Genomic DNA, 57,671 nt, shown 5'->3' with positions numbered 1-57,671 from the left:
GCCCTTCGGCGACGACATCAAGAAGGCTTTCGTCAACCAGGTCACACTGCACTAAGTCATCCCGAAAACAACCTTGGGTCGTGTCGCCAACGTCACGACCTGATCCCTTCTCTTCACAACTTCCGAAAGAACTGACATGCCTGCTTTCGATCCCCGCCCTCTTGCAACCATCCAGCGCCAGAACGTGGCCGTGCCGGATGCCCTGATTGCCCATCGCGGCGCGCCGCTCCTCGCACCGGAAAACACGCTTCCCGCCATGCGGGCAGCCGCTGCCAGGGGTGCGCGCTGGGTGGAAGTCGACGTGAAGCTGACGCGCGACATGCAGCCGGTGATCATTCACGACGACCGGGTCGATCGCACCACCAATGGCCGCGGCTTCGTCGCCAACATGAGTTTCGAAGACATCCGTCAACTGGATGCCGGCTCCTTCTTCTCGCCCGACTTTGCCGGCACCCGCGTTCCGACGCTCGAGGAACTGGTCGAAACCGTACTCGATCTCGACATCGGCCTGCAGCTGGAACTGAAGCCGACGGCGGGCGACGACATCGAGACAGCGGAAGTGGCACTCGCCGCCATGAAGGACCTGTGGCCTGTCCATCGCGGCCGGCTGTTCATCACCAGCTTCTCGATCCGATCGATCCATGCCGCCGCGCGCTTGCTGCCGGATGTGCCGCGTGCCTTTGCCGTGGTGGTGCCGCCGCGCGACCCGAAGGCGCTGCTGGCGGAAACCCGCTGCCAGATCCTGCACCTGCAGCGTGACTTCCTGCCCGACGATGCGCTGAAGATCATGGCCGACAGTGGCATCGAATATGCCGTTGCCACCATCAACGAGGCACAGGCCACAGAACGGTTCTTCGCCGCCGGCGCCCAGACCATTCTCTCCGACATCCCGGATCTTTTTGAAAGGACGGCCCCCCATGCCGACAGTCTCTGATCGTCTCACCGTCGCCCGCAGCATCATCGGCGAGGCAGCGCACCGCGCCATGGCGCACTTCATTGCTCGCGACAGCCTGCCACTCGAGCAGAAGAGCGCGAGCGATTTCGTCTCCGAAGCCGATCGTGACGTGGAAACCTTGATCCGTGCCCGACTGCAGCATTGCCTTCCGGGCGACCGGATGCTGGGCGAGGAAATGGGAGGCGACGTTTCCGACAGCTTCTGGGCCATCGACCCTATCGACGGCACGGCCAATTTTCTCCGTGGCTCTCCCCTCTGGGGCGTTTCGCTGGGCTATGTGGAAGCCGGGCGGCCGGTCGTGGGAGTTGTCGCCTACCCTGCCCTTAGTCTCACACTGAGTGCAGCCGACGGGCTTGGTATCCAGAAGAACGGAGCGGCGTTTCACCGGCACGTTTCCTTTCCCGAGATCCGCCTCGCCTCTGTCGGAGAAAGCGCCCAATGGCCGGCCGAGGAGATGGCGCAGACGGAACTCGCTCTTCGCCGCGACGGATGGGGCATCACAGAATATCGCTGCGCCACCATAGGGCTCGGCTTTGCCGCCCTGGGGTTCACGGATGGCTATGTGGAGCGTCACACCAGCATCTGGGATATTGCGGCCGGCGCTGTGCTCTGCAGCGAAGCCGGCTTGGTGGTCCAGCAAAGCGGGACGACAGAGACCGCGGCCATGACGATTCTGGCCGCCACCCCGCCGCTTGCTATCCTGCTGCGTCCCCTCGTTGAGCTGCCTCAGGTGGCGGATTGAAGACAGGTCCGGCGGCACGTCCTGTCGCCGGACCTTCACGTTGTCAAAGAATGCCCCAGGCGCGAAACCGCCCTCTCCCGGTCATCTCCCGGAGACCAAGCTCCTCCACGAGGCGCAACGCTGCGCGCGGTGTGATATCGAGCGCCGCGGCCACAAGGGCAGATGACACAAGCGGACGCCCGATGACGAGTTCCACCAGTTCAGGCAGTCTGGATGACATGCGGCGACCAGACAGGCGCCGTTCAAGCAATTGTAGCGCAATCGAAAGCCTGTCCTGTTCCTTCAGGCCGAACTCGGCAGCCCCCTGCACCCCCTGGAGAATGGCCAGCAACCGCACATCCCGGTCCCGATGGCGTCGCCGCTCGACGGGTATCGCCTTCAGGCCAATACTGACTGCAAGCAGATGAGCCCCGCCTGTGAGTCCCTCCTGCCGCATCAGTTCTGCCGCCAGCAGACGACCAAGCCAGGGCGCATGCTGCAGAACCTGCAACTGATGCCATGCATCAACCAGCAGTGCTGCGCGAAGAACCGCCGGCAGACCTGCCGACTGCACGAGCACCCCACGCCACTCATCCAGACGCTCGTCTTCATCCCAATCAGGATCGTAAACGAGTGTATTTCGCTCAGGACCCGGGCGCGGTGTCGCACCGCTGCGCACCTCGCGGATCGCCCGATCTGACCGTGCAATGGCGCGATCAATCGCCGCAAACTCTTCCGCCAGAGGATCGGCGACCGATATCGTATCATCGACCGCGCCTTCCGCCATGGGCGCGCCTCCATAGACAGGTTTGCCGCCAACGGCCTTCTGCTCCGGCGCCGCGCCCGGATCCTGGCAACGAAGGCTTGCCAACCCCTCCCGATCCAGCGCCCAGCCGGCAGGCTGCCCCGCGATGCGCCGGCGGGTGCGCAGGATATCCCGGGCAATTGTCAGCTCATGGGTCGGCGTGCGCACGTCATGCCCCGCATCATGCAAAACCAGATCCTCGAGGTGCACCAGTTCGCCTTCCACCCAAAGCGAAGCGCAGGCATCGCCGAAGTGAAGCCGTTGAAGAAGCCCTTCACCGGACGGCGAACGCGCCAGCCGTTCATCAAGACGGACGATCGCCGCCGTCGCATCCGAAGTGCCGCAAAGCAGCCCGTGCACGGGCAAATTTCGCAAAGAGTAACTCATTGAAATTATGGTAAACGAAACGTCAAACGGACACCAGAAGAACATTAGAGTCCGTTAGCTGGACGCTGTCACGTAACATAAAAAAGCCGGGAAAACCGCACTGCAGCGAGAGACTGCATTATAGAGAATTCATCCCCGATCGCCAGCCCCTGACTGCAAAAACGCCGGGATGATCACAGGGAAACCTCCTCAGATATAGAACAGCCCGGCGCTGTTGGTCCTCAGGACGCAAACGGCGCGGTCATCGTGAAGCGGTGCGGATACAAACTGAACGGGCGAAGCCCGAAGTCACCGGCCCCAGACTTGCGCCGGACACATACAATCGGATCGCTAATCCGATCACATATCCCCGGACCTTGCGGAGGGGGACATCAATCTCATCCGGGCACATCCAATATTCGACGCATCATCAATCCGGTCGTACCGAAATCCAAACTCTCTTGCGTGGCGAAGCTTATACGCATGAATCCCTCCATTGGCTTCTCCTCCTGCACGACCATGGGATTTGGATGGATGACCCCCTCGCCGTTCGCGTCGGTCAGACGTCGACACCTCCCTGTAAGAACGCCGGCATTACCGCAGGAATAAGCATCACAGCTCCGTTCGGGATTTCATCTCGCATGGTAAGTTGGAAGCATTGGAGTCGATCGCAGCAGCGATACCAACCGGCACAGGAGAGCGCCAGCCGTAAACAAGGATACATGCATTCGCTTGATTGCAGTGTCAGCGAACAGACCGACCTTCTCCAGTCACTTCGGTTGAACCTCAAAGTCATTCCACCACGGGAAACTTTCCCCGGATAAGACGCACTGCCTCTTTCCAAATGCCATGCGCAATGAGCCACGACCTCGCCTTTCCTCCTGAAGCGGGTCATGCACTTTCTTCAGGGATTACGCAGTAGATCGCCGGCCACAAACCGGTGCAAGCTGTAGCCCAGGCACGGGCAGGAAGAAGGGCAGAACATTTCGTGGCAACGGAATTCCGACGCCTCTTCATCGTCACCATGTGGGACTGAGACCATCCCCAGCTCAGGGTTTGGATCGACGCTGTAAACGGCGGGTTGATGCGGGGGCATCGCGACGCACGAGGGATGTCCGCATGCCGCATCGCATTCAGGAAACATGCATGCAGAACGGGCGCGCCCTCTCAGGAAGTCCTGACAGCTGTCAGGCTGGAGCCGTACAAAGGGTAGGCGCCATCACATCGGATACATCCTGCGAAGATAAAACAGTCCATCACGGACCCCAGGGCCAACTATGGTACATCCGCCCCGCACGGACGGGACGGAGGCCGTTAGGGAAGTTCCGATCATCGATCCCGTCGAAACAGTTCTTCGATCACCAGTGAGTGGGTTGGAATGTCCACGTATCACTCTCCAAAGGGAGACTTTGTATTCCATTGCCGCGGCCCTCATATCCCGGCCGAAGAACGGACTGGCGCGCACCGAGCATCATCCCACGGCGCGCTGATTCCTGACAGCTGTCAGGCAACGTGGCGATGGTTAACACGCTGAACAGCTGAAAAGCACCGCGCGCGTGAGCAGACGCAGCTTCAGCCATTCTCCACCGAACGCCGCTGGCAACCACCCACGCCCTTTCGCAGTGTTCACCGGAACAGCCGCAATCACGACATTCACTCGTAGCAGTTTGGTCGACAATGCGTGATGTCCAGCAGCCAACCGGTTACCGACCAGCGGCATAAACAGGATGGGTAGCATTGTGCAACCCACCCTGACAGCTGTCAGGGTCGCACCAAACTGATCAGGCACTTCGCGCCGCTCCCAACAGTTCCCGAAGCGATGTGCCACAAGCCCCTGGTTGACAGTCTCACGCATCGATGAAGACTTACAATCGCATCTATTTCAACAGAGCAGGTGAACAAATGCCGCCCTGACAAGCCGACCGCAGTCGCGATGAAATAAACCTTGGAATACAGAGCCAGGAACGAAGCATCGTCGGGTCCCTCAGCGATCAAGAGGGAAGGGGAGGGGTCTCCTTCCCTCTTTCATCCCAGACCACAGCCAATGGCCAATCAATGCGATCACGAGCAGGCTCACCGGAGCCGGACCGTTCGCGGCGCGACGTCCGGTAAAGGAAACGGACACCCGTCCACACGCCATCGGCGGGCTTCGCTGCATGCGGAGCTGCGCGATCCGGATAGCTCCTCATGCAGTGTCCGACACATGACGTCCTCGCAACCAAGTCTCCGAAAACCAAATTGAGAAAGGACCATCCAAACCTCAACGCAACCTGCAGATGCATTCAGGTGTTTCCGTGAGCTGTCGATGAATGGAGATTCACTCGAAAGTTCCCACGAGAGACGACGCACCCTGAACCGCATGCGGGACTGCCTGACATACCTGCGAGACAGGATTGGTGGCGCCCTCCCGGACGCCCAACCGTGAAAGCCCGTCCGCCCTCATGGTCGAAACGGGCAAGGCTCTGAAACGCAAGGGCGGCGAGGCGCCAGCCCAATCATCCTCACGCCTGCCTTCGGGAATTCATTCAGGAATCATTAACCATATCTATATGGCGTCGCCGCGTCCTGACACCAGAGCAAAGAGGCACAACTGTCGGCATGATCGCAGCACAAAACCACCGCCATCTGCTGACGTTGCAACCACCACCGTCTTCCCGTCATCGCCCTGGAGCGAGGTCGCTGGGTTCCTCCAGCCGCCCTGCGGGAACACATACTCGGCTGACGCAGATCCGCTTATTAGCTACTGCTTTACTTAACCCGGCTTTAAGCCTATCCGTCTAGAGTTCCCCCGTCATTGTCGCGGGGAATGTCATGCTCAACTTGCTGTTTCCGAAAGAAGACTTCCGTCGGGAGCTATCCGCCTTCCTCTTTGAAAACTCGCCAGATGCCTACTGCGTCATACGCGAGGGCCGGGTTCTGGCCTTCAACAAGGCTTTCAGCACCATCATGCGTCAACCCGACGCCCAACTCGTCGGCCTTTCTCCTGCTGAATTTTCTCCGGAGTTGCAGTTTGGCGGACGGCGATCCGACGAGCTGGCTGCCGAATACATCTCCCGCGCTATGCGGGATGGACATTGCCGGTTCGAGTGGGAAGTGCGCCGCACAGACGACAGCCGTTTCGCCGTCATGGTCACACTCATTCGCTGGCAGCGTCAAAATGAAACTCTGTTGATTTTCATATGGCAAGACATTGATGAGATGGTAAGGTTGCGCGAAGAGGACAGGGCTCGTCGTCTGCGTGAACAGCAGGAGGCACAAGCGGACCAGTTTGCGATCAGTCGGCTTGCAGCAGGACTGACGGCACTCGCCGAAGGTGATCTCACGGCACATCTGGACGTCGAATTCTCGCAAAAGTCCGAGGCCTTGCGCCGGAACTTCAATTCCACCGTCGACCGTCTTCGGGCACTTATCGACGAAGTCTCGACAGCGTCGAGCACCGTCCTGCAAACCTCACGCGAAATTGGTGCCGCGGCGACAGATCTCGCGTCACGAACCGAACGGCAAGCCGCAAGCGTCGAAGAAGCCTCTGACGCCCTGTCGCAGATTGTCGCCGGCGTTGCCGATGCGACGAGTTCCGCCCGTACTGCCAAGGAAACCATCGACAGCGCGCACAAGGATGGCGACAACGCCAAGAACATTGTGACCAAAGCGATTTCCGCGATGGAGGAAATTGCGCGATCGTCCAGTGAAATTGGCAAGATCATCGGCGTCATCGACGAAATTGCCTTCCAGACAAACCTTCTTGCGCTCAACGCCGGCGTCGAGGCTGCCCGGGCAGGGGAGGCGGGCAAGGGATTTGCGGTCGTCGCGCAGGAGGTACGCGAATTGGCGCAGCGTTCCGCCGCTGCAGCAAAGGAAATCCGCGCGCTGATTACCGCATCGAATCAACAGGTGAGCACAGGCGTCAGCCTGGTCGACGAAACGGGCCACGCCCTGTCGCGGATCGTCTCCCACATCGGCAATATCGATCATGTGGTTGGAAAAATCGAACAGAACGCTCGCGACCAGGAGGTTTCGATCCGCGAAATCGACAATGTGATCCGCAAGCTTGACCAGGTTACCCAGCAGAACGCCGCCATGGTGGAGGAGACCGCGGCCGCGTCCACCTCCATGACCAATGACATGGGCGAAGTCGCCCGCATGTTGTCTGGTTTCCGGACCGGGAGGACCTTCGTGCAGCAGGGTCGGCGCGCCGCATAGAGCCTGCTGGTTCCAGCGAAAGCGGACAGATTTCGGAGTTTCTTCTTCCTGTTCGCCTCTCTGTCGCGAAAAGCGGTGTCAGCTTTTCCCGCCACCTTCAAAGAAGGTGATTTGCGGTCCTCCCTGGAGGACCGCAAACTGCATCTATTACCGGATCATCGGGAGAAGATCGTTCACCGACTTCTTGGCGTCGCCATAGAACATCCGCGTGTTCTCCTTGTAGAAGAGGGGGTTCTCGATACCGGAGTAACCCGTTCCCTGTCCTCGCTTCGACACGAAAACCTGCTTTGCCTTCCACACCTGCAACACCGGCATGCCGGCAATCGGGCTGTTCGGATCTTCTTCCGCCGCCGGATTGACGATGTCATTGGAGCCAATCACGATGACCACATCGGTATCGGGGAAGTCTTCGTTGATCTCGTCCATTTCCAGAACGATGTCATAGGGCACCTTGGCTTCCGCAAGCAGGACGTTCATATGACCCGGCAGTCGCCCGGCGACGGGATGGATTGCGAAGCGAACGGTTTTGCCGGCAGAGCGCAGTTTCCGTGTCAGTTCGGACACCGCCCCCTGCGCCTGGGCCACCGCCATACCGTAGCCCGGCACGATGATGACGCTGTCCGCCTCGTTCAGCGCGCTTGCCACGCCTTCGGCATCGATCGCGATCTGTTCCCCCGTCACCTCCATCTGGGGCCCGGTTGTTGTACCGAACCCGCCCAGGATGACCGATACGAAGGAACGGTTCATCGCCTTGCACATGATATAGGAGAGGATTGCACCCGACGAACCAACCAGCGCACCGACGACGATCAGGAGATCATTCGACAGCGAAAAGCCGATCGCTGCGGCAGCCCAGCCCGAATAGCTGTTGAGCATGGATACAACCACCGGCATATCGGCGCCGCCGATCCCCATGATCAGATGGTAGCCGATGAAGAAGGCCAGAAGTGCCATCAGGATCAGCGTCCAGATCCCGGCGCCGCCAACATAGAGAAACAGCAGGATCAGCGATAGAATTGCAGCCGCCGCATTGAGCGCGTGGCCGCCCGGCAGTTTCCTCGCCTTGCCGTCAACCTTGCCTGCAAGCTTTCCGAAGGCGATGACAGAACCTGTGAAAGTCACCGCGCCGATAAACACGCCGAGAAAAACCTCCACCTTGAGGATAACCTGTTCGACAGGGCTCTTGTGCGCAAGAATGGCACCGAAACCGGTTAGCGCCGAACGCATTGCTTCATCCATCGCGAGAACGCGGCCCAGTTCCAGATGCGCATTGAAACCAATGAAGACCGCGGCAAGGCCCACGAGGGAATGCATCGCCGCCACAAGTTGCGGCATTTCCGTCATCTGGACCCGCTTGGCAACAATCCAGCCAATCGCACCGCCGGCAGCAATCATCAGCACGGAGAGAAGCCAGTGTCCTGCGCCCGGTCCGTAAAGCGTCGCCAGAACGGCGAGCGCCATGCCGGCGATACCATACCAGACGGCGCGCTTGGCGCTTTCCTGTCCTGACAGGCCACCGAGCGAGAGAATGAAAAGAACAGCCGCGACAACATAGGCGGCGGTGGTGAAACCGTAATCCATCTTACCCTCTCCCGCCTCAGGACTTCTGGAACATGGCGAGCATCCGCCGCGTCACGAGGAAGCCGCCGAAGATATTGATGCCTGCCATAAAGACAGACAGAGCGGCCAGCAGAATGACGAGAATGCTACCGGATCCGATCTGCATCAGCGCACCAAGGATAATGATCGAGGAAATGGCATTCGTGACGGCCATCAGTGGCGTGTGCAGAGAATGCGAAACATTCCAGATCACCTGGAAGCCGACGAAGCACGACAGAACGAATACGATGAAATGGCTCATGAAGCTTGCGGGTGCAAAAAGCCCGGCCAGAAGAATGAGTGCGCCTCCACCCAGCAGCAATCCAACCTGGTTTCGCGTCTGTGTGCGAAATGCAGCCGCTTCTCTCGCGCGCTTTTCCTCAGGTGAAAGTTCCTTCACCTTCTCCTTCGGACGGGCAGCGGCAATCGCCTGAACTTTGGGCGGGGGAGGGGGGAAGGTTATGGCACCCTCAAAGGTCACCGTCGCACCGCGGATAACATCGTCTTCCATGTTATGCACGAGGTTGCCATTCTTGGCCGGTGTCAGGTCCGTCATCATGTGGCGAATGTTCGTGGCATAAAGCGTGGAGGCCTGCGTTGCCATGCGGCTCGGAAAATCCGTGTAGCCAATGACGGTTACACCATTCTCCGAGACGACCTTCTGATCCGCGACGGTCAGATCGCAGTTGCCGCCACGTTCGGCAGCGAGATCCACGATCACCGAGCCCGGCTTCATCGCCGCCACCATATCGGCAAGCCACAGCTTTGGCGCATCGCGACCGGGAATAAGAGCGGTGGTGATCACGATGTCGATCTCGGGTGCCAGTTCGCGGAACTTCGCCAACTGCTTTTCGCGAAACTCCGGAGACGACGGAGCGGCATAGCCGCCGGTCGCCGCACCATCCTGGCTCGCCTCAAATTCGAGAAATACGAATTCGGCGCCCATGCTCTCGATCTGCTCGGCGACTTCGGGGCGTACATCAAAGGCATAGGTGATGGCACCAAGCGATACGCTGGTCCCGATGGCCGCCAGACCGGCAACGCCAGCACCGATCACGAGAACCTTTGCCGGGGGGATCTTGCCGGCTGCTGTCACCTGACCGGTAAAGAACCGGCCAAAATTGTTGCCCGCCTCGATCACGGCCCGATAGCCGGCGATGTTCGCCATGGAGGAGAGAGCGTCCATCTTCTGGGCGCGCGAAATGCGCGGCACCATATCCATGGCGATCACATTGGCGCCCTTCTCCTTAGCCTGCTCCAGAAGCGCCGCGTTCTGTGCCGGGTAGAAAAAGGAGATCAGCGTCTTGCCTGAATCCAGTCGCTGGATTTCCTCGGGAAGGGGAGGGCGCACTTTGGCAACCACGTCTGCCGCGGAAAACAGTTCCGCCGCATCACCCACAACAGTCACACCGGCATTGCGATAGGCCTGGTCGGAAAATCCGGCCGCCTGGCCAGCGCCCGTTTCGACAAGGCATTCATACCCCAGTTTCTGCAGTTGAACCGCACTATCCGGCGTTAAGGCAACGCGTGCCTCACCCGCGAACGTCTCTTTCGGTGTCCCGATCTTCATCCACCTCTCCCAATCTGCCAGCCGAGAACCTCCTGCCGGCGTCTGTCTTCAACACATTGTGTCGCCTGTGCCTGAAATGCAGTCACAATATTTAAACCATGTTGGTTCCTTCGCTGCGGTGCAAGGCATCTTCCCGCTGATTCCGTTCGGCAGGCAAAGGCAATCGCCACAAGCGACCCAACTCGCCAGGGAAGGGGATGAAATTCAACGCTTCCCTGGACAGTCCAAATCAGACGACCAGACGCAAAGTTTCGCCGCGTGCCCGCAACAGGGCCATCAGCATCGGCCCGATCGAAAACTCGCCGCGCCGGGCCTTATCCGTCAGGCTTCGCAAATAGCCGCCCGGCGAACTGATATGACCGGCCCGCTCCAGGATACACGCCATCAGCGATGCCGCATTTTCGGCACCGAGAATTTCGCAGGCTTCCTGATAGGCAGACGGGCTGATGCCAAGCATCGACCGCACCACAATCGCCGCCGCCATCAGATCACGCCAGCTTCCAATGGCGCCGTCCGGACCGTAATTGATCACCTCCGGGCAGGCCTTCAGCACCAATCCCAAGGGGAACACCCGGCTGTTTCCACTCTCACGTTTTTGAATGTCCGCCGGTTTCGCCTCTGGCTTCGTTTCGAAGGCTGGTTCAAGTTCATTGCTGGTTTGTGGTTTTGAACTATGTATGTGCTGCTCATTTTGAGCGCCTTTGCTGCTTATATTCCCAGCTTTAACGCTGTTTTTCAGCAGGTTAAGGATCATCTCCCTCAACGCTTCCATCTCGGCAAGCAGCGAATTGACGTCGGCGAGCCTCGGAGTTCGCGGCAGTTTGGCCACCAAGGCCACATACGCATCCTCGATGGCGATCCAGTCCCCCGGAGCCCCCTCCTCTATCGCGGCAGAAATCAGCTTCCGAATATCCCGTCGGCAGATCGTCAGGCTTTCCTTGGCCTGCCGAAAGGCCGCGCGAGCGGCCGCAACCTGCTGGGCAAGCCCTGCCAGTTCCTCGGCACGCATCAGCAGGGGAGAAAGATCAAAACCAAACGCGGCCTCGATGTCGCCGGCCCTGTCCTTGCGGATATAGCGTTTGCCGTTGGCACTATCCCGCCGGATGATGATCCCTGCCTCCACAAGAAAGCCGAGATGACGGCGAAGCGTCGCCCCAGCCATTCCATGCGCGCGCAGCGCCAGCTGTGTATTGGAGGGAAAGACGACCAGTTGACCGTCCTGGCGCAGCTTATTTTCCGGATAAAAGGTCAGAAGCGCGTCCAGAACCGCTATGCCTCGGTCTTGCAGACCAAGCAGTTCGCGTGCTTCCGCAACATCGCGGAATACCTTCCATTTATCCACAGTCTTTCCGGGCCGGATCCCGTCCACGTCCAGCTGTCGCTGCACGAGGGCAAGGGTCATCGGCCGCCGCCCAAAGGGCGTCGTCACATGTCCACCTGGCATATCTCTTCACCTATCAAGAGGCAAAAGAAGACCGTCCACCCGAAAAGGTGCCAAAGCGACTTGACTATGATTCGTGGAAATGCGAGTCTTGAGGTGCTAAATCAGAGAGGCTTCCACGACGGCAACGTTTTGGGGGCCTTTTTTCTTTTGCTGTGCTTCCTTTCCTGTACCTGCTTCGTCCAAACGTGAACGCCGTATGGCGGTCAGGACTTTTAAGTGTCCCGTGTCGCGGTGAACCGCTCCACAAGCGATGGCAACTGTTGCTCGACGAAGCGAATGAAATCCTTTCCCAGCGGGCTGTCTGCGGAAATCCGCATCTCGCCTCCGGACACAAGGCAGGCGCCGAGACGCCGTCCATTTCGATCCGCAAGCAACTGTCCTGGCGTGCGCGTTGGTACGCCTGGCTTCACAGCGGACAGAACGCGCTGGAACCGCAGATCCGATGTCAGAGCATCAACCGCCAGCCCCGACAAGGTGCTGCGGACGACATCCAGCGCTCCGGGCTCACTGTTCAGGGTCTTCGCCAGATCCAGCCAGCGCGGACGGCCGATCTTCGGCGCACGGCCGATCGCTTCGATGACATCCAATGGAACCGCGCGGTAGACACTGCGCATGCGGGCAAGTTCCGCATCCTCGATCGAAAGGGCGGCATAGATGTCGCGCGGCCGAACCCCGGCTTCATCCATGCGCAGCGCAAACAGGGCACGCTCGATCCAGGTCAGATCCTGACGGTTGGCATTCTCAATGCCTTGAGCCACCACAAGATCGATATCGGAAAGCTCAACCTCAAGCGCCCGCACCGACTGCTGCAGTTCAAGAGCAGCGCGCCAGCGGCGATGACCATAGACGATCTGGTAACGCCCCGCCGCCGTGGGATGACGACGAACCTGGATCGGAACCTTCTGACCTTCCGAGGCTATGGAGCGCTTGAACGCCTCGAAATCCGAGACATCGTCATCCGGCAGCCGATCTGGATAGGGTGAGGGATCGACGAGCTTCGGATCGAGTTCGAGAATGGAGCCGCCACCCGCTTCCACGATGGCACGCAGGCGGTCGCGCTCGGCACGAATGTCGTCGATCGCCCGATGCGCGGCACCGATCACACCGGCCCCGACACGTGGCTGAGGCGTCTGGCCCGGGGAGGGGGCAACGGCAGGAGGTACCGTTGCAACGGGCGAAGCCGGCGTCGTCACCGCCGGCTCGCTTTCCAGTTCGGCTGACAACAGGCCGAAGCTTGCAACGATCGATTTCCGGGGCGATTTGGTCATCCTCTTCCCCAACTTGCAGTAATCAGACTTTCGATGGCCTGGTTGACGGCATCGACCGCCTCGCGGGCACGGCGATGCGTATCACGACCGATCTGCCCGACTTCCAGTTCATAAATCGAGCATTTCGCCAGACCGGCAGCCTCGACCGCCGTGCTTTCAATGGCCGTCGGCAAAAGCACATCGGTACCGAACAGGTGACGCAGCATGGCGACCACCTGCGACTGCGGTGCATCATTCGGATTATGTCGTGTCACGAGATAGCGGATAAAATCCTGATCCAGATGCGCACCGCTTTCATTGAGAACGTTGATCAGGTCACCCATCATCAGCAGGAACTGGCTCATCGACGCGACGTCCAGCATGGCCGGATGGACCGTGATGATCAGGCTTGTGGCGGCATAGATGGCACTCAGGGTGAGAAAGCCGAGAGACGGCGGCGTATCGAGGATCACCACGTCATAATCGGACTCGACTTCCGCAAGAGCCAGCTTCAGCCTTTCGAAGAAGATCGCACCGAAACTCGACCGGTTGGCCAGCACGCGTGGCGTCTCGTGTTCGTATTCCATCACCTCCAGATTGCCCGGAATAAGATCGACACCATCAAAATAGGTCTTGCGGATAATGTCGCGGATCGGCCGACGCTCGGCCTCGTCATAGCGAAGCGTGGCATAAATGGTCTCGTTGGCGCCAACATCCACTTCCGGCTGCGCACCGAACATCGCAGAAAGCGATGCCTGCGGATCGAGATCAAGCGCCAGCACCCGGTAACCCTGCAGGGCAAGATAATGTGCCAGATGCACGCAAGTCGTCGTCTTGGCGCTACCACCCTTGAAGTTGGCAATCGCAATCACCTGAAGGTGCTCGCCAGCGCGGCGGCGCGGAAGAAAGCGGAGCGCTTCCGCTGGCTTCTGCCTGGCAAAAAGCTCACGCAATTCGTTGATCTGCGCCAGCGTATAGACGCGGTGATTGTTTTCCAGGCGGCTCGGAACCGGTCCACGTCCTTCGCTGGACATCAGCTTGAGCGTCGAATCCGGAATCGACGTGAGCTTCGAGACCTCGTTGGTCAGAAACTGACGCAGCGATTTCTCAGACTTCGGCGGATACATACGTGTGCGTAACTGCTGCAGTTGACTGGACAAAAGCCCTGCATGCCGGGCAATCTTGCTCCCGGCATCTTCACGCGAAGGTGCAGCCATGTCTGCCTGATTTGCTATCGCCATGCTTCCCTCTTGGCGGCCCGTCGCCGGTTTGCCGGCCATAACCCGCCAAACATAGAACATGATTCTGCCGATCCGTCCACAGGCGAAGGGTTAACGCGACATAAACGAAGCGGGTGAAGCAAACGGAAATTGCCTCAAGTCTCTGATTTAAATATGTATTCTAGAAGACAAGCCCATCGTCGGTCACGGGGGCATCGTCGTCAGACGCCCTTTCGCGGCCATAATCATCACGTGGACGTGCTGCAATCGGAGCACCAGAGACAGAATCAAAACAGGGGCAGCCGGATCCGTCCTGCCCCGAAAACAAGGCCCCTGCCGCCATCGATCAGCCGCTTGCGAGTTGCACCATGCGGTTGGCCAAAGCAAGCCGTTCGGCGAGCGAAGAGGCAAGCAGACGGTGAACGAGCGTCGCGAGGGTCGGATCCTCGCGCTCCAGTCGGCGAACGGTGTCACCCGCAAGCCGAAACAAGGTCGCTCTCTCCTCGACGATCACATCAGCCGTTCGCATGCCGCCGACATAGAACGCCACTTCGCCCAACACGGCACCGGCGGTCATGCTGCGCAGACGCAAGCTGCGCCCATTGGACAGCGTCAGTTGAACCCGCACGCGACCTGCCCCCAGCAGGAAGACATCATCAGCCTGCTCGCCTGCCGCCATCAGCCTTGCTCCCGGCGGCCGCTCCAGCCTTTCCATCGTCCGGATGAGGTCGGGAAGTCGCGGGTGAAAGCCGAGACGCTCCACGAGTTGTGCCGCAATGTCGCCGGGCTCATCCACGCAACCAAACTGTTGAAGAAGACGATCCTCCGCATTTTCCAGAGCATGATCGAGATCGGGCGCAAGATTGACCGGTGACTGATCGTCGCCGGACATGTCCACCTGCTGCTGCACCTGCAGCACCAGCGGCATCGCGGGCGAAAGGATCAGGGCAACGTCCTGGCGCCTCGCCATATTGGCGATTTTCGTGAAGCCGGCAACCGCCGCGGAATCCATCCCGCTGACATTACGCAAATCCAGAATCAGGAAACGCGGCGCCGTTTCCGCCGCAAGGAGCCGCTGGACCGCGCGTACGACTTGCTCCATCGTGCCGAAGAACAGATATCCCTGCAGTTCGATGGCGCGGATCAGTTCCCCCTTTTCCGCCAGAAGATGATTGGCAGCCGGAAACCGGTCCGTGCTGCTGCGCCGGTCTCGACCGCTGGCAGAAAATCGGATCACAGGAAGCCGTGCATAGGTGTAGACAAAGGTCGCGATGGCAAAGACCAGCCCCACCGCCATGCCGCTCAAAAAGCCGAAGGCCATGATGGATGCCACGATGACAAGCACGATGGCCCATTCGAGCGGTGGAAGCTTGCGGCAGGTAACCACAGCCCAGTCATGGATCAGTTCGCCGCCCAGCATCAGCATCAGGCCGGCGGCAAGAAAGAGCGGCACACCGGCGGCCAACTCGGTTGCGAAGGGCAGGGCAAGCGCCATCACCAGCCCCGTTGCAAGACCCGCAGTACGCCCCTGAACCCTGAGGCGATCCGCAAGCAAGGTCATGCCAAGCCCCGTAAAGCCGGCGGCACCTCCAAACAACCCGGTCACGAGATTGGCCTGGCCGGCGATCTTCAGCTCTCTGTTGGCGTCGATTTCCGTGCCGGCGGCAACTTCGAGACCGCTGATGTTCAACAATAGACCGGCCATGGCGATCAACGGCACCGAGACGAGAACCGGCGTGACGCTGAGAACCGCGCTCCAGTCTGCATGCGTCATCACCGTGAGGGGCGAGGGCAGTTGAAAGCCGCCGCCGCTTGCCGCTTCCGGCAGCCATCGCCAGGACCGAACTGTCTCCAGGGGAATGCCGGCAACAGCGATCACCAGATAGAAGAGCCCAACCGACAGGACCATCACGACCGGTGCGGCGAAGGGGCTGTTGATCAACCGCAAGGCCGCCGACATCACCCCGGCAAACAGGATTGCCGGCACAAGAATGCCGATCACCAGCGGGTCGGAAAAGGAGAGCAGGATGTCCGCAAGGTTGCTGTGAGCAGAAATCATCATCAGCGCGCCATCGACCAACAGCCAACCCGATCCCGCAAGAAATCCTGCGATGACGGAATAGGGCATGAACCGCACCAGAACCCCAAGCCGAAACCGCCCCAGAGCATAGAACAGAACCCCTGTGGCGACGGTGCTGACTCCCAGGATGGCAAAGGTGGTGGCAACCGCACGATCCGCGCTGCCTCCGGACATTGAGCCGACGGCGGCCGTGACAGCAGCCGCGAGGATGGCAATCGTCGTCTCCTGGACCTGGGCGACACTGGAGGCGTGACAGGAACGCCATGCCACGTAAAGGGTCAGAATCACGCAGCTGACCAGCATGACGCTGACACCAGCGGCCAGACCTGCAGCCTGAGGACCGGAAAAGATCAGCGCAGCGAAGGCAATACTGGTGCCCAGACCGTCAATGCCAGCAAGAACACCAAACATGGCAGGAGAGAAATAGCTGCGTATCATTGACATCATCAAGGAACCACGACTGTCCAGGCTTGCTCATTCTGGCGAAAGCCAAGGCGGAGGACCCTTTATAGGCACGCCACCCCGAACGCACAGACACAGACAGGCTGCGATTTCGTCCCCGACTACGTGTATTTCGTCCCGGCACAAAACTTTCCACAGATCGCCATGGCAATGATTGTGGCGAGGCTCGGACCAGCAAATCTGCTGCCCGTTGCAGCCACCGCCCACCGCCCGCAGATCGGCAAAACGCCTGTTTCCCGGGCGGATCGCCGCCCATCCCCCTTTTGCCTGATCAGCACCATCATCCACGGCCAGATCTGCAGCCTCATCGCACCGGTCGAGGCAGCGGGACGAAAAGCGACTAGTCTGGGACGAAATTGCGCCTTTGCTAAACCTCTGATTCCTCCTCATGTCTCGGCCGCTTATGTTAAATGCCGGTCAGGGCATGGGGATTCTCGGTCAGGACAATGATTTCAGTCAGTACGCTTTCCAGATGGATTTGCGGCGCGGTCGTCTGCGCAAGTGTTTGCACGCCGGCAGTCATGGCGCCGTCTTGGGCCCAGGCGGCTTCGTCGGACTTCAACCGGCCGCCGCGCGCAGCAAACGCCGACGTGGAGAAGATCGAAGCGCGACGCAAGGTGCTGTTTCAGCAGATGCTGGATAAGCCAGGCAATCTGGATGTGGCATTCGAATATGCAGCACTCTCGTCCCAGGTGGGCGATCTCGAGGGAGCAATCGCAACGCTCGAGCGCATGCTGATCTTCGCACCGGGACTGCCGCGCCTGCAGCTGGAGCTCGGCGTGCTCTATTTCCGGCTGGGTGCCTATGCGACGGCGGAAACCTATTTCAAGGCGGCGGCATCCGGGACCAACGTTCCGCCGAAGGTGCGCGACAAGGTCAACGAATACCTTGAGGCAATCGAGCGCAACACACAAACCAGTGTGTTTGCCGGTTCCGTCACCACCGGTCTGCGTTACCAGAGCAATGCCAACAGCGGTCCAAGCTCCCAGTTCGTCACGCTGAACGGGCTCGACTACGTGCTGTCGGACAATGCACGCAAGACGGCCGACACCAATGGCTTCCTGACGGGTGATTTCACCGCCCTGTTCGACCTTCCCGGGCAGGGGGAAAAGTTCAAGGTGAACCTGCGCACCTACGCCGAAGCCTATCGCGACCGGCACGATCTCAATCTGGCCTATGCGGAACTGGCAGCAGGCCCTTCCTTTGATCTCAACCGTTTCGGCTGGGAAGGCTATTCGCTGGATCTGTATGGCATCGCCGGCGGCGGCATCCTGTCCGGCGATCCACTGACGTCGGTCCTGGGTGCCGGAGCACTGCTTGGCGTGCGCGCGTCCGATGACGTGTTCTACGGTCTGCGCAGCGAATATCGCCACGAGACCTACTACAACTCTGCAGATCATCCGCGTCTGGATGAAAAGACCGGCGACCGGTTCCAGGCGCAGTTGCTGAGCACCTTCCGCCTGACCAGCAGCCTCAGCCTCGGCGTTTCCGGCATCATAGACCGCTTCGATGCGGATGTCGCAAGCAATGCATACTGGCAGTATGCCGCTGTCGTCGGCGCCTCGATCGATTTCGACAGCCCGATCGTCGCACTCCCGGGTCTCTGGAATTTCGGCGTCTCCACCCAGGTCTCGCAACGCCATTACGACGATGCGGATCCGATGATCAGCAGCGAGACGCAATCGACCACCAAATGGTCGATCAACGTCACCCAGACCATTCCGCTGGACAAGACCTGGGCTGCGCAGATCCAGGCCAGCTATCAGAAGTCCTGGTCCAATTACGATACGAGCGAATTCGACAATGCCACGATCAGCCTCGGGCTCAAGAAGGTCTTCTGACATGGTCAAGATCCGTCATCGTTTCCTTGCCGCCACCAGTCTTGTGCTGACCTCCCTACCGGGTCTTGCCGCAGCCGAGGTATCGAACCGTGTCGGCGTCACCAGCGCCGTCAACCAGGATGCCAGCGCCCGCTTGCAGGGCGGCATCACCAAGACGATAGCGATCGGCGATGAGGTCATCCACAATCAGGTGATCAACACCAGCAATATCGGCCTTGTGCAGATCCTGCTCGCCGATGGTACCGCCTTCACCGTCGGTCCGAATTCAAGCCTCACCATCGACAACTTCGTCTATGATCCGGCAGCGGGCACCGCCAAGGTTTCCGCAAGCCTCTCCAAGGGCTTCATGCGCTTCATCGGCGGACGCACGTCCAAGACCGAGGATGGCGCAACCATCCGCACCCCGATCGGAACGGCCGGAATCCGTGGCGCCGTGGTGGACATCGACCTCGGCAATATCGGCCAACAGCTGCCACGCGACGAACGTGGTCGCAAAGGCAAAAATGGTGAACGCAGGAACCCGCCGCATGTATCGATGATCTTCGGTCGCGAGGTCGTTCTGACCTCCGGCGGCCTGTCCAACCGAATCTTCCAGGCGGGCTATTCGATCGTCGTCGATGGCGACCGACGCTACGAGACCCGGACGCCGGAAACATTCCTGCAAGACATGCAGGATCGGCTGGCCGGCCGCGACGGCACGCATGGCGGAGTTCGCGTGCCGCCAAATGACCAGCAGGTGGCAGACAGCGGAATCGAGCGGCACAATTCGGCAAGTCCCATTCCCTATAACGTGCCTGTGCCCGTGTCCCGGCCGGACGGTCTGCCGGGTGTCGTCGCTGCCTCGGAAGCACGGAACGCAGCGGTTGAAAATGCCGCGCGTCCGGTGGTCGTCACTGTGCCGCGCTCTGACAGTGTGCGCGTGCTGACGCTGCGCACACCCGGAAGTGGCGACGGCATCATCGGCGGCGACGCCGGCAGCGAACGAACAGGCACGCTCGCCGGCAACGAGGGCAGCACCGGCACCGCCACGCTGAGTGATAACAGCACCCTCAGCCTGCCGATCTTTGCCGATAGCACCGGGCTCACTGTCAACCCTGTCAGCGTCACCACGGGCAACGGTACCTACACCGGCAACGCCTATGTCGGTCGCGATGGCTTCCGTGCCTATCTTCTTTCGCAGGGAACCGATCCGCTCTACATCATCTCCGGCACCGCAACGCCAAATGTTCCAAGCGTGTTTTCCACGTCGGGCACCCGCCATTACGCCCTGACCGCCGATCCGCTGACCGGCCTCGTCACCGGTTCGGGAACCACCATTCCCTTCGCCGATGCCACGCGGCTTGCCTCCCTCAATCTCAGCGGTGCCGTCTCCAGCGACCTGCTGATGACAGGCACGCCTGATGATTTCGGCTTCCCGTCCACGACAGCGCGCGGCCTGCAGGCCTGGCTGGCAATCGACGGAACAGGAGCGAGCCAGAAAAGTGCGATCGGCATCATGACCGGCGAAATGTCGGGGTCTGGCACCGCCTACGGCTTTACCGGTCAACGCGGCGGCAGCGACCGGCTTGATGCCAGCGATGGCTCAACCTCCTATTCCGGAGAGGTTGCGAGCGCCCCGGTTGCCGATGGTGGCTCCGGCGTGTTCGGCGCCAACGGGGACTATATGGTTCTCACCAATGCCATCGGCAGCAACGCCTCATCCTATCACGACGAAGGCAACCACAACGCCATGGCGCCAACCGGTGGCGACTTCTCGACGACGCATGTGGCCAGCCTGACCTCGATCGATACGAATGCCGCCCGCAGCTATGCAGGACAGACGATCAAGGGCTATTCGGCCATTGCGATTACCCGCGACAATGTCACCACGCTCAAATCCGGAACATCCTCGTTCAGCTTCAATGGTGATCGCGGCACCTTCAGCGCAACGTTCCAGCGGTTCGACACGGACAGCAACCCGTACAACGACGAAATCGGCTTCACCGACGCCTATGGCGGCGCCGTCTATGTCGATGACCAAAACTTTGCCTCCGCGGGAGCGAACAATCGCAACTATGTGGTCAGCGCCAAGACGGTGCCGGCGAAGATCTTCGATGGCGGCACCTCTGCCGAGCTTTGCCAGTGCGCCTACATGAGCTGGGGTTGGTGGGGCTCTGCCGATGTCAGCGACGGTTACACACAGAACGCCCATATGGGGAACTGGGTGATCGGCGATATCACGGCCAATGTCGCCATGCCCTCAAGCGGTCAGGCGACCTATACCGGCCATGCCGTTGGCACCGTTCTTTCCGGCTCCAGCCAGTATATTGCCACCGGAAACATGTCGGCGACCATGGATTTCGGCGCCCGCACCGGCAACGTGGCCGTCAGCAATTTCGATGGTCATGCGTTCGACAGCAATGTCAGTTTCGCCTCATCGTCGACGTTCACCGGAACCAATGGTGCAACCGCGCTGACGGGCTCCTTCGTCAACAATGGCGCCACGACCGCACAGGGCATCATGGGATCCTTCGCCACATCCGCATCGGGCTGGTCGGCCTCGGGCATCTTCGGCGGCAACCGAAATTGACCTGCGGATACCGGAACGCATGAAATCACCGGTCTCCCTCAGGCGGAAACACCGATTTCCCCCGCCAGCGCTGACAGCGCTGGCGGGTTTCTGCGTTCTGATGACGTGTCTCGGCTTTCTGCGCGCCGACCCGTCCGTTACGGCTGTCCTTAGCAATCAGCTTTTCGATACCTATCAGCAACTGCATCCTCGCCCTGCAACCGATCCGCCTGTGGTGGTGGTGGATATCGACGAGACCTCCATCGACAGACTTGGACAATGGCCATGGTCCCGCGCGGTGATCGCGCGCATGGTCAATCGGCTGCAACTGCTCGGCGCTGCTGCGATTGGCTTCGACATCGTCTTTTCCGAGCCGGATCGGCTGTCGCCCGCACGCGCCGTGGAGGATCTGCGCCGGCGTGGTGTCGGCATCACGCTTCCAGAAGGCGGCGAGCCACTGGATAATGACAACATCCTTGCCGCAGCGCTTTCTGCAAGTCCCTCCGTGCTCGGCTTCGCCCTGACGGACGAAAGCCACCTTGCCCCCAATGCGGCCAAGGCAGGCTTTGCCTATGGTGGCAGCGATCCCCGTTTCTATCTGCCGCCATTTACCGGTGCCGTTCGTAATATCGAGGTGCTGCACAAGGCCGCGCCCGGTGCCGGCTTCTTCTCGTTCAGTCCGAGCGCCGACAATGTCATCCGCAGCATGCCGCTTGCGGCCGTCGCAAACGGCCAGATCTATCCCGCTCTTGCCGTGGAAAGCCTGAGAATTGCCCAGGGCGCTCAGGGCTTTGCCCTGCGCGGCAACGATGCAAGCGGGGAAGGGGGAGGCGGTAGCCACGGCATGACCAGCCTCCGGGTGGGTGCGCTGGACGTGCCGACAGCAGCCGATGGGCGCATGCGGCTCTATTTCTCCGGCATGCCGCAGATGACGACCCTGTCGGCCGCCGATCTGCTGGAAGATACCAACACGGCTCGAATTCGCCAGGCCGTGGAAGGCCGCATCGTGCTTGTCGGCACCAGCGCAGTGGGACTGCGCGATATTGTTGCCACGCCCGTGGCCGCCGCCATGCCGGGCGTGACGGTGCATGCCGAAATCATCGACCAGATCATCGCCGGTGCCTTTCTGCAGGAACCGGACTGGGCACATGGCACTCTGCTCCTTGTCACGCTGCTTTGTGGTCTGATGCTGATCCTTATCGCAACCCGCAACGGCGCGCTCGCCAGCGCCATGATGCTGGCCGGCCTGATCACCGGTCTGGTCGCCATGTCGTGGATCGCCTTCACGCGACTCTCCCTGATTCTCGATCCTGTCGGCGCGGTGGTGACACTCGTTATCGTGTTTCTGCTGCTGACACCGCTGAGGCTCGCGCTCGAAAACCGGGAAAAGAGAATCGTGAAAGGCGCATTCGGCCGCTATCTCGCACCGGCTCTGGTGGAACGGCTGGCTCGTGAACCATCCGCTCTCGAACTTGGCGGAGAAACGCGCCGCCTTACCGTGATGTTTTCCGATATCCGCGGCTTCACGACCCTGTCCGAAGGCATGGATCCGCAGACGCTGACCAGCCTCATCAACTCTTTCCTGACGCCGCTGACCGATGTCCTTTTGCGACGCGAGGCCACGATCGACAAATATATCGGCGACGCGATCATGGCGTTCTGGAATGCGCCGCTCGATATCGAGGGGCACGAAGAGAAGGCTTGTCGCGCCGCCCTCGACATGGTCAAGGCGGTCGAGTTACTGAATGCCAGCCGGCAGGAACCGATCAGGATCGGCATAGGTCTCAACAGCGGTGAGGCCTGTGTTGGCAATCTCGGTTCCGCCCAGCGCTTCAGCTATTCCGCGCTGGGCGACAGCATCAACCTCGCTTCGCGCATCGAAGGGCTCACCAAGCTCTATGGCGTGACGATCGCCGTCAGCGATTTCACACGCCAGGCGGTACCTTCACTTGCCTTCCTCGAGATCGACAACGTACGCGTCAAGGGCCGCGCCGCGCCCGTACGCCTCTATGCCCTGGTCGGCGATGAGACGGTCGCCACAAGCCAAATCTTTCAAGCGCTTGCCGAGCGACACGACGCTTTTCTCGACCATTATCGCCGGGGTGATTTTTCCGAGGCGAACACCCGCCTTGTCTCCTTACGGCAGGGGGCACCAGCCGAACTGCAAGGCCTCTACGCGCTCTATGCACAGAGGCTGGAGGAGTTGCGGGCATATCCGCCGGGCCAGACCTGGGACGGTGTCTACACGGCGCGGACCAAATAGATTGCAAGGCTCTGCTTTCTTTGCGACCCGAGCCTGACCTGCCACGATAGCCAATGACCACCAAATCACAGAGACGTGTGATAACGATAGCCGTCCTGCATCACGTGACCCGCGCAACGAATTGCGATATTTGCGGCATTGTCTTATTTGTCATCACATATTTTGCGTTTTTTTAGTCGTCGGCAATGTAGAGCCTCGACCTGACGGTGCCGGTCGGCAAATGATTGGGTTGCAAAGCCGCATCCGGTGAACAACGAGACGATCTGGGGACTTCGTTTGACAACGGATACAATCGAACATCAGGTCATCCGCTCGCATGAGCTGAGCCGTGATGAGAATTTCGAATACTGGCGAGCGGGCGTCTCAAGTCTGTTCGAGGCAAGGCCATCAAAGGACGAACTGGAAAACTTCCGGGCTGACCTCGTCAGCTACAATCTCGGCTATTTCCTCATCGGGAAATCTTCGACAACCGCCCAGTCATTCCGCCGGACGCGCGAACTGGTTGCTGCCACAGGCGTCGATCATCTCCTGATCCAGCTCTATGTCGGTGGCGAATGTGCCTATGATGCCGATGGCGGTGTAGCGAAGGGGGTGCGCGGAGACATTGTCTGTTTCGACCTCAGCCGCCCGATGCAGAGCCAGACGAGCGACATGGACATCATCAGCCTCGTGCTGCCGCGGTCCCTGTTGCGGCTGACGCCACGGGTGATCGACGAGATGCATGGTTCACGCGTCATGGGCGATTCGACACTCGGCATTCTGCTCGGTGAACACATGATGTCGATGGCCAAGGTCGCCCCGCGCCTTGCCGGCGCGGAAGGTCGGCTCGCCGCGGAAGTCGCATCGGTTCTGGTCTCCAGCAGCTTCTCCGCCGCAGTCGCCGCGGAGCGTGAAACACTGATGGACATCAACCTGCAGACCATCCAGCTGTTCATCGAACGCAACGTGACCAACCCCGCGCTGTCACCCGAGATGATCATGCGCCATTTTGCCCTGTCGCGATCGGCACTCTATCGTCTGTTCGAACCGGTCGGCGGCATCGCAAACTACATACGCGAACGACGCCTCAAGCTTGCCTATCTGAAGCTGACATCGGTCGGAACGGCACGTGGCTCTGTCGCCAAGCTCGCCTATTCCACCGGATTTCCAAGCGAGAACGCCTTTTCACGCGCCTTCCAGCAGCATTACGGCATACGGCCGAGCGATGCGATCCGCAATGCGGAAGCCGGCATTCGCCTGAAAACCGATCTCGAATCAGACAGCGACAACTGGATGCAGCACTGGCTGGAGGGATTGCGCAGAACGACCTGAGTGTATCGCGGCGCCCGGAAAGGCTCAGGATGTCCCAAATTTGCTGAAATTTGTCCCATATCTTAGACAGCATCTTTTCTTCTGGTGCTGTAACGTTACAGTCACCATCTGTGTTACGATGATTATGTGCATGACGAAATAGGACGATATTTGACTATCCTGCCCAAGGAACTCTCCGCATGAGCTTCAGTGACCTGCAACAGTTTTGTATGCGACTGCGCAAGGATCGTGCGCTGGAAGCCCGTATTTCCGTCGCGATGCAGCAGGGGACAGCTGCCGTCGTGGCGGCGGGCAAGCGGGCTGGCTATTCCTTCTCCGAGGAGGAACTGTCGGTCACGCTTGCCGCCCATGACGCGCTGCAAAAACAGATGGCATCGATTGCCTGCACCACCGTCGTTGCCGGCTCGCCCGTGCCCCTGGCGCAGGTCGCCCTCAACGACTGATAAGACCGCCGGGGCGGTTGCCGCCCCGGCTTGACATGACAGCCCTGCTCAGCGCCCGATGAGGGTTGCAAGGTTGCGTGCGCGTGACAGGCAGCCCGGCTGCTGGTCCTTGAAACGGTGTGAATCGATTTCCATGATCAGCATCGTGTCCGGCAGGAAGGTCAGTTCCGCAAAGATCTCGTCCCAGGCGATGTCACCCCAGCCGAGCGGCAGATGCAGGTCGCCGATCCCGAGCGCTGTCGCCTCGGCCGGATGGAAAAACTTGTCCATCGTATAGGGCAGGCCGAAACTGTCATGCACGTGAAGATGGCCGGTCACGGGTGCCATGGCACGCAGTTCCTCACGGAAGTCGAGCTGCTTGAACGTGGATTCGATATAGGCATGGCTGAAGTCGATCAGCGCCACCACGTTGTCGTGGCCAACGGCGCGCACCGTTTCCGCCACCTGGCTCGGCGTCTGGCGATACTGCCCGCTTTCGGTCGTAAAGATGTTTTCCAGCGCAATGCGCACGCCGTAGCCCTTGGCGACGTCGGCCATCTCGGACAGCGCCTCGCGTTCCATCAGATCGAGATCCGCGCCGTTTTCGCCCTCGGCGAGTTGTGCAGCACCGGAATGGTGCACCAGAATGCCGGCGCCCAGGCGATTGCAGAGCTCAAGCATGGCGCGCACCACCTTCTTTTGCAGGGCGAGGTGCTGGCGATCCATGAAGTTGGACGAGATCTGCCCGTGCAGCGACAGCTTCTTGAAGCCGTAGGCGCGCACGATCTCCTCCACCCGGCGCGTGCGATCCTCGATGATGCGGCCGCCGGACACGATTTCCTCGGCATAAATGCCGATCTCGCAGGCATCGGCACCGGTATCGGCGATCTCGCGCAGCGACGCGTCGAGAACCGAAAGGTCACCATGGCCCGTGCGGTTGCAAAAGCCGATGGCTGAAATGATCTCGTTCATCAATGGACTCCCATGGTCTGTTCGGAATGCTGGCTCGCGGCCGGTGCCGCAACCGGTGCGGCCGCATCCGTCTCGATGCGGCGGCCGGATTCGATGTCGAAAAAATGCAGGTGTTCGCTCGGCAGGGTGAGGAACAGGCTGTCGCCTGCCGCCACCACTGTATGATCGTCCAGCGAAATGGCAAAGGGCAGGCCGTCCACCTCGCAATAGGCGACGCGGCCGACGCCGAGTTCCTCGATAAAGTCGACGCGGGCTTCAACGCCGCCATCGCCCGGTGCGGCAAGGCAGCAATGTTCCGGCCGGATACCGACGGTCACATCCTGCCCGCGCAGTTTTGCGGCAAAGGCAGGATCGATCGCCACCATCGCGCCACCGAAGCGAATGCCGGCGCTTTCCACCTCGACGCGGCTGCGCACAAGGTTCATGGCCGGCGCGCCGATGAAGGAGGCAACGAAGGTGCTGGCCGGGCGGTGGTAGATCTCCAGCGGACGGCCCACCTGCTCCACATGGCCGCGATTCATCACCACCAGCCGGTCGGCAAGCGTCATGGCTTCGACCTGATCGTGCGTCACGAAGACGGAGGTGGCCGAGAGACGCTGGTGCAGCTTGCGGATTTCGGCGCGCATGGAGATGCGCAGCTTCGCGTCGAGGTTCGAGAGCGGTTCATCGAAGAGAAACACCTTCGGCTCGCGGATGATGGCGCGTGCCATGGCAACGCGCTGGCGCTGGCCGCCGGACAGGGCTGCCGGCCTACGCGCCAGGTAATCCTGAAGGCCGACGATCTTCGCAGTCTCCGCAATACGGCGCTCCCGCTCCGCCTTCGGCACGCCGGAAACCTTCAGCGCATAGCCGATATTGCCGGCCACCGACATGTGCGGGTAGAGCGCATAATTCTGGAAGACCATGGCGCAGCCGCGCTCGCGCGGTTCCAGCCGGTTGACGACGCGACCGTCGATGGCGATCTCGCCGCCGGTGATGTCTTCGAGACCGGCGATCATGCGCAGAAGCGTTGACTTGCCGCAGCCGGACGGACCAAGGATCACGACGAATTCGCCGGAGGCGAAGAAGAGATCGACGCCATGCAGGGCAGGGGTCTTGCCGTAGCTCTTGCGTACGGCGCGAATAGCGATGTCTGCCATAGTTTCAAACCTTATTTTCGGGGGCCGGATACGGCGTCACTTTTCGGTGGCCACCAGACCGCGGACGAACCAGCGCTGCAGCACGCCGACGACGATCAGCGGCGGCAGCATGATGAGCAGGGAGCCGGCCAGCGTGACATTCCAGTCCGGTGTGCCGTTGTCGGCGGGCAGCAGGGAGCGCAGCGACATCATCACCGTCTTATAGGAAGGGTCCGTGACCATCAGCAGCGGCCACAGATACTGGTTCCAGCCATAGACGAACATGATGGTCGTCAGCGCCAGCATGTTGGTGCGCGAGAGCGGCAGCAGCATGTCGAAGAAGAAGCGCACCGGGCCGGAACCGTCCATGCGCGCCGCTTCCGCCAGCTCGTCCGGCAGCGTCATGAAGAACTGGCGGTAGAGGAAGGTGCCGGTGGCGGTTGCGATCAGCGGCAGGGTGAGGCCGGTGTAGGAGTTCAACAGGTTCCAGTCGATGCCGATCTGAATGCCGCCGAACAGCGACAGGATGGATTTCACCGGCTGCAGCAGGTCGGCCGCGACGGCATAGGTCGGAACGACGCGGACCTCGAGCGGCAGCATCAGCGTGATGAACACGCTCCAGAAGAACACGTGCTTCAGCGGCGAGCGGAAGAAGACGATGGCGAAGGCCGTGAAGGCCGACAGCGCCACCTTGCCGGCCGTCACCAGCACCGCCATGATGAGGCTGTTGGTCATGGCGGTACCGAGATCGGCCCGCTTCCAGGCCTGTGCCGCATTGGTCAGGAACTGGTTGTCCGGCAGGAAGCTGAAGGGAATGGCGTTGACCTGCTGCATGGTCTGGCTGGCCCCAGCGATGATCACAAGGAAGGGACCGATCAGCAGGATGAAGCCGAAGACCATGATGGCATAGGTTACGGCATTGGCGACGGGGGTGCGCTGGATCATGCCGCCCTCACTTGTAATGCACGCGCTTCTCGACGAAGCGGAACTGGATGAAGGTGAAGATCATGATGAGGCCGATCAGGATGATGCTCTGGGCCGAGGCGCCGGAATAGTTCAGTCCCTTGAAGGCTTCGTCGACGATCCGATAGACCATGACTTCCGTGCCGTGGTTCGGGCCGCCTTCCGTCACGGCATGCACGATGCCGAAGGTGTCGGCACCGACGAAGCCTTCCGTCATCATGGTGACCAGCAGGAAGAACAGGGTCGGGGCCAGCAGCGGCACCTGTACGTCGATCGCACGGCGGAAGGGACCGGCCCCATCCATGGCAGCGGCCTCGCCCAAGGCGCGCGGCACCGATTGGAGACCGGCCAGCAGGAAGATGAAGGTGTAGCCCGACCACTTCCAGATGAAGATGATGATGACCAGTGCCAGCGCATGCTCGCCATATTTGGCAGGGTTCCAGATATCCGGCCACATCGCGTTGAGCGACGCGGCGAGCCCACGCTCCGGCGACAGGATGAAACGGAAGGCCATACCCGCCGCGGGCCCTGCGATCGCGTAGGGCAGGATGTATAGAAAGCGGAAGAAGCCCGAGCCCGGCAGCTGCCGATCGACCGCAATGGCCAGAACGAGGCCGATGGAGATGGCAAACAGCGGACCGACGATCGCGAAGATGAGGCTGACGACCACCGAATTCCAGTAGAACGGATCCGCAAACGCCTCCTGGAAATTGGCAAATCCGACGAATTCGGCCGGTCCCCCAAACGGCGGCTCCAGGGTAAAGGCCCAGTTCACGACGGCCGCGACCGGCCAGTAAAAGAAGCAGAGGATCAGGAGAAGCTGCGGCAGGGCGAAGACGATCGGCAGCCACCAGCTTTTGAAGACAGCACGTTTTTCCATGAATGGACCAGAACGCTCTCGAGGAGAGGGAATGCCCCGCGACCCTCAGGTCACAACCCGCTGGCCGCGGGGCACTCGGCGATCGCAATCGATCAGTTCAGTTTCTGACCGGCATAGGTCTTCTCGAAACGGCGCAGGATGGCGTTGCTGCGTTCGGCGGCCTGATCCAGTTCCTTCTGAACGTCAGCGTTCTGCATGAAGATCGCTTCGAGGGACGTCGAGACTTCCTTGCGGATCTGGGTGAAGCTGCCGAGACGGATGCCGCGGGTGTTTTCCGAGGTCGGCGTGTAGGTCAGGCTGGCAATCGCCAGTTCGCGGCCCTTGTAGGGAGCCTTGTCGTAGAAACCGTTGGCCTTCATGGCATCGAAGCCGGTCTTGGTGACCGGGATGTAGCCTGTAACCGTCGACCACCACTGAACCATGTCGGGCTGGGCGAGGAAGTTGAGGAAGGCGGCAGCGCCCTTGTACTCGGCAGCCGGGCGACCGGCCATGACCCACAGCGACGCGCCGCCGACGAGCGAGTTCTTGCGCTCCGTGCCCTTCCAGACCGGCAGCATCGCGACATCCCACTTCACGCCTTCCGGCAGCGTCTTGCCAACGGTGCCGTGATCGGCAACGGAGGTCTGGATCATCTGGCAGGTCTGCGAGGTGAAGGCCGGAACGATATCCATACCAAGCTGCTTGGTCTTGACGACGAACAGCTTCTCGTCCTGCATCTTCTTGAAGAACTTCACGTGATCGACGAACTTCGTCTTGTTGAAGACGACTTCCGTATCGAGCCCTTCATAGCCGTTGGCCTTGGTGGCAAGCGGCTGGTTGTGGATGGCGGAGAACTGCTCGAGCAGCGGCCAGGTGTCGAAGTTGAAGCCGAGCGGGCATTCGAAGCCGGCGGCCTTCAGCTTGCGGGCGGCTTCCTCGACATGTTCCCAGGTGTCCGGCTTGAAGTCGATGCCGGCCTTCTCGAAGGCGCTGACATTGTAATAGAACATCGCGGTCGAGGAGTTGAACGGGAAGGACTGCAACTCGCCGGCTGCCGTGGCATAATAGTTTGCGATGCCACCGAAATAGTTGTTCCAGTCGATCTTGTAGCCGTTGTCGGCCATCAGCTGCTTGGCCGGGATGAAGGCCTTGGACAGCATCAGGTCGAGCGTGCCGGCGTCGTAGATCTGGGTGATGGCCGGCTGTTTCTTGGCGCGGTAGGCGGCAATCGTGTTCTGCAGCGTGGTGTCGTAACCGTTCTGGGACGTGCAGAGGATTTCGAAATCGCTCTGGCTGTCATTGAACTTCTTGCAGGCATCCTGAACGCGGTCACCGAGATCGCCGCTCAGGCCGTACCAGAATTCAAACTTCGTCTTCTCGGCAAAGGCCGGCGCAACGCCCAGCGTGGTCGCGGCCATCAGACCGGCAAGCGCCGTCTTCAGAACAAAGAGTTTCATCGCAAAATGCCCTCGTTTCGGAAAATGACTTTCCGGCTTTTGTCCCCCGGAAATCAGGGGGCGGTGTAGCGGGCATTTGTGATGGCTGGGCCACGGATCGGTGACGCGATCGTGAAGTTTTTCTTCCAGTTCGATGACAGATCAGCCGGCAGACGAGGCCGGCACAGGCGGTATCGCAGCCGCTGGCCGGCAACCCGTCGCTGCTTGTACAGCGTCAGACCTCCCGCATGGCGACAACGGCCTGCCGGACCGTCTCACACCGCACACCGTCGCCGTAGTTAGACAGGACAAAGGTCCGACCCGCCTCCCGTAAATCCGCGGCGAGACCCGCATCTGCCAGCACGCGAGCCAGCATCTCGGCGAAGTCCTCGGGCGTCTCGGCCGCCAGATAATGCCGGCCCGGAACGAGACCAAGGCCCTCCACAGCCTTAGCCGTCGCGACGACCGGGCAGCCGACCGCCAGAGCTTCCAGCACCTTCAGCCGTGTTCCGCCTCCCTGCCGCAGCGGAATGGCCGCGACGCCGGCCGCAGCATATATCGGAGCCAGATCCCGCGGATTGGCGGTCAGCTTCGCGCCTGTGCCTGCCAGCAGTCTCTGCATCTTTCGGGAGGGATTGCGACCGCAGACATGCAGGCCAGCGTCTGGCCTCATACGCTGAAGTCTCGGCATGATCCTGGTCGCCAGTTCGCGTACCGCCAGCTTGTTGGGACCATAGCGCAACTGCCCGACAAAAAGGACGTCTCCTCCGTTACCGGCATTGCCATCGCTGGCAGACAGGCACCAGTCCGGGATGGGGTTGGGGACAACGAAGACCGGCCGGTCGACACCAAAGGCGTGTACCAGACGTCGGTCCTCCTCCGAGCAGACCCAGACAGCCGTCGCATGTTCCACAACGCGCCTGTCCGCTTCCAATGCCTTCTCAGTGCGCCGCCGCAAAAGAGCAGCCCCCAGAGGTCGGAGGGGCGCGGGCCACCGGGCGAGACGCATATCCCTGTAGAGCCGGGATTCGACGTTATGAAAATCGAGGATTATCCGGAGATCAGGATAGGCCAGACGCACGGCCTCGACAGCCTCCAGCAAAGTTACACTTTCGAAAAGTAGAATTCTCGGATTTGTTTCCCCAATGACGCGCAACAACTCCGCGATACTTTCGCGTTTGAGATGTAAAACTGTTGCAGATAAGTCACCTTTACTGGATGCGCCGTCACTCTTCTTGAGAAAGAAACGAATTACGCTGGAAAACGATGATAGGTTCGAATAATTCGCCGCGTCCCGGAGTTCACTTCCGGAAGCATGATCATCGTTTCGTGACAGAATTACTTGCAAATATGTCATTGCCCGTACCGCCAGGTGTGCCGCGCATCATCCATCAGACGTGGATCACAAAATCTGTGCCTCCGGATAAGGGGGATACCGAGAGTTGGCAACGGCTGAATCCCGATTGGGAGTATCGTTTTTGGGACGACGCGGCGCTCAGATCTTTCATGGCCGAAGAGTTTCCGGACCTGCTGACGTTCTTCGACGGCTACAGCCGTCCGGTGCAACGCGCTGATCTTGCCCGTTATTGCCTGCTGAAGCGTTTCGGCGGCGTTTACGCCGATATCGATACGCGTTGTCTTGCTCCGCTGGAACCACTCGCCGGCACCCACCGTATCGTCCTGTGCGAGGAGCCGCGGGATCGCCAACACCACGCCACCCGCCGAGGGCTACCGTTCCTGCTCTTCAACGGCACCATGGCAAGTCCCGCTGGCCATCCTTTCTGGGACACGCTCATCGAACTTTGCGTCCGTATGTATCCCCGTCGGGACGGCGACGTGCTGGAGACCACAGGCCCACTGCTTCTAACCGCCGCCGTGCTTCAGTGGCCTGACACGGACGCCTTCGCCCTGCATTCTTCCCACCTGTTTGCAGAGACCGGAGATGTGAGCAGCTGCGATCGACGCGGTGCCTGGAAGGATAGACGATTTTCGGAGCACTTCTGGAACGGCAGCTGGTTTCGTGAAACGCCACCGAACGTCATCCGCCGCACCGTGACCAAGTTCCGAAAGCTGCGGCATCGCCTGTACAGCCCGAGGCTTTCCCTTGTCGACGCCCAGCAGCACGTCGCGATCGATCTCCTCCAACGTCCGCTGCCTGACGCATCGGAACCTCCGAAGGTCGCCATTCTCATCCCGGTACGCAACGGTGCAGACACCCTTGTCCGCAACATGGAGCAGATCCTCGGCCTCGACTACCCAAAGGATCGCCTGCATGTGCTTTACGGCGAAGGCGACAGCACCGACGACACCGCTTCGGTGATTGCGGGCCTGATTCGGGACCATGCCGGCTCGTTCGCCAGCATCGCCACGGTCCGCACGGATCGCAACGCACCCCACGTCCCCCGGTCAAGGCGATGGCGCAGGGTCTACCAGTTTCACAGACGTGCCGGTCTTGCCCGTGCGCGCAACGACCTTTTGCGGCAGGCCTTCGCGCTGAACACAGACTGGTTTCTGTGGCTTGATGCGGATGTCGTCGGATTGCCGCGCCATCTCCTGGATGTCCTGTTGTCGGCGCGGGCAAAGATCGTGACACCGGACTGCGTGCTGCGACAGGACGGGCCAAGCTATGACCTGAATGCCTTCCTCGACGTCGGCGAACCGCCTGATCACGAGTATTACCGCCATATCAATGGCGGCATCCTGCAACCTCCAGAGCACTACTGGGTGAGGCGCCATCTTCACGACCTGCGCTATCTTGATGCGGTACCGCTGCACGGTGTCGGCGGCACCGTGCTTCTGGTCCATGGTGACGTGCACCGGGCAGGCGTGATGTTCCCGGAAATCCCATATCGCGACCTTCTCGAGACAGAGGCATTTGGTCAACTGGCGCGCGACCTTGGCGTGACCCCAATCGGTCTTCCTCAGATACAGGCTGTCCACGATGCATCATGACCCAGAGCACCAGGTGCGAACCGGAGTCATCATCCTCACGTGCAGCCGGTCGCCGGCGGAACGGATGAGGAGTGCTCTTGCGGAAGCCGCTACCTTGTTCCCACCACATCAGGTCCATCTGGCCCACGGCTTCGTCGGCACAGATACCGAGGTCGATCACCTCTTCGACACACGCAAGGCGGCCTTATGGTGCAAGCATATGCCGACACGTGGCGAAATGGCCGCCTATGCGACCCACCGGCTTGGATGGCAACGCCTGCTGGCGGAGAACTGGGACCATGCCCTTTTGCTCGAAGACGATTTTCGTTTTCATGATCCGGCTGTGGTGCACAGGGCAGTGGCAGAAGCATCGGCACTGCTGGCCGATGGTCGACACATGATCAAGCTCTTCGACTTCCCGCGAGACCGATCCCGCCACGAAGGCATATCGGTGGAGATCGCCGGCCTGCCACTCGTCAAGTGGAAGAGAACCCGTGCCGGCCTTGTCGGATACCTCCTGTCCCGCGAGGGGGCCGAATTGCTCTTGTCACGCAAACACATCTTCCGCGTCGTCGACGAGGATATCAAATTCTTCTGGGAGTTCGGCCTCGATATCTGGTCCATTCCCGGCAATCCGATCCGCGAAGCTGCCATGGATCTCGGCGGAAGCCTTCTGGATGTGGAGCGGACAGGTGCACGCAAGCGGAATTTCCTGCGCTCTCTGAAAGGCATTCTGCTGACATTGCATCGGGACTGGCACACACGGCGACAGTATGACCGCCACCGCACGAGCTATCTGCTGCAGCACCGCGCTCCAGACCCGTTTGCCCGGCAAGGATTACCGCAGGAATTTGCGGAAGCGGCGGAGTGAAAAGACAAACAGCAGGCTGCCGATGACGGCGAGCGCCAGGAACTGTGGCCAGACGACGGACAGGCCGGCACCGCGGAAGAGCACGGACTGGGCGAGAATGACGAAATGCGTGTTCGGCGCCGCCAGCATGATGTCCTGAATGATCTGCGGCATGCTTTCGCGCGGTGTCATCCCTCCCGATAGAACCTCCAGCGGCAAGAGGATCAGCATCATGAGCAGACCGAACTGTGGCATGGAACCGGCCACTGTGGCGAGAAAGATCCCCATGCAGGTGGTGGCGAACAATTGCAGCACGGCCGCCGCCATAAACAGAAGCAGCGAACCCTGGATCGGAACAGCAAGCCAGCCCTGAACCACGACAACGAGGGAAAAGATGGTGGCGAGAAGCACAACGAGGCCCATCGACCAGACCTTGCCGAGCATGATTTCGGTCGGTGTCACCGGCATGGCCAGAAGGTGCTCGATCGTGCCGTGTTCGCGTTCGCGGATGAGCGCCGCCCCCGTCAGGATGATCGACAGCATGGTGACCGACTGGATCACCTCGTTGACCGCGCCGAACCAGCCCTTGTCGAGCTGCTGGTTGAAACGGGCGCGCAGGACGAGATCGACGGGGCTTGCGCTCGCGCCCCGATAGCCGTCCAGAAACTCGCTCACTTCTCCAGACACGATCGACTGCACATAACCGCCGCCGGTAAAGGCCTGCGTCATGCGCGTTGCATCCACGTTGAGCTGGATGGTGGGAGAGCGTCCGGCCAGCAGATCCCTCTGGAAATTGGGGGGAATGTCGAGAACGAAGGTCTCGAGACCGGAATCCATCCGCCGGTCCATTTCCTGCTGCGTGACAAGTTTCGGCACGACGAAGTAGGGCGGGGTGAATGCGGTGATGATGCGGGATGAAACGGGCGACTGGTCCTCATCCACCACGGCGATCGCGGCGTGGTTGAGGTTTTCGGGCATGGCCGTCGAAGCGGCGTAGATCGACAGCGTGAAGGAATAGACGATGAGGATGAGCATCACGGGGTCGCGCAGCAGGCCACGCAGTTCCTTGATGCCGAGTTGAAGAACATTGGCCGCGCGCATGGTTCAGCTCGCCTGTTTCTTGAGAAAGAGGGTGCCAAGGCCAAGAAGAACCGGCACGGCGCACAGAAGCGGGATGAAGGAGCCGATCAGATCCCCGAAGGCGAGGCCCTTGGAAAAGGTGCCGCGCGAAATGGTGACGAAATAGCTCGTCGGATAGATCTGCCCGATCACGGCGCCGGCCCCTTGCAGGGACGAGACCGGGTCGATCATGCCGGAATACTGCACTGCCGGGATGAGCGTGATGAGAGCGGTCGCGAAGATGGCCGCGATCTGCGAGCGAATGAAGCTGGAGATCAGCAGGCCGAGGCCAGTTGCGCTGATCACGTAGATCAGCGCCGCCAGAGCGAGCGTCAGGAAGCTACCGGTCAGCGGCACTCTGAACACCATCACCGCAAAGGCGACGAGCATCCCGAAGTTGATCATCGCCAGCGCGACATAGGGAATCTGCTTGCCGAGCAGGAATTCAAGTCGACTGACAGGCGTCGCATAGAAATTGATGATCGACCCGAGCTCCTTCTCGCGCACCACGCTGAGTGCGGCCAGCATGGCAGGAATCATCATCAATAGCAGTGGAATGACCGCCGGAACCATGGCAACCAGACTTTCGACGCCCGGATTGTAGCGATAACGGATGGCCAGTTGAAAGCTGCCGCGGCTCGCGGATTCCCCGTAAAGCGCGCGTGCCTTTTCCTGAAGCCAGGCAGCGTGAATACCCTGGACATAGCCCTGCACCGTCTCGGCGCGCGTCGGCATGGCGCCGTCGATCCACGCTGCAATCTGGGCACTGCCCCGCCCACGCTCGACATCGCGTCCGAACCCCGGCGGTATCTCGATCGCCAGGCTCAATTCACCGCTGCGCATGCGCCGATCGAGATCCTGATAGTCACGGATCGGTGGCTTCTCGATGAAATAGCGCGATCCCGCGATCTGCAGCGCATAATCATGGCTGAACGCGGTATCATCCCGGTCGAGGACGGCGAAGGTCAGATTATCGACGTCCAGATTGATGCCGTATCCAATCACGAACATCAGGATCACGCTGCCGAGAATGGCAAGCGTGGCGCGGATCGGATCGCGGCGGAGTTCCAGCGTCTCGCGCTGCGTATAGGCAAACATGCGCCTGAGATCAAAAGCGCTCCGGCGAAGCACCGGTGCCTCCTGTGGTGCCGGAGCGGGATCAGCAGCAATCTGCTCCGCCGGCCGATTGCTTGCCGCGCCCATCGCATCTTCCAGATAGGCGATGAAGGCGGCTTCCAGATTGTCCGCACCGCGCCTTTCAACGATCGCCGCCGGCGTATCGCTGACCAGAACCTTTCCTGCGTGCATCAGGGAAATCCGGTCGCACAACTGGGCTTCGTTCATGAAATGCGTCGAGACGAAAATCGTGACCCTGTCCTTGCGCGAGAGATCCGCGAGGATCTGCCAGAAACTGTCGCGCGCAACCGGATCGACACCCGACGTTGGCTCATCGAGGATCAGGATATCCGGCGCGTGGATCATCGCGACGGCAAGGGACAGGCGCTGGCGTATGCCGAGCGGCAGCGCGTCCGGCAGGCTGTGGACCACATCGGCCAGTCCGAACCGATGCAGCATCTCCTCGATGCGCTGGTCGATCCTGTCCGGCGCCATGCGAAACAGGCGCGCATGCAGATCGAGGTTCTGGCGAACGGTCAGCTCCGAGTAGAGCGAAAAGGCCTGGCTCATGTAACCGATGCGACGGCGGACATCGATATCCTTGGGATCGACCGGACTACCAAAAAGGCTTGCGGTTCCCTCCGTTGCCGCAAGCAGCCCCGTCAGCATCTTCATCGTCGTCGTCTTGCCGCAGCCGTTCGAACCGAGAAAGCCGAAGATTTCACCCCGCCGGATGCGGAAACTCACATCATCGACGGCCTTGAAATCACCAAACCGCATCGTCAGATGCTCGGCCTCGATTGCCACCTCGTCGTCGGTGCCCTGGTTGTCTGCAGGTGGCGGGATCTCGAGGTCTGTGTGCCCCTTGCGCTTGTCCTCGGGCAGAAGGGCGATGAAGGCTGAATCCAGATTGTCGGTGCCGGTGCGCGCCCGCAACTCCGCCGGCGTACCGGTGGCCAGAATCTTTCCTCCGTCCATCGCCACGAGCCAGTCGAAGCGCTCGGCCTCCTCCATGTAGGCCGTGGCGACGATCACGCTCATACCGGCGCGCTCGCGACGGATGTCTTCGATCAGTTCCCAGAACTGCCGCCGCGACAGGGGATCGACGCCCGTGGTCGGCTCATCAAGGATCAACAGATCCGGATCATGCACCAGGGCGCAGCAAAGACCGAGTTTCTGCTTCATCCCGCCCGACAACTTGCCTGCGGGACGATCCGGGAAAGGCGAAAGTCCGGTGCGCTGCAACAGTGCGCTGATCCGCTCGCTGCGCTCTTCTCTGTCCTGTCCGAAGAGGCGGGCAAAGAAATCGACATTCTCGGTGACGGAAAGCGTGGGGTAGAGGTTCTTGCCCAGCCCCTGCGGCATATAGGCAATACGGGGGCAGACCATATCCCGATGCCCGCGCTCGGCGATGTCCCCCCCGAGAACCCGGATGCGTCCGGACTGGACAACCTGCACACCTGACAGCAGCGACAGGAGCGTTGATTTCCCCACCCCGTCCGGCCCGATGACGCCCACCATGCAGCCAGAGGGAATATCGAGACGGACACCATCGAGTGCCAGCGTCTTTCCATGCCGGTGGCTCACCCCCTGCAGGCTGGCGACCGGCGCGGCGAGTGCAGCATGTTGCGGCGCCAGCGTCATTGCACGACACCCGGCAGCGTGGCGGGCCAGGCAGCGTTGGCATCAAGCCTGACATAGGCCATGCCCGGAAGGCCGGTCTTTACCTGCTGGATGTATTTTTCCAGAAGCGCCTGCGGGATGCGCGCCTTGATGCGGAACATCAGTTTCTGGCGTTCTTCCTCCGTCTCCACCGTCTTCGGCGTGAACTGAGCGACATCGGCCACGAAGGCGACCTTGGCAGGAATGGCAAATTGCGGCGCAGCATCCAGCACGATGCGCACATCTGTGCCGATGGCGACGCGGCCGGCTGCTGCGGTCGGCAGGAAAAAGGTCATGTAGACATCACTGAGATCGACCAGATTGAGCACCCGACCACCAGCCGCCAGCACTTCACCCGGCTCCGCCACCCGGTACTGGACCCGACCGGGTCGCACGGCCTTCAACGTGCTGTCATCAAGGTCGGCCTCGATGCTGGCGACAGAGGCTCGCGCAGCTTCCACCGCGGCTTCCTGATGGATGACCTGAGCCTTCGCGGTGCTGATCGCCGCATCCGAGGCTGCCACCTGCGCCTTTGCGGCCGCCACCGCCGCCCGCGCGGATTCCGCATTGGAACGGTCGTCATCCAGAACCTGCTGGGTGGTGACATTGGAGGAAGCGAGTTGCTCGGATCGCGTCAGCTTGCGTTGAGCACCGTCGAAGGAAGCCTCGCGCTGCGCAACCGTGGCCGCAGCGGCTTCACGCTCCGCCTGCCGCTGCGTGACCGTGCTTCTGGCGGTATCGACACCGATCAGCGCCTGGCTCAGCGTTGCTTCCGCCTGACGGCGCTGCGCCTCAAGCTGAAGCGTATCCATCCTGGCAAGAACGTCACCGGGCCGCACAAAATCGCCTTCCTGCGCCAGAATGTCGCGAATTCGTCCGGCCGTCTTGGTGGAGACATCCACCTCGGTCGCTTCGATCCGGCCATTGCCGGAGGCGATACCGGGCGGCAGATCGGACTTCTCGAAGCGCATCCATGCGTAATAGCCCCCGACTGCCGCAGCCGCGACGATGGCAAGGGGAATCCAGCGCGTGATCCTGTTGTTCATATCGCTCTCCGAAGCGTAGCGCGCGTCAACTTTCAAGCCGTCTGAAACCGCACAGGGGCTTGATGCCATGCCGTCCCGATCGACTTTCTGCAGCGTTCATTGGCCTCAGCTGTAATCGAGGAGAACAAGGTGACGATTGATCGGAATCAAAACTTCGAGACGGAAAATCGCCGGTTCAGCACACCTTGCGAGCCTCGATGCGGAACGCCGCACCAGCAAGTGACTGAGAGAAAAGGAGTATGGCCTCCACGGCAGTGATAGCGGACAAGGACACGCGGGCCGTCAACCAAGGAGTTATACACCAGGCACATTACACTTCGTTATATCAGCCGAAAACTTTCGCTAGAAAAGGCAATTACTTTAGCATTATACGTAGTGCCTTGCTCTTCCCGGATGTCGTCAGGCATGAACGCAACACCTCCAATGACCGGCCCATATGATCTTGCCCGCCATCTGGCGCAGAGCGGCACGGCCGCTATCCCGTCTGACGGTGAGGCGGCAGATTGTGAGGAAAGCGATCAACGGCTTGATACGCTGATGCCGCGGTCAGGACGGCATGATGGCCTGGCGCCTCAAAACCTCCGGGCAGGGGAGCGGACCTGATGCCTTATGGCACAACCCCCTCCAGCATGCGCATTACCCCGGAACGGCATGAAGTCGTCAGCCAGATGCTGTCCGGCGCCGCGACGCGTGCGGACATGGCGGATGCTTTCAGTCATCTCGCCCGGCACTTCGGTTATCGCTACTTCTCTCTTGGTCGCATGCCAAAAGACAGCGACGAAAAGGTCCTACCGTTACTCGTCATGCGAAACCTGCCCCTCAGCTTGTTGAAGGAAGTCGATGCCGGGGGGCTGATCACAGTCGCGCCACTGACCACAGTGCTGAGAAGTGCACAGCTGCCGCTGTGCCTTGATCTGCGGGAACACCAGACTTTGTGTCCGCAGCAACTGATAGACTTGCTCCTGCAATACGGTACCTACAGTGTCGCTTTCGTTCCGCTCTGGTCGGGCGATGGCACCCACTACATGATGACCTTCTCCGGCAATCGCCCGCTCATGTCGCTGTCGGAACTCAACGAAATCGGCATGCTAACGCTGCAGGCCTTCCGGCTGTACGAACGCCTGTCACCGTCCGAAACCTCCATCGTTCAGCCGCTGACGCGGCGCGAACTGGAGGTTTTGCGCTGGGCCTCCTTGGGCAAGACCTCCGTCGAGATTGGCGATCTTCTGTCGCTGTCCGATTATACGATCAACACGCATCTCAACAGCGTCATCCGCAAGCTCGACTGCGTGAACCGTGCACAGGCGGTGGCCGTGGGCCTTCGCCTCGGGCTGATCGAATAAGGTGGACATCCTCACAGTACCTGCTCGAATTCCACAACCTTCAGCATGGCATGGCCGGCTTCATCTTCTGCGCCCCTCTCGATGGCGGTGACGAGATCGCGGTGCAGGCCGAAAAAGGGCATCAGATCGGCACCGTCAGGCTCGTTCACCGGCTTCAGATAGGCAAAGGCGTGCGACAGCTCGATCACGCCATTCAGACCACGGATGAAGGGATTCCGGGAGGCTTCGCCGATAATGCGGTGCAGTTCGAAGTCAGCCACGCAGAAATTGCTGGCCTGATCGAGCGAAATCTCCATCTGCTGGATCCAGTAGCGCATCAGACGGACCTGCTCGGCGCTGCGGCGCACAGCTGCATGGGCCGCCCCGAGGGGCTCAAGCGAACGGCGCACCTCGCCGAGACCGGCCAGAAAATCCCGGTCTGGCGGCGCGACAAGATGCCAGGCAAGCACTTGCGGATCATAGAGATTCCAGCGGCTCTTTTTCGCGACCTTGGTGCCGACCTTGGGGCGCGCTTCCAGCAACCCCTTGGCCTCCAAGGTCTTCAGCGCCTCACGCAGCACCGTGCGCGACACACCGAATTCATCCATCAGCGCCGCATCGTTCGGCAGCGTACTGCCAATCGGAAAGCGTCCGCACACAACGCCGGCCCCGATGTCATGGATGACACGGGACTGGAAATTGCGTGCCGCGGTTCGCTCGGTCAGGGAGCGAAGCAGGCTCCCCGGTTCGATCATGCGGGAACCTTCTGCAACCTCGTCCGGCGCCCCTGCGCGGAAAACACCAGTTTCTGCAGGAGAATGAACATGAAGAGCAGCAAACCAATGGCAATCTTCGTCCACCAGCTCGACAATGTGCCATCAAAGACGATGTAGGTCTGGACGAGTCCCTGCAGCATCACACCGATCAGTGTTCCGAAAATGAAGCCATAGCCGCCGGTCAGCAGCGTTCCGCCGATCACCACCGCAGCAATCGCATCGAGTTCCATGCCGACCGCCGCGAGGGGATAGCCTGACGAGGTGTAGAGCGAATAGACAATGCCGGCAAGGCCGCCAAGAAAAGAGCCGAGCGCGTAGATGGCGATCGTGGTGAACCCGACCGGAACGCCCATCAGCGCCGCCGATGTCGGATTGCCGCCAAGCGCGTAGACGTAAGAACCGAAGCGGGTCTTGTGCGCGATCACGCCGCCGACCAGGAAAACCAGCAGCATCAGCAAACCGATAACGCTCAGGCGACCGCCGCCCGGCAACAGATAGTAGAGGCTCGAGATCGTGCGATAGAATTCATGATCGATCGGGATCGAATCCTGGGTCAGGATCGAGGCCACGCCGCGCGCCATGAACATGCCGGCAAGGGTCACAATGAAGGGTGGCACCCGCAGGAAGTGGATCGCCGCGCCCATGCCCGCACCGAAAGCGGAGGCCACGAACAGCACGATGGCAAAGGCAAGGAGCGGGTGCAGGCCAAGCTTGGTGATCAGAACGGCGGACAGAACCCCCGCCAGTCCCACCACGGCGCCGACGGAAAGATCGATGCCGCCGGAAATGATGACGAAGGTGGCGCCGACCGCTGCAATGCCCAGAAAGGCGTTGTCCGTCAGGAAATTGCCGAGCACGCGGGTCGACCACATGGACGGATACTGCATGATGCACAGGGCATAGGCGACGATGAAGATAAGCGTGGTGGCGGCGAGGGGCCGATAGCGCGGATTCATCAGGTCTTCCCCCGCAATTTGAGACGTGCGAACCGGCGGGCGACGATTTCACCGATACGGTCCGACTGCATGACAAGGATCAGGATGATGACACTCGCCTTGACGATGAGGTTGAATTCCGGCGGCAGGCCCGACACCAGAATACCGGTGTTCATCGCCTGGATGATGACGGCGCCCAGCACCGACATCGGGATGGAGAACCGTCCGCCGAGCAGCGAGGTGCCGCCGATAACGACCGCCAGAATGGCGTCCAGCTCCAGCCAGAGGCCGGCATTGTTGGCATCGGCGCCACGGATGTCCGCTGCGGCGATCACGCCGGCCAGCGCCGCACAGAGCCCCCCGAAAGCATAGAGCGTCAGGATGACCGTCCGGGTGCGCAGACCCGTATAGCTTGCAGCCGAGCGGTTCGTGCCGATCGCCTCCACGAACAGCCCCATCGCCGTGCGCCGCATGACGAGATGGGCGGCGAGCATCAGGGCAAGCGCGATCACCGCCGGCATCGGCAGCCCGAGCAGGGAACCGGTGCCGACGAAAATCAGAGCCGGGTCGGAAAAGGTCACGATAGAGCCCTCGGTGATCAGCTGGGCGACACCACGCCCCGCCACCATCAGCACCAGCGTTGCAACGAAGGGCTGCATGCCGAGAAAGGCCACCAGAGATCCGTTCCAGAGCCCGCAGAGCAGACCGACCAGAAGCGCCGCGATGAGGGTGACGACCAACGGCTGTCCGGCGACAGCGGCCGTTGCAGCAACCGCGCCGGCAACCGCCATGACAGCACCGACCGAGAGGTCAACGCCGCGTGTCGCGATGATGGCCGTCATCCCGATCGCCAGGATCGCAACGGGCGCGCCGCGGTTGATGACATCGATCAGGCTGCCGAACAGCCGACCGTCCTGCCAGGTAATGGTGAAAAAGCCCGGGAATACGAACCAGTTGAGCAGAAGAATGCAGGCGAGCGCCAGAAGCTGCGGCCGCACGATTTCGGTCAGTTGCAGACGTTTCATGCCACGTTCTCCACGCCCTGGCCGGCAATGGCCTGAACGATCCGTGACGGCGTGATGTCCGCGCCCCGCAGTTCGGCGACCAGCGCCCTGTCGCGCATCACGACAACCCGCGAGGAATAGCTGACGATCTCGTCCAGTTCCGACGAGATCACCACCAGCGCCAGTCCGTCCTCCCGCAGGCGACTGATCATACGCACGATTTCTGCATGTGCACCGACATCGATGCCGCGCGTGGGCTCGTCGAGGATGAGAAAACGCGGATCGGTCGCAAGCCAGCGAGCGAGGATAACCTTCTGCTGGTTGCCACCGGACAAAAGCTTGACCGGCAGTTCGGCGGAAGCGGTACGGATATCGAGCGCCTCGATGAAATTGCCGGCGATTTCCAGCTGTTCATCACGGTTCAGAGCCCGGAACCAGCCAAGGCGTGCCTGCATGGCGATGACGATGTTTTCGCGGACCGAGAGATCACCGAAAATGCCATCGGCTTTGCGATCTTCCGGGCAGAAGCCGAAACCGAGGGAAACGGCTTCCCGCGCCGAACGCACAACCCGGCTTTCACCATCGATATGCAGCGCGCCATTGTCGGCAACATCGATGCCAAACATCAGGCGGGCCATTTCCGTGCGGCCGGAGCCCAGAAGTCCGGCAACGCCGACCACTTCCCCCTTCCGGATCTCGAGATCGAGCGGCAGCACGCTGCCCGTGAGCCCGAGCTGGCGAACGGACATCAGCACGTCGCCGCCATCCGGTTCACCGTCTACGGGACCATTGTTGTGATGGACGAGATCCTTGCCCAGCATCATGCGGACAAGACCGGTGCGGTCGAGCGCGCTCACCGGCTCCGAACCAACGCGGAAGCCGTTGCGCAGCACCGTGACGCGGTCCGAAAGCTCGAAGACCTGGTCAAGAAAATGAGTAATGAAGACAATGGCGAGGCCGCGCGCCTTCAGGGTGCGGATGATCTCGAAGAGTTTCTCCACCTCATGGCGGTCGAGGCTCGCCGTCGGCTCATCAAGGATCAGCACCTTGCCGGACAGTTCAACGGCACGGGCGATCGCAACGATCTGCTGGATAGCAACGGAATAGGTCGAAAGCTCCGCGCGGACATCGATGTCCAGACCGTATTGGGCCAAGACCGTGCGGGCCATCGCATCTGTCGCGGAGCGGTTGACCATGCCAAAGGCACTCGGCTGACGGCCGATGAAAAGATTGTCGCTGACGGTCATGTTCGGCAGGAGATTGACCTCCTGGTACACCGTTCCGATGCCCAGCGCCTGCGCCTGCTGCGGGGTGGTGAAGGAGACCGGCTGCCCCTCCAGCTCGATGGTCCCGCCATCCGGCGTATAGGCACCGGTCAGGATCTTGATCAACGTGGATTTGCCGGCACCGTTTTCTCCCAACAGCGCATGCACCTCGCCGCGGCGAAAACTGATGTCGACCCCTTTCAGGGCCGTATGATTGCCGAATATCTTGGTGATGCCCCTGGCTTCAAGCACCACGTCTTCCGCTGTCGCCATGTTGTCCTGCACCCACCCGTCGCGAAAATTCAGTCTGGCCGATTGGCGGCCCTCACGGAAAGACGGCCCGCCCCACGGGAGACGGGCCGATTCCTGCTTCAGATGTTTAGTAGCCGAGACCCTTGCGGCGCTCGTACTCACCCTTCGGATCGTCCGCCGGCGTATAGAGCTTCGACTGGGTGATGATGAACTTTTCCGGCTGCTTGCCGCTCTTGAGGTAGGCGTCGAGCGCATCAAAGGCCGGGCCTGCCATGTTCGGCGTCAGCTCAACCGTCGCATTGGCTTCACCGGCCGCCATGGCCTGGAAGATGTCCGGTACGGCGTCGATCGATACGACAAGGATGTCCTTGCCGGGCTTGAGGCCCGCATCCTTGATCGCCTGGATGGCGCCGACGGCCATGTCGTCATTGTGGGCATACATGGCGCAGATGTTCTTGCCGCCGTTTTCAGCCTTCAGGAAGCCTTCCATGACTTCCTTGCCCTTAGAGCGGGTAAAGTCGCCGGTCTGGCTGCGCGCAATGCTGATGTTCTTGTGGCCGGCAATGGCTTCCTCGAAGCCCTTCTTGCGGTTGATGGCCGGCGTGGAGCCAACAGTACCCTGCAATTCGACAACCCGGCACGGCTTGTCGCCCACCGTCTTGACGAGCCAGTCACCGGCAACGCTGCCTTCCTTCACCTGGTCGGATGCAACCGATGTGAGGTAAAGATCCTTCGAGGCATCGATGCCGCGATCGAGCAGGATGACCGGAATCTTGGCATCCTTGGCCTCACCCAGAACCTGCTCCCAGCCCGTGGCAACGACTGGCGCGACGAGGATGGCGTTGACGCCCTGCGCGATGAAGCCGCGAATCGCCTTGATCTGGTTTTCCTGCTTCTGCTGCGCGTCAGCGAACTTCAGCGTGATGCCGCGCTTTTCGGCTTCCTGCTTGGTGACTGACGTCTCGGCAGCGCGCCAGCCGGATTCGGAACCGATCTGCGAGAAGCCTACGGTCAGGCCAGCAGCGCTTGCTGCAGTGCAGCAAATAGCGATCATGCTCGCGCCCAGCGCAAGCGTGCGAAGAATTTTCATTGATGTCCTCCCGAAAAAAGACGCCGCCTCCAGGCGTCTGCATTATTGATACTGACTGGAACTCGGGTTGTAAAGACGAAAAGTATGATTATAGATTGTGCAGCGCAGCAAAATTGTGGGCGTTGCGATCACACGGTTTTCCGCAGCTCCAGACACCCGCCGGGCGGCTCATCACCCGCCTTGCCGCAGTAGCAATACCAATAGCGTTTCATCTTTGCATTGACAGAGCACCCCGACTTGACGCCGATACGCCGGACATCTGACGAAGCCCTGCGGAAGGAAATGCGATGACGCGGCTATCGACCCTTGCAGCACTGCTCCTTGGCCTGTCCACGACCAGTCAGAGCCTGGCTGCGGACATCAAGATCGGCGAGATCAACAGCTATTCCGGTCTGCCGGCCTTCACCGAGCCCTACCGCAAGGGCTGGCAGATGGCTGTGGACGAGATCAATGCCGCCGGCGGCATCCGGGGCGACACACTCGTGGTGATTTCCAGGGACGACAACGGCAAGCCGGGCGATGCCATTACCGCCGCCAATGAACTTGTCGCGCGCGAGGGGGTGGTGATGCTCACCGGCTCCTTCTTCTCGAATGTCGGGCTCGCCCTTGGCGACTTTGCGCGTCAGAAGAAAGTGTTCTATCTGGCCGGCGAACCACTGACCGATGCCATGGTCTGGTCCAAGGGCAACGACTACACCTTCCGCCTGCGTCCCTCCAACTATGTGCAGGCCGCGATGCTGGCGGAAGAAGCGGCCAAGCTGCCGGCGAAGCGCTGGGCAACCATTGCCCCGAACTATGAATATGGGCAGAGCGCCGTTGCCGTGTTCAAGGAACTGCTGAAAAAGGCAAGGCCGGACGTGGAATTCGTCGGCGAGCAATGGCCGCCGCAGGGCAAGATCGATGCAGGCTCGGTGGCGCAGGCCGTGGAAGCAACCAAGCCGGACGCCATCCTCAACGTGACCTTCGGTGCCGATCTCGTCAAACTGGTGCGTGAAGGCACCACGCGCGGCCTGTTTAGGGATCGCGCCGTGGTCTCCTTCCTCACGGGCGAGCCCGAATACCTCGATCCCCTCCAGGCGGATGCACCGCAGGGCTGGATCGTGACCGGCTACCCTTGGTACGGGATCGATACACCGGCGCACAAGGCCTTCCTTGACGCCTACAAGGCCCGTTACAATGACTATCCGCGCCTCGGTTCCATCGTCGGTTACGCGCTGGTCAAGTCCGCCGCAGCCATTCTGACCAAGGCAAAGTCCACCGATACAGCCGACCTCATCGCAGCAGCCCGGGGCATTGCCGTGGACACACCGTTCGGGCCGATCACGTTCCGTGCCGCGGACCATCAGTCAACGCTCGGCGCGTTCGTCGGCAAGACGGCCGTGCGCGACGGCAAGGGCGTGATGGTGGATTTCACCTACCGGAGCGGCAATGACGTACTGCCCGCCGAAGCGGACGCCGCAAAGCTTCGGCCCTGATCCGCATGCAACCTGACGGCCGGGGAGGGTGCAGCCAAGCCCCCACCGACCACAATCATCGACGGCCGCATGTGCGGAGGTTTGGCGCAAGCGGATGACGAGGGATTGAGTGTCCGTGGAACTTTATGTTGTTCAATTCCTGACCGGACTGGCCAATGCAGCGTCGCTGTTTCTGGTCGCATGCGGTCTGTCGCTGATCTTCGGCGTCACGCGGATCGTCAACTTCGCCCACGGCGCCTTCTACATGCTGGGCGCCTACCTGGCCTACAGCCTGACAATACGCTGGCAGACACCGGTTGGCTTCTGGCTCGCCCTCCTGGTCGCGGCTGCAATCGTCGCGGTTCTCGGTGCTGTCATCGAAATCCTGCTTTTGCGACGCCTCTATCGCGCACCCGAACTTCTGCAACTGCTCGCGACCTTCGGCCTGACACTGATGGCGGAGGATGCCGTGCGCCTGATCTGGGGTCCCGAGGATCTGGTCGGACCCCGCGCTGCGGGTCTCTCCGGCGCGATGACCGTTCTGGGACGCCCCATGCCCGTCTATGATTTCGTGCTGATCCTGCTCGGCCCGGCCGTGCTCGGACTGCTCTGGCTTCTGTTGCACCGCTCGCGCTGGGGCCTGCTGATCCGGGCCGCCACGGAGGACCGCGACATGGTGGGCGCCCTTGGCGTGAACCAGACCTGGCTCTTCACGGGTGTTTTCGCGTTGGGCGTCTTTCTGGCGGCCTTCGGCGGCGGGCTTCAGATCCCGCGTGATGCCGTCAGTCACGTCATGGACCTTTCAATCATCACGGAAGTCTTCGTCGTGGTGGTCATTGGAGGGCTGGGCAGCCTGACTGGCGCCTTTCTGGCAGCAATCATCGTCGCAGAACTCAATGCCTTCGGCATCCTGATCCTGCCCGGCATCTCGCTGGTGCTCACATTTCTCATCATGGCCCTCGTCCTCGTTCTTCGCCCCTTCGGCCTGCTTGGCAAACCGCTGGCGCAGAGCCGAACCCTATCCCACAGGATCCATGGCGCCTGGCAACCACTCGGAGGCGTTGGCCGCAGTGCGGCACTCGCCATTCTTATCTGTGCGGCCCTGTTGCCGCTGGTGCTTGGGGAGTACGGACTTGGCGTCGCCAGCGAAGTGCTGATTGCGGTGATCTTTGCCGCAAGCCTCCAGTTCCTAATGTCGGTTGCGGGTCTCGACTCCTTCGGCCATGCGGCCGGTCTCGGTCTTGGCGCCTATGGGGCCGCCCTGTCCGTCCAGCATTTCGGGTTGTCAATGGAGGCGGCGCTGCTCATCGGCCCGCTGGCGTCGGCGCTGTTTGCCGCGATTGCCGGCTGGTTCTGCGTACGCCTCAGCAGCATCTATTTCGCCATGCTGACGCTCGCCTTTGCCCAGATCGTCTGGTCCATTGCCTTCCAGTGGGTGGAGGTCACAGGGGGAGACAACGGCATCGTCGGCGTCTGGCCGTCCGCCTGGGCATCCGGGGCAACAGCCTATTACTGGCTGACGCTCGGCTGCACCACAGCTGTCGTGCTTCTGACGCGGCACCTCACCTTTTCACCCTTCGGTTACGCCCTGCGCGCCCTGCGCGATAGCCCGTTGCGGGCTGCAGCGATCGGCATTTCACGCCAGCCGGTACAGCACGCAGCCTTCGTCATCAGTGCCTTTCTCGCCGGATTGGCTGGTGTGCTGTTCGCCTTCCTGAAGGGCAGCGTCTTCCCGGATACGCTGGGGATCGGCACGTCGGTCGATGGCCTGATCATGGTGCTGCTCGGCGGTTTCGGCACTGTGTCGGGCAGCGTGGCCGGCGCCATTGTCTACAAGATGGCGTCGATCTGGCTGATCAGCAACACGGATTTTCCGCGTCTCATCCTTGGCGGCCTCATCGTGCTTCTGGTCCTCGTCTTCCCGCTCGGCATTGTCGGCACGCTGCAACAGGCACTGGCCGGACGTCTACTCGCCGGCAACGCCTCTGTCAGAGGTCGCACATGAAGCCGATCTTGCAGGCGGAAGGCCTCCGCAAGAGCTATCAGGGCGTGAAGGCGGTTGCGGATGTGTCGCTGACAGTCTCGGCAGGCGAACTCGTGGCCCTGATCGGTCCGAACGGCGCCGGCAAGAGCACATGCTTCAACATGCTGAGCGGGCAAATCCGTCCGGATGGCGGGCGCATCCTGATCGCAGGGACGGAGACGACCGGCCTGCAACCCTCCGATATCTTTCGCCTTGGCGTCGGGCGAACCTTCCAGGTGGCACAGACATGCCTGTCGATGACTGTCCGCGAGAATGTTCAGCTGGCCCTGCAAAGCCGGCACGGCGGTCTGCGCGGTGTGCGCACTCTTCTGTCCCGCTTCGACCGGCGCTTTGCTGCCGAGGCGGACGCGCTTCTTGATCTTATCGGACTGGCGCCGCAGGCCAATCGCCCGTGCCATGAACTGCCTTATGGTGACATCAAGCGGCTCGAACTGGCCATCGCGCTTGCCGGCGCCCCCCGGTTGCTGCTGATGGACGAGCCGGCGGCCGGTATGGGAAGCGAGGAACGCGCCGGCCTGATGCGGCTCACCGCCGCCATCGCCCGCGAACGCCAACTGGCCGTTCTCTTCACGGAGCATGACATGGATATCGTCTTTTCCCACGCAGACCGCATCATCGTTCTGAGCCGCGGCACGATCATCGCGCAAGGATCACCGTCAGACGTCCGCGCCCATCCGGGCGTGCAGGCCGTCTATCTCGGCACGGGTATCTTCGCGATCGGAGACCCATGACATGCTGCAGGTCTCCGATCTCAACAGCGGGTATGGACCGGCACAGATCCTGTTCGACGTCAGCCTTCAGGTCGGAGCAGGGGAGGTTGTCGCGCTTCTCGGGCGCAACGGGGCGGGCAAGTCCACCACCCTGAAATCCATCATGGGGCTGACCGACCGGAGGAAGGGGAAAATCCTCTTCCGCGGAACGGACATCAGCCAGTATCCGCCGTTCGAGATCGCGCGGCTCGGTCTCGGCTATGTCCCGGAGGACCGACGCATCTTCACCGATCTGACGGTGGCGGAGAACCTGGAGGTTGGCCGGCAGAAGCGCCGGTCAACGACCACCTGGTCGCCGGAGCGGATCTATGCGCTTTTCCCCAATCTCGCCGATCTGCGCCACAAACCGGGCGGCCAGATCAGCGGTGGCGAACAGCAGATGCTGACGATCGGCCGCACACTGATGGGCAATCCGCATCTCGTCCTGCTCGACGAACCCTCGGAAGGGATCGCACCGAAGATCGTGGAGCAGATGGCCGAAGCAATCCGTCTGATGACACGCGAGGGCGTCGCCATCCTTCTCTCGGAACAGAACCTGCCCTTTGCCCGCCTGATCAGCGACCGCTGCTACCTCCTCGAAAAAGGCGAGATCCGCCATGCAGGCACGATGGCGGATCTTGAGACAGGGTCGGGACATCCGTAACGCATACCCATTCCATCCCCGGCGCGAGGCCAGCGCTCATACCGTCAAGCTTCTCGGCTCGAAAACCTCGAGAAGGCCGCGATAAGGTTTGGACAGAGGTGCGGCATAGGCACCGCGCTTTGCGGTCGCAAGACCCATCGTTACAAGGGCTTCCGCCTGCTTGACGGCAGCAGCCACACCATCGACGACCGGCACGCCGAATTCGCGACGCAGTTCTGCCGTCAGATCCGCCATGCCGGCGCATCCAAGCACGATCGCTTCCGCCTTGTCCTCGCGAAGCGCTGCGGCAATCTCGTTGCGGAGCCGGTCGCGGGCGTTGGAATGCGGATCCTCCAGCGACAGAACCGGAATATCGGCAGCGCGGACCTTGGCCCGACCGGCCATGCCGTAACGATGCACGAGATGCTCCAGCGGCAGACGTGACCGCTCCATCGTCGTCACGATCGTTACCCGCTGGGCGATGAAGGACACCGACGCCAGCGCTGCCTCGCAGATTCCGATCACGGGAATGGTGGCCAGAGCGCGCGCCGCATCAAGGCCGGTATCGTCGAAGCAGGCAATGATGGCCGCCTGCGCACCCGCCTTCTCGCCACGAGCGATCTCGAGGAGAAGACCGGGCACGGCCAGCGCCTCGTCATAATAGCCCTCGATGGAGACAGGCCCCATCGAGGAGGTGGCAGCGACGATCTCCGTACCGGCAGCAGCGACGCGCCGTGCTGCATCGGCCGCCGTCGCCGTCATGCTGGCGGTGGTGTTCGGATTGACAAGAAGGATCTGCATCAGCGGCTGGCCTGGCTGCGGCGGTTGAGCGTGACGATGAGGCCCAGCGTGCCGGCAATCACGAGGAAGGAGAAAACGGTGGTCACGGTGCCGAGCGCATAGAGCACCGGCGTCGTGACATTGGTCGTCATGCCGTAGATTTCGAGCGGCAGCGTGTTGTAGGTGCCGGCCGTCATCAGCGTCCGGGCGAATTCGTCATAGGAGAGTGTGAAGCCGAACAGGCCGACCCCCACCAGCGAGGGCGCAATCATCGGCAGCACCACGTAGCGGAAGGTCTGCCAGGCGGTGGCGCCGAGGTCACGCGCGGCTTCCTCGTAAGCTGGTGAAAAGCGGTTGAACACGGCGAGCATGATCAGCACGCCGAAAGGCAGCGTCCAGGTCAGATGCGCGCCGAAGGCGGAGGAATACCAGGCCGGCTGCAGGCCAAGCTGCGAGAACAGCACGCCAATGCCGAGCGAGATGATGATCGAGGGCACCACGAGGCTCGCAACGGAGAGATAGAACAGCGCGGTTGCGCCGATGAACCGGCGGCGGAAGGCAAGGCCCGCCAGCAGCGAGACAAGTACCGTTACCACCATCACCATCAGTCCGAGCGCCAGCGAGCGGCGGAAGGAGCCGCCAAAATCGCCCACCGCCTGCGTTTCGAACAGGTTGGCGAACCAGTGCAGCGAGACACCATTGAGCGGGAAGGTGAGGCCGCCGTTCTCGCCCTGGAACGACAGGATCAGGATGGCCGACAGTGGACCATAGAGAAACAGGACGAAGAGAGCAAAGAAGATGGCGAGGATGTAGAACTCGCGCGAGCGCTTGTCACTGTACATGTCAAAGTTCCTTGCGGATATCGACGATGCGCAGGATGCCCGCGACCATCAGGAGAACGAGCACGAGCAGCACCACCGCATTGGCAGCCGCAGCCGGATATTGCAGCAGCGACATCTGGTTCTTCATCATCAGTGCGACCGAGGCGCTCTGGCCGCCGGACATTACCTGCACGGTGGAGAAGTCGGCCATCACGAGGGTGACGACGAAGATGGTGCCGATCGCCATGCCGGGCTTGGCCAGCGGCAGAATGACGTTCGTCAGCACCTGCCAGCTGGAGGCACCGGCATCACGGGCCGCCTCCACCAGCGACTTGTCGATGCGCATCAGCGTGTTGAAGATCGGCGTGACCATGAAGAGGGTGTAGAGGTGCACCATGGCAAGCACCACGGCGAAATCCGAATAAAGCAGCCATTCCACCGGTTCGGAGACAATACCGGCGCTGATCAGGCCGGAATTGATCAGGCCGTTTCGGCCGAGAACAGGAATCCAGGAGATCATGCGGATAATATTGGAGGTGAGGAAGGGCACGGTGCAAACGAGGAACAGCACCATCTGCATGGCGGTGGTGCGGATGTGGAAGGCGAGGAAATAGGCCACCCAGAAACCGAGGAAGAGAGTGATCGCCCAGACCATGGCGGCATATTTCAGGGTGTTGAGATAGGTCTGCCACGTCACCCAGGAACTCAGCGTCTCCTGGTAGTTCATCAGCAGAAAGCCCGGATACATCTGGGCAAAGTCATAGTCCCAGAAGCTGACGACGACGATCATCAGCAGCGGAAGCGCCAGGAAGCAGCCGAGGATCAGCGTCAGCGGCGTCGCCTGAAGATAGGAGGCGAGCCTGGCCGGGATGCGGAGGCTTCGCCTCGCCTTTGGCGTGCCCGCGCCCGTGCCCGCGCCTATGAATCGGACTGTGGCCATGGATCGTCGTCTCCGTTGTGAATTCCCGCTCCGGTCCGCCGGTCACCTCCCTTGCGAGGGACGACAAGTGCGGACCGGCATTGCCCTCTGTCGGAAGTGTACCCCAGCAGATCACCCCGCGCGGTGCGTGCTCTGGCTGCCATTCTCCGTAACCTGATGCGGCTTTGAGGCAAGGGCAGCGTACCGGGAGGAAAATCGACAAGCCGCGTTCCTGCCGGAGGAACGCGGCCGCCAAGCTCGAATCAGGCCGCGATGAACTCGTTCCAGCGACGGACCATGTAGCGGTCTTCGTCCATCACCGAGTTCCAGCAGGCAACCTTGCCCATGCGGTCCTCGAAGGAGCCGCCATCGCGCACGGCACCGGCCTTCTCCATGACCTTGCCTTCCGGGGAGAGAATGTCGCCCTTGGCGGCCTTGCCCTCGATCCAGTAGCCCCATTCGTCTTCGGTCATGAATTTCTTGGCGGTTTCCATGCAGGCCGAATAGTAGCCCTGGCGGTTGAGATAGCCGCCGACCCAGCCGGACGTGTACCAGTTGATATACTCATAGGCCGCGTCGAGCTGCGCACCCTTGAGGTGCGAGGCAAGGCCGAGACCGCCGCCCCAGGAGCGGTAGCCTTCCTTCAGCGGCTGATACTTGCAGGCGATGCCCTTGGAACGGACGGCAGCGACGGCCGGCGACCACATGGACTGGATGACGACTTCGCCCGATGCCATCAGGTTGACCGACTCGTCGAAGCTCTTCCAGAAGGCGCGGAACTGGCCCTGCTTCTTGAGGCCGATCAGGAATTCGATCGTCTTGTCGATCTCTTCCTTGGTCATGTTGCCCTTGTCGGCATATTTGATCTTGCCGGCGGCTTCCATGATCATCGCGGCATCCATGATGCCGATCGAGGGGATGTTGAGGATCGAGGTCTTGCCCTTGAAGGCCGGGTCGAGAATATCGGCCCAGGTTGTGATTTCGCGCCCGACGAGGTCGGGACGTATGCCGAGCGTATCGGCATTGTAGATCGTCGGCATCATGGTGAACCACTCGGTTTCACCCTTCGCGAAGGTCTTGGTGCCGGGCTTCTCGACATAGCCGACGGTGTGCGGGGCGGTGCCCTGCGCAATCACGCTGTCCGGCTTCAGCTTGCCGTTCTTGAACAGCGAAACGACGCTGCCGTAGTTCTTCAGCTTCTTGACGTCCATCGGCTGGATGACGCCGGCCGGATAGACCTTCTTCAGAATCCAGTATTCGATATCGGCGATGTCGTAGGAATTCGGCTGCGTCACCGCGCGCTGGGCGGCAGCATCGGAATCGGTTGCCGTCATTTCCAGCGTGATGCCGAGGTCCTTCTTGCACTGCTCGGCAATCGCGTTGATGTTGGAAACGCCGGTGCCGAACTGGCGAAGCGTGATCTTGGACTGGGCCCAGATGGTCGGGAAACCCGTGATCGCGCCGGAGCCGGCGGCGAGGCCGGCTGCAGCGGAAGCGGTTTTCAGCAGGCTGCGACGGCTAATGCCGGCCGGCTTCTTGGTGGTATCGGTCATGCCATGTTCCTCTCGTTCGTTTTTTGCGGGATTGCTGTTGTTCTTGCTTAGTGGGAGCGCCCGAGGACGATCACGTCCTCGCGGTTCCAGGACAGCTCGATGGCTTCGCCGACCTTGACGGGGCGGTCAAAGAACATCGTGTCGCTGAGGATGGCCGTGAACTCCTCGATACCGGCGCCGGTGGCAACCAGTTTCACGGAGGAGCCGCGGTATTCGACATTGGAAATCGTGCCGGTAAAACCGAGACCGGCTTCGGCGGCCGCGCCCATTCGCACGCGATCGGTGCGGATGGCAATGTCAGCCAGATCGCCTTCCGGCGTATCGCTGGCGGGGGCCCAGAAATCACCGCCCGATGGCACTGACAACAGGGTGTCACTGGCGGTCGATGCAGTCACTCTGCCGGAGATGACATTGTGATCACCCATGAAGCGCGCGACGAAGGCCGTCGCAGGACGCTCGAACACGGTGCGCGGTGGCGCGGCCTGCTCGATGCGGCCGTCATTCATCACGACGATGAGATCGGCGAGCGCCATGGCCTCTTCCTGGCTGTGCGTCACATGTACGAAGGTAATGCCAAGCGCTGTCTGCAGCTTCTTCAGTTCCGCGCGCATGCGGATCTTGAGGAAGGGATCAAGGGCCGACAGCGGCTCATCCAGCAACAGCGCCTCCGGGTCGGTGATGAGCGCGCGCGCCAGCGCCACGCGCTGCTGCTGACCGCCGGAAAGCTGCGCCGGACGCCGGTTCGCATACGGCTCCAGCTGCATCAGCTTCAGCATGTCCAGCGCCTTGGCGCGTCGCGTTTCCTTGTCGACGCCCTTCATCTTGAGACTGAAGGCGACGTTGTCGACAAGATCGAGGTGCGGAAACAGCGCATAGGACTGGAACATCATCGCCGTGCCGCGCGCCGCCGGCGGCAGGTCGGTGACATCCTTGTTGCCCAGCAGAATATCGCCGCTCGAGACGCTTTCATGGCCGGCAATCATCCGCAGCGTCGAGGTCTTGCCACAGCCGGACGGTCCGAGAAGGCAGCAGTAGCTGCCGGCCGGAATCTTCAGGCTGATGGCGTGCACGGCCGTCGTCGTTCCGTAAACCTTGCTTACCGAGGCGATTTCGATCTCTGCGGCTTTGGTCATGCGTGTCTCCTGTGAGGCAGCTTTCAACATGCATCTGGCGTGCCAGTTTGCGGAGCACCGAAAAATCGACCTGCAGCATGCATGAAAGCCAGATGAAGAGACGCTGTGTGCACAGAAGCGATGCACATGCTGCACAGTTTTTGATCGATCGTGTACCAAAGGCACCATCAATCGTATTCAATCCAGACTGCACTTCAATCGAGGCTTTGCAAAGCACGGTTCTCGGGCGTACAACAGGACGAAAAGCAGGATTTCCCATGAACATCAGCGAAAAGCTCTCCCCCTTCGACCTCGTCCCGGACGATCGTGCGCTGGCCATTCGCGAGGCGCTGCGCAACGCCATCGTCGACCGCCGACTGGCGCCGGGAACCAAGTTGGTGGAGAGTGAAGTGGGCGAACTGTTCGAGGCGAGCCGAACGGTGGTCCGGGCAGCCCTGCAGATGTTGACCTTCGAGGGGTTGGTCAAGACCGAACGAAACCGTGGCGCTTTTGTATCCAATCCGACGCCCGAGGAAGCACGCCAGGTCTTTGCATCCCGCCGGCTGCTGGAGCCGGGCATTGCGGCAACTGCCGTCGAGAGGATCACGGACGCGGAGATCGATGCCTTTCGCCATCACCTGCAGGAAGAGGTCCGGTTCATGAACGAGCGCGGGCCCGCCGCCCGCCGCGCCGAGATCAAGGCCTCCGGCGACTTCCATCTGATGCTGGCATCCGTGGCCGGCAACGCCATCCTTCAGCGCTTCATGGATGAGCTGGTGGCACGCTCCTCGCTGGTCATCGCGCTTTATGGCAGCACGGGCGTCTCGCGGTGCGGCCATCACGAACATGCCGACATTCTGGAAGCCCTGGAGCAACGGGATGCAGCCCGCGCCGGCGCGCTGATGCTGCACCATATCGACCACATCGAGGCTGATCTTGATATCCGCATACGGGACGGACTGGCGCTCAAGGATGCACTGGACATCTGACCCGTCTCATCGGGAACGCAACACGCTCCCGATGAGGTAAGCGTGGCGTTCGCTTCGCCTCAGTAGGTCGCGCGGCCACCGGACAGATCGAAGACGGAACCGGTGGTAAAGCTGTTTTCCTGCGACACCAGCCAGGTCACCAGCGAGGCAGCCTCCTCCACCTTGAGAAAGCGTCCGCGCGGGATCTTGGAGCGCATGTAGTCGATGAACTCTTCAGACAACTGCTCGAGAATGCGCGTTTGCGCGGTCGCCGGCGTGATGCAGTTCACCGCGATGTCGAAGGCGGCCAGCTCCTTGCCAAGCGACTTGGTCATGCCGATGACCGCAGCCTTCGAGGCCGAGTAGGCGGCCGCGTTTGGATTGCCCTCCTTGCCTGCGATCGAGGCGATGTTGACGATACGGCCGTAGTTTCTTTCCCTCATGCCGGGCACCACCACACGGTTGACATGGAAGGTACCGATGAGATTCACCTCGATGATCTTGCGGAACATGTCGATATCATAGGCATCAAGCGGTGCCGCAGGTCCCGCAATCCCGGCCGAATTGACGAGGATCGACACGGACCCGCCTGTATTCTCCGTTTTCTCCAGCGCGGCCTCGACCGCTGGATAGTCCGTAATGTCCACCACCACGGCCTGTGCCTGCATGCCGAGCGCCGACCGTGCCTCATCCAGCAATGCCGCATTCATGTCCCAGAGAGTAACGGTCGCGCCGGAATCGATAAAACGGCGCGCCATGGCAAAACCGAGGCCCTGCGCCCCGCCGGTCACGATGGCGTGGCGCCCCTTCAGATCATACTGGTTCATGCGCTATTCCTTTACCGCACCGGTCATGGAC

The 57,671-nt window shown here is 61.1% G+C and carries 44 protein-coding genes and 2 pseudogenes (1 of these 46 running past the window's edge); 18 read left to right on the top strand and 28 right to left on the bottom strand.

Annotation, left to right across the window (positions count from 1 at the left end; translation table 11 throughout):
* From FNA46_RS12035 to FNA46_RS12025, 3 genes are all read left to right on the top strand, one after another.
* Positions 1-55 carry the final stretch of an extracellular solute-binding protein gene (locus tag FNA46_RS12035; protein ID WP_210245874.1) on the top strand. 1,067 nt of this gene lie to the left of the window's left edge, so 55 of the gene's 1,122 nt are visible here — the last part of the coding sequence; the start codon falls outside the window, past its left edge; the stop codon is at positions 53-55.
* 81 nt (positions 56-136) lie between these two features.
* Positions 137-934, top strand: a complete 798-nt coding sequence (locus FNA46_RS12030; RefSeq protein ID WP_143125447.1) for a glycerophosphodiester phosphodiesterase family protein — start codon at positions 137-139, stop codon at positions 932-934.
* On the top strand, positions 918-1,697 hold the full coding sequence (locus tag FNA46_RS12025; protein ID WP_143125446.1) for an inositol monophosphatase family protein: 780 nt from the start codon (positions 918-920) through the stop codon (positions 1,695-1,697). The genes FNA46_RS12030 and FNA46_RS12025 overlap by 17 nt, the downstream gene beginning before the upstream one ends.
* 43 nt (positions 1,698-1,740) lie before the next feature.
* Here the strand turns inward: FNA46_RS12025 and FNA46_RS12020 are convergent, their stop codons facing one another.
* Positions 1,741-2,877, bottom strand: coding sequence for an RHE_PE00001 family protein (locus FNA46_RS12020; RefSeq protein WP_246103046.1), 1,137 nt, complete (start codon positions 2,875-2,877; stop codon positions 1,741-1,743).
* A gap of 2,781 nt (positions 2,878-5,658) precedes the next feature.
* On the opposite strand from FNA46_RS12020, the pseudogene FNA46_RS26635 reads away from it, so the two are divergent.
* Positions 5,659-6,054, top strand: a pseudogene (locus FNA46_RS26635) (PAS domain-containing protein); the annotation flags it as partial.
* A gap of 432 nt (positions 6,055-6,486) precedes the next feature.
* Positions 6,487-7,005: pseudogene (locus tag FNA46_RS26630) on the top strand (methyl-accepting chemotaxis protein); the annotation flags it as partial.
* Between the two features lie 189 nt (positions 7,006-7,194).
* Here the strand turns inward: FNA46_RS26630 and FNA46_RS12010 are convergent.
* The 7 genes from FNA46_RS12010 to FNA46_RS26035 all read right to left on the bottom strand — a co-directional run bounded on the left by FNA46_RS12010 (position 7,195) and on the right by FNA46_RS26035 (position 17,231).
* On the bottom strand, positions 7,195-8,628 hold the full coding sequence (locus FNA46_RS12010) for an NAD(P)(+) transhydrogenase (Re/Si-specific) subunit beta (RefSeq protein WP_143125443.1): 1,434 nt from the start codon (positions 8,626-8,628) through the stop codon (positions 7,195-7,197).
* A 16-nt stretch (positions 8,629-8,644) separates the two neighbouring features.
* Complete coding sequence (locus tag FNA46_RS12005; RefSeq protein WP_143125442.1) at positions 8,645-10,216, bottom strand: Re/Si-specific NAD(P)(+) transhydrogenase subunit alpha; 1,572 nt, start codon at positions 10,214-10,216, stop codon at positions 8,645-8,647.
* Between the two features lie 229 nt (positions 10,217-10,445).
* Positions 10,446-11,660, bottom strand: a complete 1,215-nt coding sequence (gene repC, locus FNA46_RS12000) for a plasmid replication protein RepC (protein ID WP_143125441.1) — start codon at positions 11,658-11,660, stop codon at positions 10,446-10,448.
* 212 nt (positions 11,661-11,872) lie between these two features.
* Entirely contained in the window at positions 11,873-12,928 is a 1,056-nt protein-coding gene (repB, locus tag FNA46_RS11995) for a plasmid partitioning protein RepB (protein ID WP_143125440.1), read from the bottom strand.
* A complete protein-coding gene (repA, locus tag FNA46_RS11990) occupies positions 12,925-14,187 on the bottom strand; it encodes a plasmid partitioning protein RepA (protein ID WP_244617971.1) in 1,263 nt (420 codons plus the stop codon). The genes repB and repA overlap by 4 nt, the downstream gene beginning before the upstream one ends.
* 286 nt (positions 14,188-14,473) lie before the next feature.
* The gene (locus tag FNA46_RS11985; protein WP_210245873.1) at positions 14,474-16,645 is read right to left on the bottom strand and encodes a SulP family inorganic anion transporter; all 2,172 of its coding nucleotides are present in this window, start codon (positions 16,643-16,645) and stop codon (positions 14,474-14,476) included.
* A 430-nt stretch (positions 16,646-17,075) separates the two neighbouring features.
* Entirely contained in the window at positions 17,076-17,231 is a 156-nt protein-coding gene (locus tag FNA46_RS26035; protein WP_185969828.1) for a hypothetical protein, read from the bottom strand.
* A 28-nt stretch (positions 17,232-17,259) separates the two neighbouring features.
* On the opposite strand from FNA46_RS26035, the gene FNA46_RS11980 reads away from it, so the two are divergent.
* The 5 genes from FNA46_RS11980 (at position 17,260) to FNA46_RS11960 (ending at position 25,075) form a co-directional block, all read left to right on the top strand.
* The gene (locus FNA46_RS11980; protein ID WP_143125438.1) at positions 17,260-18,510 is read left to right on the top strand and encodes a tetratricopeptide repeat protein; all 1,251 of its coding nucleotides are present in this window, start codon (positions 17,260-17,262) and stop codon (positions 18,508-18,510) included.
* Between the two features lies 1 nt (position 18,511).
* Entirely contained in the window at positions 18,512-21,079 is a 2,568-nt protein-coding gene (locus FNA46_RS11975) for a FecR domain-containing protein (RefSeq protein ID WP_185969827.1), read from the top strand.
* Positions 21,080-21,098: 19 nt separating this feature from the next.
* Complete coding sequence (locus tag FNA46_RS11970) at positions 21,099-23,321, top strand: CHASE2 domain-containing protein (protein WP_185969826.1); 2,223 nt, start codon at positions 21,099-21,101, stop codon at positions 23,319-23,321.
* A 276-nt stretch (positions 23,322-23,597) separates the two neighbouring features.
* Positions 23,598-24,632, top strand: a complete 1,035-nt coding sequence (locus tag FNA46_RS11965; protein WP_143125435.1) for a helix-turn-helix domain-containing protein — start codon at positions 23,598-23,600, stop codon at positions 24,630-24,632.
* A 179-nt stretch (positions 24,633-24,811) separates the two neighbouring features.
* Positions 24,812-25,075 (top strand): Nif11-like leader peptide family natural product precursor, encoded by a 264-nt coding sequence (locus tag FNA46_RS11960; RefSeq protein WP_143125434.1) that lies wholly within the window; start codon positions 24,812-24,814, stop codon positions 25,073-25,075.
* A 48-nt stretch (positions 25,076-25,123) separates the two neighbouring features.
* Here FNA46_RS11960 and FNA46_RS11955 read toward each other — a convergent pair whose 3' ends face one another.
* The 6 genes from FNA46_RS11955 to FNA46_RS11930 form a co-directional block, all read right to left on the bottom strand.
* Entirely contained in the window at positions 25,124-26,026 is a 903-nt protein-coding gene (locus FNA46_RS11955; RefSeq protein WP_143125433.1) for a sugar phosphate isomerase/epimerase family protein, read from the bottom strand.
* Positions 26,026-27,165: a sn-glycerol-3-phosphate import ATP-binding protein UgpC gene (locus FNA46_RS11950; RefSeq protein WP_143125432.1), complete on the bottom strand. Its 1,140-nt coding sequence runs from the start codon at positions 27,163-27,165 to the stop codon at positions 26,026-26,028. Before FNA46_RS11950 ends, FNA46_RS11955 begins: the two co-directional genes overlap by 1 nt.
* A gap of 36 nt (positions 27,166-27,201) precedes the next feature.
* A complete protein-coding gene (locus FNA46_RS11945; RefSeq protein ID WP_143125431.1) occupies positions 27,202-28,089 on the bottom strand; it encodes an ABC transporter permease subunit in 888 nt (295 codons plus the stop codon).
* Between the two features lie 7 nt (positions 28,090-28,096).
* Positions 28,097-28,987, bottom strand: a complete 891-nt coding sequence (locus FNA46_RS11940; protein WP_143125430.1) for a carbohydrate ABC transporter permease — start codon at positions 28,985-28,987, stop codon at positions 28,097-28,099.
* Between the two features lie 92 nt (positions 28,988-29,079).
* On the bottom strand, positions 29,080-30,423 hold the full coding sequence (locus FNA46_RS11935) for an extracellular solute-binding protein (RefSeq protein ID WP_143125429.1): 1,344 nt from the start codon (positions 30,421-30,423) through the stop codon (positions 29,080-29,082).
* Positions 30,424-30,637: 214 nt separating this feature from the next.
* Positions 30,638-31,759: a glycosyltransferase family 4 protein gene (locus FNA46_RS11930; RefSeq protein WP_143125428.1), complete on the bottom strand. Its 1,122-nt coding sequence runs from the start codon at positions 31,757-31,759 to the stop codon at positions 30,638-30,640.
* Here FNA46_RS11930 and FNA46_RS11925 point away from each other — a divergent pair.
* Both FNA46_RS11925 and FNA46_RS11920 read left to right on the top strand, forming a co-directional pair.
* Positions 31,753-33,354 (top strand): glycosyltransferase, encoded by a 1,602-nt coding sequence (locus tag FNA46_RS11925; RefSeq protein ID WP_185969825.1) that lies wholly within the window; start codon positions 31,753-31,755, stop codon positions 33,352-33,354. The two genes, FNA46_RS11930 and FNA46_RS11925, sit on opposite strands and share 7 nt — an antisense overlap.
* 94 nt (positions 33,355-33,448) lie before the next feature.
* Complete coding sequence (locus FNA46_RS11920; protein ID WP_185969824.1) at positions 33,449-34,204, top strand: glycosyltransferase family 25 protein; 756 nt, start codon at positions 33,449-33,451, stop codon at positions 34,202-34,204.
* Here the strand turns inward: FNA46_RS11920 and FNA46_RS11915 are convergent.
* The 3 genes from FNA46_RS11915 to FNA46_RS11905 are packed head-to-tail and all read right to left on the bottom strand — an operon-like array spanning position 34,172 to position 39,126.
* Positions 34,172-35,284 (bottom strand): ABC transporter permease, encoded by a 1,113-nt coding sequence (locus FNA46_RS11915; protein WP_143125425.1) that lies wholly within the window; start codon positions 35,282-35,284, stop codon positions 34,172-34,174. The genes FNA46_RS11920 and FNA46_RS11915 overlap by 33 nt on opposite strands.
* A 3-nt stretch (positions 35,285-35,287) precedes the next feature.
* Entirely contained in the window at positions 35,288-38,062 is a 2,775-nt protein-coding gene (rbbA, locus tag FNA46_RS11910) for a ribosome-associated ATPase/putative transporter RbbA (RefSeq protein WP_143125424.1), read from the bottom strand.
* A complete protein-coding gene (locus FNA46_RS11905) occupies positions 38,059-39,126 on the bottom strand; it encodes an HlyD family secretion protein (protein ID WP_143125423.1) in 1,068 nt (355 codons plus the stop codon). Before FNA46_RS11905 ends, rbbA begins: the two co-directional genes overlap by 4 nt.
* Before the next feature lie 629 nt (positions 39,127-39,755).
* On the opposite strand from FNA46_RS11905, the gene FNA46_RS11900 reads away from it, so the two are divergent.
* On the top strand, positions 39,756-40,469 hold the full coding sequence (locus tag FNA46_RS11900; RefSeq protein ID WP_185969823.1) for a helix-turn-helix transcriptional regulator: 714 nt from the start codon (positions 39,756-39,758) through the stop codon (positions 40,467-40,469).
* A gap of 11 nt (positions 40,470-40,480) precedes the next feature.
* On the opposite strand, the gene FNA46_RS11895 is transcribed toward FNA46_RS11900, so the two are convergent.
* From FNA46_RS11895 to ytfQ, 5 genes are all read right to left on the bottom strand, one after another.
* Entirely contained in the window at positions 40,481-41,203 is a 723-nt protein-coding gene (locus tag FNA46_RS11895) for a FadR/GntR family transcriptional regulator (RefSeq protein ID WP_143125421.1), read from the bottom strand.
* Positions 41,200-42,180, bottom strand: a complete 981-nt coding sequence (yjfF, locus tag FNA46_RS11890; protein WP_143125420.1) for a galactofuranose ABC transporter, permease protein YjfF — start codon at positions 42,178-42,180, stop codon at positions 41,200-41,202. Before yjfF ends, FNA46_RS11895 begins: the two co-directional genes overlap by 4 nt.
* Entirely contained in the window at positions 42,180-43,184 is a 1,005-nt protein-coding gene (locus FNA46_RS11885; protein WP_143125419.1) for an ABC transporter permease, read from the bottom strand. Before FNA46_RS11885 ends, yjfF begins: the two co-directional genes overlap by 1 nt.
* Positions 43,181-44,701 carry a sugar ABC transporter ATP-binding protein gene (locus FNA46_RS11880; protein WP_143125418.1) on the bottom strand — a complete coding sequence of 507 codons (1,521 nt, stop codon included), beginning with the start codon at positions 44,699-44,701 and terminating at the stop codon, positions 43,181-43,183. Before FNA46_RS11880 ends, FNA46_RS11885 begins: the two co-directional genes overlap by 4 nt.
* Before the next feature lie 106 nt (positions 44,702-44,807).
* Positions 44,808-45,770, bottom strand: a complete 963-nt coding sequence (gene ytfQ, locus FNA46_RS11875) for a galactofuranose ABC transporter, galactofuranose-binding protein YtfQ (protein ID WP_143125417.1) — start codon at positions 45,768-45,770, stop codon at positions 44,808-44,810.
* 287 nt (positions 45,771-46,057) lie between these two features.
* Here ytfQ and FNA46_RS11870 point away from each other — a divergent pair, with 287 nt between their 5' ends.
* From FNA46_RS11870 to FNA46_RS11855, 4 genes are all read left to right on the top strand, one after another.
* The gene (locus tag FNA46_RS11870; RefSeq protein WP_143125416.1) at positions 46,058-47,245 is read left to right on the top strand and encodes an ABC transporter substrate-binding protein; all 1,188 of its coding nucleotides are present in this window, start codon (positions 46,058-46,060) and stop codon (positions 47,243-47,245) included.
* A gap of 115 nt (positions 47,246-47,360) precedes the next feature.
* The gene (locus tag FNA46_RS11865; RefSeq protein WP_143125415.1) at positions 47,361-49,229 is read left to right on the top strand and encodes an ABC transporter permease; all 1,869 of its coding nucleotides are present in this window, start codon (positions 47,361-47,363) and stop codon (positions 49,227-49,229) included.
* A complete protein-coding gene (locus FNA46_RS11860) occupies positions 49,226-49,999 on the top strand; it encodes an ABC transporter ATP-binding protein (protein WP_143125414.1) in 774 nt (257 codons plus the stop codon). Before FNA46_RS11865 ends, FNA46_RS11860 begins: the two co-directional genes overlap by 4 nt.
* Before the next feature lies 1 nt (position 50,000).
* Positions 50,001-50,681 (top strand): ABC transporter ATP-binding protein, encoded by a 681-nt coding sequence (locus FNA46_RS11855; RefSeq protein ID WP_143125413.1) that lies wholly within the window; start codon positions 50,001-50,003, stop codon positions 50,679-50,681.
* A 36-nt stretch (positions 50,682-50,717) separates the two neighbouring features.
* Here FNA46_RS11855 and FNA46_RS11850 read toward each other — a convergent pair whose 3' ends face one another.
* From FNA46_RS11850 to FNA46_RS11830, 5 genes are all read right to left on the bottom strand, one after another.
* Positions 50,718-51,461 (bottom strand): aspartate/glutamate racemase family protein, encoded by a 744-nt coding sequence (locus tag FNA46_RS11850; protein ID WP_143125412.1) that lies wholly within the window; start codon positions 51,459-51,461, stop codon positions 50,718-50,720.
* Complete coding sequence (locus FNA46_RS11845) at positions 51,461-52,282, bottom strand: ABC transporter permease (RefSeq protein ID WP_143125411.1); 822 nt, start codon at positions 52,280-52,282, stop codon at positions 51,461-51,463. The genes FNA46_RS11850 and FNA46_RS11845 overlap by 1 nt, the downstream gene beginning before the upstream one ends.
* Before the next feature lies 1 nt (position 52,283).
* On the bottom strand, positions 52,284-53,201 hold the full coding sequence (locus FNA46_RS11840) for an ABC transporter permease (RefSeq protein ID WP_143125410.1): 918 nt from the start codon (positions 53,199-53,201) through the stop codon (positions 52,284-52,286).
* A gap of 242 nt (positions 53,202-53,443) precedes the next feature.
* Positions 53,444-54,733: an ABC transporter substrate-binding protein gene (locus FNA46_RS11835; protein WP_143125409.1), complete on the bottom strand. Its 1,290-nt coding sequence runs from the start codon at positions 54,731-54,733 to the stop codon at positions 53,444-53,446.
* 47 nt (positions 54,734-54,780) lie between these two features.
* Complete coding sequence (locus FNA46_RS11830; RefSeq protein WP_143125408.1) at positions 54,781-55,866, bottom strand: ABC transporter ATP-binding protein; 1,086 nt, start codon at positions 55,864-55,866, stop codon at positions 54,781-54,783.
* A gap of 257 nt (positions 55,867-56,123) precedes the next feature.
* Here FNA46_RS11830 and FNA46_RS11825 point away from each other — a divergent pair, with 257 nt between their 5' ends.
* Positions 56,124-56,834 (top strand): GntR family transcriptional regulator, encoded by a 711-nt coding sequence (locus tag FNA46_RS11825; RefSeq protein ID WP_143125407.1) that lies wholly within the window; start codon positions 56,124-56,126, stop codon positions 56,832-56,834.
* A gap of 59 nt (positions 56,835-56,893) precedes the next feature.
* Here the strand turns inward: FNA46_RS11825 and FNA46_RS11820 are convergent, their stop codons facing one another.
* Positions 56,894-57,640: an SDR family NAD(P)-dependent oxidoreductase gene (locus FNA46_RS11820; protein WP_143125406.1), complete on the bottom strand. Its 747-nt coding sequence runs from the start codon at positions 57,638-57,640 to the stop codon at positions 56,894-56,896.
* Positions 57,641-57,671 lie beyond the last annotated feature (31 nt).

Origin of the sequence: Affinirhizobium straminoryzae (genome assembly GCF_007004135.1) — a bacterium.
In the GTDB taxonomy this organism is placed as follows: domain Bacteria; phylum Pseudomonadota; class Alphaproteobacteria; order Rhizobiales; family Rhizobiaceae; genus Neorhizobium; species Neorhizobium straminoryzae.
This window is presented reverse-complemented; position numbering and strand designations above follow the sequence as displayed.

What these genes read in the sequence shown, in the direction of transcription:
- FNA46_RS12030 (WP_143125447.1), top strand. Translation starts at nt 137, where the DNA reads ATGCCTGCTTTCGATCCCCGCCCTCTTGCAACCATCCAGCGCCAGAAC.
- FNA46_RS12025 (WP_143125446.1), top strand. Translation starts at nt 918, where the DNA reads ATGCCGACAGTCTCTGATCGTCTCACCGTCGCCCGCAGCATCATCGGC.
- FNA46_RS12010 (WP_143125443.1), bottom strand. Translation starts at nt 8,628, where the DNA reads ATGGATTACGGTTTCACCACCGCCGCCTATGTTGTCGCGGCTGTTCTT.
- FNA46_RS12005 (WP_143125442.1), bottom strand. Translation starts at nt 10,216, where the DNA reads ATGAAGATCGGGACACCGAAAGAGACGTTCGCGGGTGAGGCACGCGTT.
- repC (WP_143125441.1), bottom strand. Translation starts at nt 11,660, where the DNA reads ATGCCAGGTGGACATGTGACGACGCCCTTTGGGCGGCGGCCGATGACC.
- repB (WP_143125440.1), bottom strand. Translation starts at nt 12,928, where the DNA reads ATGACCAAATCGCCCCGGAAATCGATCGTTGCAAGCTTCGGCCTGTTG.
- repA (WP_244617971.1), bottom strand. Translation starts at nt 14,187, where the DNA reads ATGGCCGGCAAACCGGCGACGGGCCGCCAAGAGGGAAGCATGGCGATA.
- FNA46_RS11985 (WP_210245873.1), bottom strand. Translation starts at nt 16,645, where the DNA reads ATGATACGCAGCTATTTCTCTCCTGCCATGTTTGGTGTTCTTGCTGGC.
- FNA46_RS11975 (WP_185969827.1), top strand. Translation starts at nt 18,512, where the DNA reads ATGGTCAAGATCCGTCATCGTTTCCTTGCCGCCACCAGTCTTGTGCTG.
- FNA46_RS11970 (WP_185969826.1), top strand. Translation starts at nt 21,099, where the DNA reads ATGAAATCACCGGTCTCCCTCAGGCGGAAACACCGATTTCCCCCGCCA.
- FNA46_RS11960 (WP_143125434.1), top strand. Translation starts at nt 24,812, where the DNA reads ATGAGCTTCAGTGACCTGCAACAGTTTTGTATGCGACTGCGCAAGGAT.
- FNA46_RS11955 (WP_143125433.1), bottom strand. Translation starts at nt 26,026, where the DNA reads ATGAACGAGATCATTTCAGCCATCGGCTTTTGCAACCGCACGGGCCAT.
- FNA46_RS11950 (WP_143125432.1), bottom strand. Translation starts at nt 27,165, where the DNA reads ATGGCAGACATCGCTATTCGCGCCGTACGCAAGAGCTACGGCAAGACC.
- FNA46_RS11945 (WP_143125431.1), bottom strand. Translation starts at nt 28,089, where the DNA reads ATGATCCAGCGCACCCCCGTCGCCAATGCCGTAACCTATGCCATCATG.
- FNA46_RS11940 (WP_143125430.1), bottom strand. Translation starts at nt 28,987, where the DNA reads ATGGAAAAACGTGCTGTCTTCAAAAGCTGGTGGCTGCCGATCGTCTTC.
- FNA46_RS11935 (WP_143125429.1), bottom strand. Translation starts at nt 30,423, where the DNA reads ATGAAACTCTTTGTTCTGAAGACGGCGCTTGCCGGTCTGATGGCCGCG.
- FNA46_RS11925 (WP_185969825.1), top strand. Translation starts at nt 31,753, where the DNA reads ATGTCATTGCCCGTACCGCCAGGTGTGCCGCGCATCATCCATCAGACG.
- FNA46_RS11930 (WP_143125428.1), bottom strand. Translation starts at nt 31,759, where the DNA reads ATGACATATTTGCAAGTAATTCTGTCACGAAACGATGATCATGCTTCC.
- FNA46_RS11915 (WP_143125425.1), bottom strand. Translation starts at nt 35,284, where the DNA reads ATGCGCGCGGCCAATGTTCTTCAACTCGGCATCAAGGAACTGCGTGGC.
- rbbA (WP_143125424.1), bottom strand. Translation starts at nt 38,062, where the DNA reads ATGACGCTGGCGCCGCAACATGCTGCACTCGCCGCGCCGGTCGCCAGC.
- FNA46_RS11905 (WP_143125423.1), bottom strand. Translation starts at nt 39,126, where the DNA reads ATGAACAACAGGATCACGCGCTGGATTCCCCTTGCCATCGTCGCGGCT.
- FNA46_RS11900 (WP_185969823.1), top strand. Translation starts at nt 39,756, where the DNA reads ATGCGCATTACCCCGGAACGGCATGAAGTCGTCAGCCAGATGCTGTCC.
- FNA46_RS11895 (WP_143125421.1), bottom strand. Translation starts at nt 41,203, where the DNA reads ATGATCGAACCGGGGAGCCTGCTTCGCTCCCTGACCGAGCGAACCGCG.
- yjfF (WP_143125420.1), bottom strand. Translation starts at nt 42,180, where the DNA reads ATGAATCCGCGCTATCGGCCCCTCGCCGCCACCACGCTTATCTTCATC.
- FNA46_RS11885 (WP_143125419.1), bottom strand. Translation starts at nt 43,184, where the DNA reads ATGAAACGTCTGCAACTGACCGAAATCGTGCGGCCGCAGCTTCTGGCG.
- FNA46_RS11880 (WP_143125418.1), bottom strand. Translation starts at nt 44,701, where the DNA reads ATGGCGACAGCGGAAGACGTGGTGCTTGAAGCCAGGGGCATCACCAAG.
- ytfQ (WP_143125417.1), bottom strand. Translation starts at nt 45,770, where the DNA reads ATGAAAATTCTTCGCACGCTTGCGCTGGGCGCGAGCATGATCGCTATT.
- FNA46_RS11870 (WP_143125416.1), top strand. Translation starts at nt 46,058, where the DNA reads ATGACGCGGCTATCGACCCTTGCAGCACTGCTCCTTGGCCTGTCCACG.
- FNA46_RS11860 (WP_143125414.1), top strand. Translation starts at nt 49,226, where the DNA reads ATGAAGCCGATCTTGCAGGCGGAAGGCCTCCGCAAGAGCTATCAGGGC.
- FNA46_RS11855 (WP_143125413.1), top strand. Translation starts at nt 50,001, where the DNA reads ATGCTGCAGGTCTCCGATCTCAACAGCGGGTATGGACCGGCACAGATC.
- FNA46_RS11850 (WP_143125412.1), bottom strand. Translation starts at nt 51,461, where the DNA reads ATGCAGATCCTTCTTGTCAATCCGAACACCACCGCCAGCATGACGGCG.
- FNA46_RS11845 (WP_143125411.1), bottom strand. Translation starts at nt 52,282, where the DNA reads ATGTACAGTGACAAGCGCTCGCGCGAGTTCTACATCCTCGCCATCTTC.
- FNA46_RS11840 (WP_143125410.1), bottom strand. Translation starts at nt 53,201, where the DNA reads ATGGCCACAGTCCGATTCATAGGCGCGGGCACGGGCGCGGGCACGCCA.
- FNA46_RS11835 (WP_143125409.1), bottom strand. Translation starts at nt 54,733, where the DNA reads ATGACCGATACCACCAAGAAGCCGGCCGGCATTAGCCGTCGCAGCCTG.
- FNA46_RS11830 (WP_143125408.1), bottom strand. Translation starts at nt 55,866, where the DNA reads ATGACCAAAGCCGCAGAGATCGAAATCGCCTCGGTAAGCAAGGTTTAC.
- FNA46_RS11825 (WP_143125407.1), top strand. Translation starts at nt 56,124, where the DNA reads ATGAACATCAGCGAAAAGCTCTCCCCCTTCGACCTCGTCCCGGACGAT.
- FNA46_RS11820 (WP_143125406.1), bottom strand. Translation starts at nt 57,640, where the DNA reads ATGAACCAGTATGATCTGAAGGGGCGCCACGCCATCGTGACCGGCGGG.